This is a genomic window from Alkalihalophilus pseudofirmus (assembly GCF_029094545.1).
GTDB lineage: Bacteria > Bacillota > Bacilli > Bacillales > Bacillaceae_D > Alkalihalophilus > Alkalihalophilus pseudofirmus.
Map to the genome: position 1 here is coordinate 1,210,484 of NZ_CP117835.1, position 57,127 is coordinate 1,267,610.

Consider the following 57,127-nt stretch of genomic DNA (forward strand, 5'->3'; position numbering starts at 1 on the left):
GCCTCTTCAATTAATTCCTCAACTTGTCTTGGAATACGCCCCAATTGAAAATAATCATTCCCATCTTGACAAATAAGCACATCATACGATTTTAGTGGAGTGAAATTTGGTGGAGTATAATAAAGTATTTTTTGCTCTGTTTGTAGATACTCACTGTTAAATGTTTCTTCAAAAAGAGTACCTTCATAAGGTCTTGCCATCTGTGCCAATCCTTTCTTATTACTAAATTTAATGAAGTGTTTTTATTTACCGTATATCAGGGTACATATTCATTACGTAATGGTTTTATTTTAACATAATTCATGTCTAAAAGCCTTTTTGAAAGCTGCATCAAAGGAATGATGCACGAGGAATGACTATTCAGTAAATTATGATAAAATAGAGAAAAAAGAGGGGGATGTAACATGAAGACACCTGTACATTGTGAAGTAGTAGAACAGGCAGCTAGAGAAAAATTAAAAAATAGAGGTGTGTCCATTGATGACATTGCATCGATCGTTTATGATCTGCAACGTCCGTATAATGCGCATGTCACACATGAGCAATGCTATGAGAGTGTGGATGCTGTATTATGTAAGCGTGAAATCCAGCACGCCATCTTAGTTGGAATTGAACTAGATGAATTAGCAGAAAAAAAGCAGCTGTCAGAACCGCTGCAGTCTTTAATTGATACAGATGAAGGGTTATTTGGTGTAGATGAAACGATTGCACTAGGCTCTGTTTTTGGGTTTGGAAGTATAGCTGTAACGTCATTTGGCTATCTTGATAAACAAAAAGTCGGGATTATTAATGAGCTGGACAAACGTAAATCAGAAGTACATACTTTCCTAGATGATCTTGTGGCTAGTATCGCAGCAAGTGCAGCAGCAAGACTTGCACATCGGCTGCGTGACATTGAAGAAAACCGCCGTCTTGAAGATATTAAAAAGCGAGAAGATGAAGAGTTGATCGGTTAAATAAGGCTTCCGCTGCATGTACTCCCTTTCCACGGAGAGTCCCGAAGCCTCCTTATCGTTCCGCTCTTGTGAGTTACCTATCAGTAAAAATCGCCCTGCCATAGTTGTTGATTTCCGCTGCAGGCACACGCTTTCCGCGGGCGGCTCGGGAGCTTCCTCGTCGCTACGCTCCTGTGGGATCTCCCTGGTTACGCGCATCCCGCTGGAGTCGGTGCCTTCCGCTACAATCAACGGAGCGAGCAGGTTAATAAGTGGTTCCTATCATTTAAAGCAGGTGTTCAGTGATTTATCTTTTATAGTGAAGATAATATAATTTTGGTCCGCTCTAAATAGAAATCATCCCACTAAATCCGTTTCATGGACAGTACTTAGCGGATGAAATATGTGGAGACTTCTGTGGGGCCTAGAGCAGGAGTGAGATCCCACAGGGCTTTAGCCCGAGGAAGCTCACTGGCTCCCCACGAAAAGCGAAGCATATTTCAGGAGCGGCGAGCTTGCACTGTCCAGGCCTCTTCGTTGCCTGAGCAGACAGAATTCAGTATAATAGAAGATATTGGATGAAAGAAGGTTTGCTCTAGTGATGAAATCGTTGCCGAAGTGGATCTACTATAAACAAACGTTTCGTACGAAATTTCAAGCAGGGTGCATTAAAGCAAAGCTTGAAGATAATTGGATGAACGGCTATGAAGTTGGGCCATTAGTTGAGGTCCGCAAACTCAAGACGAATAAGTACATCGTTCGTTACACATATGATGAAACGGTATAAAAAAGTCTTAAATAATTATATACCAAAAAAAGAGCTGAGACGGCATGGCCGTTTCAGCTCTTTTGCTTTACTTCTCATTAACCATATTTTCAGGGCGAACGAATGTATCAAATTCTTCGGGTGTTATATAGCCGGTCTTCTCCGCTGCTTCACGTAATGTTAAATTTTCGTCAAAGGCGAGTTTTGCAATCTTTGCTGCTTTTTCATAACCAATGTGCGGATTAAGAGCAGTCACAAGCATTAACGAATTATTTAAGTGATCTTTCATTTTCTCCTCGTTAATTTCTAAGCCCGCTAGACAGCGGTCATGGAAGCTGGCCATGCCATCACGAAGTAATTCGATTGATTGAAGCACATTGTATATGATGACAGGCTTAAATACATTTAATTGAAAGTGTCCCTGACTAGCAGCAAAGCCGACGGTTGCATCATTTCCAAACACCTGAGCGCATACCATCGTCAGTGCCTCTGCTTGAGTAGGGTTTACCTTTCCAGGCATAATGGAACTACCAGGTTCATTAATAGGAAGTTGATATTCGCCAATTCCTGATCTCGGACCAGAGGCTAAGAGACGAATATCATTTGCGATTTTAAATAAATTTGCTGCAAGTCCTTTTAAGTTTCCATGCAGGCCTACTAAAGCATCATGACTGGTAAGCCCATGAAAATAATTCGTAGAAGAGGTGAATGTTGTACCTAATTGAGTAGATAGCTGCTTACTCACGGCTTCGCCAAAACCCTTAGGAGCATTAAGACCTGTCCCGACAGCAGTTCCGCCGATTGTTAGAATTCTCACATGTTCAAGGCTTTCTTCAATCATTTTTTTACTTGTCTCAAGCATATGTCTAAAGCCGCTGATTTCTTGTGCTACTGTTAAAGGAGTAGCATCTTGCAAGTGAGTACGGCCGATCTTCACCACATCTTGAAATGCTTGTTCTTTCTCTTTACATGTCTCAATCATTCGATCAATTTCTTTATAAAGAGTTTTTTCAACAGCAAAGACTGTAGCCACATGCATGGCTGTTGGAAAGGTATCATTTGAACTTTGTGAACGGTTCACGTCATCATTAGGATGAATGAATCCTTCTTTTGATTCGTTAGCTAATCTAGCGACTACTTCATTAACATTCATATTTGATTGAGTACCGCTTCCTGTCTGCCATACAACCAGAGGGAAGTGCTTTCTTGCATCTTGTTCTAGAAGCCGCTGAATGGAATCAATAATGGCTGCTGCTTTTTCTTCTTCTATTGCTCCCAATTCTTTATTTGCAATTGCGCACGCTTTTTTAAGGTGAAGAAATGCTGTTATAACCTCATTTGGAATTTTTTCTTTTCCAATTGGGAAATTCTCTAAGCTTCGCTGCGTCTGTGCACCCCAAAGTTTATCATCTTCCACATACATTTCACCTAAAGTATCTCTTTCTATCCGTTTACTCATCTAGAAAACTCCCTTCTCATTACTAAGATGTTCAAAAGTAACCCTACTTCATACATACCCTAAAATGTGAAAATTATTGATTCGATTTTACCAGGGATTCCTATTTACAAGTTCGGCCGTAATTGATATAGTAAGGGAGAAGTTCGGACGTCTGACATCTAGACAAGCGTTTACAAATTTCGACACCGCTTTCAAGAGCCATTCATTTTTTTAAATGGCAAGTAAGCGTTTTCAGTTTGACTTTATGAATGATGGGTACATATAGGTAGTGTTCATGAAGCATCCTAAAGACGTTGATTCATTGGTTTCTTGTGAAGGCGTTTTCTTAAACGAGTAATGCAGGTGATCTGGCGATTTGAGCAAGTGACTCGCTAATAAATGAAAAAGAGGTGCGGTATCATGAATTTTTTATGGGGAATTGTTGGGATCATTACGGTTTTTGCTGTTGCATATCTGCTCTCAGCTAACCGAAAAGCTATTCGCCCTAGAACAATTCTAGGAGGATTAGCTATCCAAATTGGTTTTGCTTTATTGGTCTTAAAGACAACAATTGGGCAGCAAGCCTTACAAAAGCTAACAGAAGGGGTTCAATGGATCATCAGTGCTGCAAATGAAGGAATTGATTTTGTATTTGGTGGTTTCTTTGATGGGACTGGAGTAGAATTTGTATTTGCTATTAACGTATTATCTGTTGTTATCTTCTTCTCAGCTCTCATTTCTGTTTTATACTACCTTGGTGTTATGCAGTTAATCATCAAATTTATTGGTGGAGGACTTGCAAAATTACTTGGTACATCGAAGACTGAGTCAATGTCTGCAGCTGCAAACATTTTCGTAGGACAAACAGAAGCACCTTTAATTGTAAAACCTTACTTAAACAAAATGTCACAATCAGAACTTTTTGCTGTTATGACAGGGGGACTTGCCTCTGTAGCGGGTTCAGTATTGATTGGTTATGCGCTGCTTGGAGTTCCGCTTGAATACCTGCTTGCAGCTAGTTTCATGGCAGCTCCAGCTGGTCTGATTATGGCAAAAATGATTGTACCTGAAACAGAGCGTACAACAAATGATGTGGATGACTTTAAGCTTGCTAAAGATGAGGATACAGTAAACATTATTGATGCAGCTGCTAAAGGGGCTAGTACTGGTTTAACTCTTGCGCTGAATATTGCAGCGATGTTAATTGCCTTTGTTGCGTTAATTGCTTTAATTAATGGGCTCCTTTCATTCCTAGGTGGTTTTGCAGGACTTGAGAATTTAACGCTTGAACTGATCTTAGGATATGTATTTGCACCCCTTGCTTTCCTTATTGGTGTACCTTGGGATGAGGCAGTAATGGCAGGAAGCTTCATCGGTCAAAAGCTAGTAGTTAACGAATTCGTAGCTTATTTATCTTTTGCACCGGAAATTGAAAATTTAAGTGAAAAAGCAGTTATTGTTATTAGTTTCGCACTTTGTGGTTTTGCTAACCTTTCTTCACTTGGTATTTTACTTGGTGGTCTTGGGAAGCTTGCTCCTGAACGCCGCGGAGACATTGCACGCTTAGGTCTTCGTGCAGTAGCTGCTGGTATGCTTGCATCATTATTAAGTGCAGCAATCGCGGGTATGTTAATTTAATAAATTACGTGAATCTGCATATGTGCCTCATAGCGCATATGCAGATTTTTTTGTTATCTAAAAAAGTGATATTGACAATTTCCAAACATATACATATACTAACTGTATTAGGTGTACTACTTTAAATAGTACACTATAGACACCGAGGTGGTGAATACATGCTTATAACGATTAATCCTAAAAGTCAAAAGCCGCTCTATGAGCAAATCGTTCAACAAATTAAAGAGCTGGTAGCAAAAGGAATTTTAGAAGAGGAGGAGCAGCTGCCGTCTGTTCGAGATTTAGCTGCGCAAATAGTGATGAATCCAAACACTGTAAGTAAGGCATACAAAGAACTAGAGCGACAGGGTGTGATTGTCACCATAAGAGGCAAGGGAACCTTTGTAGCCGAGCAGTCGTTGAGAGAAGTTGATCCAAAAGAACGTCAGAAGATCCAAGAACAACTTCGTCAGCTTGTTATTGAAGCTAATTATGCAAACGTAGGAAGGACAGAAATGATCGAATGGATTGAAAAAGAATTTGAAGCATTGGGAGGATCACGTGATGCAGATTAAACAAGTGGGGAAAAACATTAAGCAACGATCGATATTAAATGAAATTACATTTGATATTGAACCAGGAAAAGTGACTGGTTTAATTGGGCGGAACGGTGCGGGGAAAACAACTCTGCTGCAGTTAATGGTAGGTATTCTTAAGCCTGAAGCCGGTGATATTTTAGTTGGAGAAAAAAGCATTTATACTCATCCTGAAGTAAAGCAGGATATCGTCTTTGTACCAGATTCCCCGGAGGCGCTCAAGTCATATTCAATCAAAGAAATATGTCTGCTCTATAAAGAAATCTATCCGAAGTTTGATGAAGAACTATTTAATTCCTTATTAGACCGCTTTACTCTCCCAAAGAGCGGAAAGGTGGGGTCCTTCTCTAAAGGTATGAAAGCTTTGTTTGCACTTATTTTAGCTTTTTCGACGAAAGCGACCTATATTTTACTAGATGAACCAACAGATGGACTTGATGTCATTGTAAAAAAACGAATTCTGCAATTTATAGTAGAGGCTGTAGCAGATTTTGAGGTTGCGGTTGTCATTTCTTCTCATCGTCTAGATGAATTGGAGTACTTAGCAGACAGCATTATTATGTTAAAGGAAGGCAAAGTGTCACGTACTTATTCGCTTGATTCAATTAAAGAATCATACAAAAAGGTTCAAACTGTTTTTCCTCATGGTATGCCTGAATCAATCTCAAAGCTTGGCACAGTTATTAATGAAACAGGAAAAGTGTATATTCTTGTCTTTGAAGACACGGAGAATAATGGAATTGAAAAAATAAAAGAAGCTCACCCACTATATATGGAAGAGCTGCCGATGACATTAGAAGATTTATTTGTCGCTAAACTTGGAGGTGAGCAGTTTGTCGGTTAAAGGATTACTGCGAAAAGAATGGAAACAGTCAAGAGCCATTTTATTTCTCATCACACTATTATTTCTTTTCCATTTTCCGATCAGAGCAATGGTGAGCATAGAAAACTGGAGGGAAGAAGTTCGTTCAGCCCCTGCAGAAGCAATGAATTATTTAGAATGGTCGGTGCACAGTGCACTTGGAATGAGTGTATTTTCACTCGTAATTATTGTCCTTCTCGTAACTCTTGCCGTACAGTTGATCGGTTCAGAAAGAAGCACAAGACGTCAGGACTTTGCTTTTGCCTTGCCTTACAGGAGGCGTACGATGTTTTTAGTGAAATGGTTGATGGGTGTAGTACCCGTTCTCGTTCTCTATCCAATTACCTTTCTTTCAGCTTACTTTATGATCGTATCATCAGAATTTGGATTCCATTTAGATGGGGTAAACTTTCTTGAGGCGTTCATGCTCCCATTATTAGGTTTTATTGCAACCTACAGCTTTACGCTGTTTATTGGAACCATTACAGGCGAGATGATTTCACAAATTGCCTTAACCTTTATTTTCACTATTTTCCCTGTAGGTATTTTGGTATTAGTAGGGTACTTTTTTGAAGTAAACTTTAATAATGGTTACTTTTTTGGCAGGATTTCAGAAGAGGCTTCCCGCTTTATCTGGCCGATCTATACGGTTTATAACCCGACATCTGCGATGGGGGATGGGGAATTTATGAATCTATGGATTCCGCTTGCAGCTACACTCCTGTTTGTTGGCGCAGGTCAATGGCTATATGAGCAAAATCATAGTGAATTTAATGGGGAGTTTCTTATCTTTAAGCAACTCGAACCTATTTTCCGAGCAGGGATCATTGTTTGTTTTGCTTTACTTGGCGGAATGGTCGGTTCGGGTCTTGTACCATGGAGCTTAAAAAATGGAAGTATCTTAGAGCTTGTTTTTTACTGGGTTGGTGCTGCTATCTTTACGTACTTGAGCATTTTATTAACGAAGCGCCTATTTTCCATGAATATTACGATTAAAGGAAAGTAAAAACGAAAACAAGCTGCCCATTTTGGCAGCTTGTTTTATTTACGCCTGAAATAATTTTAAATACGCACCGTAGCCTTCTTTTTCAAGATCTTCTTTTGGAACAAAGCGAAGGGCAGCTGAGTTGATGCAATAACGCAGACCATTTGGACCAGGGCCGTCATTAAACACATGGCCTAAATGAGAGTCGGCGTCTTTGCTTCTGACTTCTGTACGAATCATAAAATGCGAACGGTCTTCTTTTTCAATGATTTCTTCATCTACGATCGGTTTAGTAAAACTAGGCCAGCCGCAGCCCGCATCATATTTATCTAAAGAGCTGAATAATGGTTTACCAGACACTATATCCACATAGATTCCATCATCATCTACATTATAATACTCGTTGCGAAACGGAGGCTCTGTCCCGTTATTTTGAGTCACTTCATACTGCATTGGCGTTAATCTCTCTTTTAATTCTTCTTTGTTACGACTCATCTTTTTTAGCCCCCCAGTTGTTTTTAATAAATGCTGCTCGTCCTGAGCCTTTATGATACATCATGTAATGAAATGGATTTTTCTTATAATAGTCCTGATGGTAATCTTCTGCAGGGTAAAAGGTTTGTGCAGGAAGAATTTCTACTGCAATGGGTTTAGTAAACCTGCTGCTCGCTTGCAGTTCAGTTTTTGATTTTTCTGCGATTTCTTTTTGCTCGTGGTCATGATAAAAAACAGCCGGCCTGTATGAGTCTCCGCGGTCATGAAATTGTCCGCCTGCATCAGTTGGGTCGATTTGCTGCCAAAAAATCTCCACTAACTGTTTATAAGAGAAGATCTCAGGATTGTATGTGATTTGAACCGCTTCATAATGACCAGTCGTCTCAGAGCAGACTTCTTTATACGTTGGATTTTCTGTATGCCCGCCTGTATACCCTGAGACGACAGATTCAATCCCCTCATAGGAGTCAAAAGGCTTTACCATACACCAAAAGCAGCCTCCTGCAAATGTTGCTTTTCTAAAAGCTTCTGCCATGCTGCAACACTCCTTACTTAGTATAGTGCTTAGTATATCATGATAGGCACATACATGACTTAAGATACGCTTATGTAATGAATTAGTAAGGTTTAGAAAAGCGAATATTCTACTTCTCCTACAAGAAAGTTCGTGCTATGATAGATTCTTGGCGCAGTTTTTAAGACTGACGCTGGGTGGGAGAGGGATTCAACGAAAAGAGTTGAATGATACACATGAAAGGGGTATTTGAACGGTTTGATTTAGATGGTCACGATACGACCATCAAGCGAGAGGTGACAGCAGGACTTGTTTCCTTTTTGACGATTGTTTATATCGTTGCTGTCAACGGCGTCATTTTGGCTGACGCAGGAATTCCATTAGAGGCTGCCATTGTGGCTACCATTGTCACATCACTAGTAGGCTGTATTTTAATGGGCTTTTGGAGCAATGCACCGATCATCTTGGTGCCAGGTATGGGCGTTAATGCCTTGTTTACCTATACGTTTGTCCATGCATTGGGACTGACTTGGCAAGAAGCACTTGCAGCTGTATTTGTGTCAGGATTGATTTTTATTGCGATAGCTTTTACAAAGCTTGCACCTATTTTAAGTGCTGCAATTCCTCAATCATTAAAAGATGCGATTACAGTCGGTATAGGATTATTTTTAACCTTTATCGGACTGCAGAAAGGCGGATTGATCCAAGCAAATGAAGAGACCTTTATCCAGGTAGCACACTTAGGCGACCCGCTGCCGTTTGCAACGATTCTCACATTGCTCATAGCAGTCGTCTTATTCATTCGCAATGTGCCTGGGAATTTCTTGATTACGATGGTGGCAGGAACGATTCTTGCTGTCTTTATCGGCGTAAAGCCGAGCCAAGGTACATCAGAAGGTTTCTCTCTAGCTAGTTATGGATCGTTATTCGGAGAATTATCCTTTGGCGGTATTGCTACTCTTGCCTTTTGGATAGCTGTATTTTCAATGACTATGGTATTAGTATTTGAAAATCTCGGGCTGATTCATGGTCACTTGCAAATGACAGGGCATCCTGAGAAAGGTAATAAAGCATTAAGAGCGAACGCATTTTCTGCATTATCCTCTGGTATCTTTGGTACAAGTCCAACAGTTGCTACAGTCGAGACTGCAGCGGGGATTTCAGCAGGAGGGAGAACTGGCTTGACCGCTATTGTGACAGGATTGTTATTTGGGGTTACGTTATTTATGATTCCTCTTATAACGGCGGTGCCTGATAGTGCAATTGCCCCTATCTTACTTGTCGTTGGCGGATTGATGGTACAAAACATTAAGTCAATTCCGTTTCATGATTTCTCAGAAGGGTTTCCGGCCTTTTTAGTGCTGGCGCTGATTCCTTTAACATATAGCATTGCTGAAGGCATGGCATTTGGATTTATTGCTTATCCAATTTTAAAAATGGCGATCGGAAAAGCAAAAGAAGTCCCTGTACCGTTGTACTTCATTGCGAGTTTGTTTTTAGTTCACATGATCCTTCATTCAGTAGGGGGATAAAAGAAGAAGCTGGTTCCTAAATCCGGAACTGGCTTTTTTGATATGAGTAAATTAAACTTGTTGTAATAAAAAGCAGGGGGAAGATGAATGAATAGGTGTAAATGGGCAAAGGATGATCCGTTGATGATCGATTATCATGACCATGAATGGGGACGTATAATAAGAGAGAACGAATTATTGTTTGAAGCTCTGAGCCTTGAAGTCTTTCAAGCAGGCCTCAGCTGGAGAACGGTATTACATAAGCGTGAGCGGTTCCGAATCCAATTTCATAGCTTTAACATCGAAAAGGTTGCTTCTATGACTCCCGTTGATGTGGACAGGCTGCTTAATGATGCAACGATCATTAGGCACAGAAGGAAGATAGAAGCGACAATTGTAAATGCAGAGATTCTATGTAACCTTTTAGAAGAAGAAAATAGTTTCTATGAGTGGATTCAGAAGCTGCCGAAAGAAAAGGAAGCAGCTTGTAAGGCATTAAGCAAGCTATTCAAGCATGTGGGTCCCACGACAGCAGAAAGTTTTTTTATGGCAATAGGGTATTTTAAGCCCGTTCATGACACAGACTGTTTTCTGCATCAAAAAGGGAGCATGGTTTAAGTTAATAAACCATGCTCCCTTATATTATTCTCTCACTCCTGTTTCTGTAATAACGACTTCAGCTTTCACATTAATGTTGGCGTTAGGATAATAACTTTCCCATTCCTCTAAGTTAAAGTGATAGGTTTTTCCCTTCACTCGACTCCCCATTCCGATCGGATCTATATTATTTTCTTGAAATAAAGAGATAAGCCGGCTGGCATCTGATTCAAGCTTTTCAGTTACTTTCACGGTAATCTCCTTTAATTTTTCTGGGCTAATTTCTTCACCTGAATATTCATTAACTTTTCCTTTGAATTTTATAAGGAGATCGATATCAGGCGTGTTCGTCCCTTTTTCAATGGTATATTTAGTTTTTGAATGAATATTTCTTAACACAGCAAATTCATTTTTCTCACCCAGCTCAATTTCATAAGTGCCATTTGCAAAAGGTTCTAACAATATTTTCATTACAAAGGAATCAGTTAAATTAAGTTTACCTACATAACGATCCCCTTTAAATAAGGCAACACCGTCTACTTGCAGATGTTCTTCTGACTGTTTAAGATAAGGCATAAACGGATCTCTTCCATCTTCATAATAATACTTCATAAACAAATGGAAGTTTGCCTGAGGTATATTTTGTCTTTCCATATTTTGTTCAATTAACTCAGCAATATACGATGCCACTTCCATTTCAAGGGGATACGTGGTTTCTAAAATTTCTTTTGTTGAGCCTGCCGTTAAAGCAACGAAGTTTCTCATTCCAATCGTAGCATCGCGGGAAAAGGTATCAAGAATAGGCATGATTCCCGTCTTCTCTGCGAGTTCTTCATTAAATAAGATGGTTGTTATCTTGCCGCTGTGAAGAGGTCTAGAGGCTTGGGCGTTTAATTCGAGCCTTGCATCACGGCTCGTCTTCGCTACAGCTGAAATGATTTCACTTTCTATTGCACCCTCCATATTATAGACGGGTAAGCTGACCGTCCCTTCAACCCGGTCTTCGTCATAATAATCATAACCAATTGAATGAATCAGCTGAACTTCATCTAAAATCATAGTTTGTACACATCCATTTAAAAACAGAATACTTAAACACATAATTAGTACTAATCTTTTCATTTTCTAAGTTTCCTCCTTAACGTTAATATGAGGAATAGGAAGGGGATGTATAAGTAGACAATATAAGTCCCAGTGAAAGATACATACGTATTTAAAGCATCTATTTGCGCTCTTGTAGTAAATGCTATTGTGATAATAAATGCCATTAAACTGATAATTATGATTGCTTTCCGGTGAGAGATGTTTATTTGTCTTTTAAGGGCCCGGCTAGCACCCCACAGTCCAAGGGTAATATTTGGCATAACGACAAACATCCAGGTAGCAATGCCCAAATACTCAAACCGTTCGATAAAAGGAAGCTCAAGAACTTTCCAGGCACTTAAAGTAGGCCATATCGTGGTAGCAAGCTGCTTCTCGCTGTAGAAAACAAATGTAACAATAGTCACTGTTAGATAAATAAACGTGGTAAACATAATTCCAAAATGGGCAAACTTTTGAGATTTTTTTGGTTCTTGAATAAATGGATAATAAATGAGTAAAAGTTCAGGACCTAAAAAACTTAAGGTCATTGCTTTCGTCGCTTCAATTTGAGCTTGAATACTTGTATCAAATAGTGGCATGAGATTTCGATAGGTAGCAAACTCAAGTGGTGCTAAGGCAGAAAAATAAAGAAACAATGGGATAACCACCCCCAAAAAACAAATACCTGCGACAACTCTGAAACCGCTTGTAACAGCATAATATGCAATGAGAATTATACTTAAGGAAATAGCCCAAGTTGGAAGCTCCGGGAAAATCCAAATTTGTACAACCTCAATATACGTACGTAACACGGTCATAGCTAAGAAAGTAATATAGATAAGAAAGACAAAAGTTAATAAGCCGCCAATCCATTTTCCGAATGCATTCTTATGCACAGAAACCAGGTCTTTATCTTTGTCATTTAAAATACTATACATAAGCCAGACTACAACATGGAATAAAAACCCAGTTAACAGAACTGACATCCACGCACGAAAGCCTGCAATGTCAGCGATATACCGAGTGAAACCTAAAACACCCACACCGACTTGCATCGAGTGGATTAAATAAAATACCAGATAGGGAGGGATCATTAGTGCTTCTTTCGGTGTTTTTGCAGGTACAGTGTTCATGGTCATCAAGATCCCTCCTTTCAGTAGGTTCTTATTAGATTCCCTCATCAATATCTTTTTTCTTTTTCGCTTTTTGTTTTTCAAATCGGACATTATTTTTGGTTTGTAAATGGATTGGACGTTTTGATTGGAGATTAAATGGCATTCTGAAAAATGCATCTTTAAAATCTGATAGCCTGGTAGGATAGAGGGGAGCTAAATAAGGCCTCCCAAGTGATGTGATGGTTAGCAGATGAACGAGCATAAAATTAAATAAAATAGCTAATCCGACCAGCCCCCATAATTGTGATGCAAAGATATAAGGGAATCGTATGAGCCTGATGGTATTACCCATTCTGTAAACAGGAGTAGTAAAGGAAGCAAGTGCAGCTAGCGCTACAATAATTAATAACACATTACTCGTTAATCCTGCTTCTACAGCAGCTGTCCCAATAACAATCCCCCCAACGATACCAATCGTCTGCCCGACTTTTGTAGGAAGCCGGGCTCCCGCCTCACGCAAAAGCTCAATCGTTAATTCTAAAAACAAAGCCTCTAATATAGGTGGGAAAGGAATTTGGCTTCTTGATACGATTAAAGTTGCAAGAAGATCTTGCGGTATAATCTCAGCGTGATACGTTAGTACCGCCACATAAAGGGGGGTAGCAAAAATAGAAAACCAAACGGCAAATAACCTGATCAGACGAAATGCGGTTGCAATATGCCAAGATAAAAAATAATCTTCAAAAGCTGAAAAAAATTCCACTAATGTCGTCGGACCTGTAATAACTTGAGGTGAACCGTCAACTGCCACAACGACTTTTCCTTCAGCCAAAAGAGCAGCCACCCTGTCTGGACGTTCCGTATCGATAAATTGAGGGAACGGGCTGTTTGTTTGATCTTCAATCATTTGAGTAATATAAGAGCTGTCATTTATTTGATCAAATTGTATAGCGCTTACTCGCTGGATCATTGTGTTTACGTTTTCTTCGTTTGCGATCGAATCAATATATATGACACAAACTCTTGTTCTAGAAAGAGAACCAACAGTATATTCTTTCACTTTTAGATCCGGAATTGGTATTCGTTTTCTAATTAAATTAATATTTGTATCAATGCCTTCGACAAAGGACTCTTTTGGCCCGATCACGCTGAATTCTACTTCTGGAATGGTTATCTCACGGTTATCATCTGTTTGAATAGCAATAAGTAAGCATAAGTTAGATTCTTCTTCTAGATGTATACATACATACCCACGCATGAGAGAATCAGCCACAATTTTCCCATCCGATGTTAAGACCGATTCACTGAGAGGAATAAAGGTACGAAGGTCTTCTGGCGAGTGAAATTGATGACCCTGAATTTTTTCAATTACATCATCATGTAATTTGTTTGAATCAATTAACGTCGTATAATAGGAAACCCATACATTTTTATAAGTTGTTACAATCATTCGGTGTTCAAAGTCGCTTGAATTTAAGCAATCTTCAATTGCTTCTGCAATGGTCACAGTCTCTGTTTTGTTTTCTGTGGGAAGCGAAAGCCTTTTTTTTATGGAAAACCACGACATGAACGTACCTCCTTACGACATTCACCTATAGTAATGAAATTTACGCCGGTTTTGACTCTTGTTTAGTGAAATGTAGAATCATCGCCCGAATGATCATGCCTATCCCATACCCGGCTAAATGAAATAAAATAGGAGACCAAATGACTCCGATAGTATGGTCAAATAAATGAATACTCCGAGAATAAATCACACCAATGGTTCCGATATACGCAGAAATGGCAAAAGGAATAAATGCATATTTTACTCGCTCGCCGCCCGCATCACGGTACGCGTCGTACATGGAAAATAAATAAACACATGGATAAAACATGATCCATTGATAATTCACGGTATCATTGGCTGCAGTCCCGTCCCCGTAAAAGCTCGGGATAATGGCTAAATTCAATCTGGCTTGCACATTAATGGTGAATTCTAACAGTACAAAAAATACTCCCTTTAAAAACTTTTGGTTAAGAAATTGTCCAAACCCGGGAAAAGCAATGCTCCAAAAAATGGCTTCTACCCTTTTTTCTTTACTCATGTCATGCAGACGCTGCTTTCATGAGAATAGTCACTGATAAGGGAGTTTACTTGCAGGATAAGAGAGCTGCTTTTGTAATGGGATGTAAATGTCAACGCTTGGAGCGGTTTCGTTGCATTCATGTATATTCCTCCGTCCTTACTTCGTTTGAAATGTACTAGTGCTAGTTTGTCTTAAATATGTCTTTCTATCCCATCTTTTCTAGAAACCATGGTGTATTGAGCATAAAAAAGTGAGCTGAATTTAATTCAGCTCACTTCTGTTATTAATAATGCTGTTTTGTAAATAAGTTAGGGTGCTTTTTTGTGGAATCTGTTTTTAATTGATGAAGAACTTCAATCATCAGGTCAAGTTTTCTCTCAAGCCGGTAGAGTAAATACAACGTGACCATCACAGGGAAGCCATACTCACTTAATATAGGAATCCACAGCTCAAATGAAGTCATAATTAAGGGGCAGGCAGTTCAATCACTTCAACTGCTCTTTCGGTAATCCGTGCACCTTTAATGCTAACGAAGTCCCCCCCAGAAGAAGTGTAAACATTCTTTTCAATCACTTTGTTCATCACTTGTAAGATTGCTTCTGGATCTGCGGGTTCAATTGGATCATCTAATGTGATAGAAACTTGCTTGCCTTCTTGATTCAGAAATAACAATTCCAAGACTCGTGCCATCTTATCATCTCCTAATGATTTTCATTAATTATGCTGATGAATTAAGCTAATGAATAACTATTGTTTCGTACTACGCCGATTAAAGAATGTTTCTGCAAAGTACCAAGCGCTAAGGCAGTCTCTTCTAGGTCAATATCTAGAGAGGTACCCTTAATGTTGTTAAAGCGCTTATCTTTGAAAATATTTTCGCCGAACACATCTACACCGTGATGAAATTGTAAAGTAAGTCTTGTTTGCTGCATCATCTTATCACCTCCTTTCATGCTGTATATAGCAATGAAATCTAAAAAGGGGTGATGTGAAATAAAAAAGGTGGTCATACTAGGGGTGGTTAAAACGTTTAATGGGAGAGTTGTGTGTCTACTCTGAACATTTCAAATGAGGTTTCGTTTTATGCTTAAAATGGGTAAACTAAAAGGTATACTTTTGGCATGAAAGGAAGATGGAGGGTTTCTTTCTTTGTTTATGTGAAAAAAGATAAGAAGGGATGCGAAAAACATTCATGAATGTACAACAAAAAACACCTGAAAAAATAGGGAGTGTCCTAATCATTTCAGCCATTTTGATAGGACTTTTTGTATTGTGGGGAGTGCTCTCTCCTGGCACACTACAATCTGCTGCAGACAGCGGACTCGGCTGGATGATTGAAAACTTTGGCTGGTTTTACATGTTATCGACTGCTTTTTTTGTATTATTTGTTATTGCTATTGCTCTAAGTCCCTTTGGAAGAATGAGACTAGGAAAGCCTGATGAAAGGCCTGAATATACTTGGTATTCTTGGATTGGGATGTTATTTGCTGCCGGAATCGGGGTAGGATTTGTATTCTGGGGTGTAGCTGAACCGGTATTATACTATATTGATACTCCTATGGGATATACACCTGAAACTGAACAAGCAGCCGCAGCAGGTCTTCGTTACGGGGTTTACCACTGGGCTCTGCATCCGTGGGCAATTTTCTCTATTGTCGGATTGACGTTAGCGTATGTACAATTCCGTAAAGATCGTCCTGCATTAATTAGTTCTGCTTTTTACCCTCTGTTAGGTGAGCGAGTAAATGGCTGGACTGGTCGTTCAATTGATATTTTAGCTGTTATTGCTACTTGTACAGGTGTCGCAACAACGTTTGGTTTAAGCGCCCTGCAGATTACAGGCGGGTTATCTTATATTTCTGCTATCCCAAATAACGTCTGGACTCAAATTACCATTATTGCTATTGTGACAGTGTTATTTATGATCTCCGCTGGTAAAGGGGTGGACAAAGGAATAAAGAAATTAAGTAATATTAACTTAGCCGTGGCTGGAATACTATTACTCTTTGTCATTATTGTAGGTCCAACCTTATTTATTTTAGAGAACTTTGTCACAACGCTTGGCGGCTATATTACAAATGTAGCTGCAATGAGTTTAACAATGACTCCATTCTCAGAAAGTACATGGCTTGGAACGAATACAATCTTCTTTTGGGCTTGGCATATTGCATGGGCTCCGTTTATGGGTCTTTTTATAGCACGTATCTCACGCGGTAGAACAATTCGTGAATTTATGGCGGGAGTATTATTAGTACCTTCCCTTTTAGCGGTTCTCTGGTTTACCACGTTCGGTGGTACGGCTTTAAACCTTGAAATTTCAGGACAAGCTCCAATTGCCGATTTAGTTATGAGTAATGTAGAGCTTGCCTTATTTGCTACATTAGGCGAACTGCCTTTAAGCATGATTACGAATATATTAGCTGTTATTGTCATTCTTATTTTCTTCATTACTTCAGCGGACTCTGCTTCATATGTACTCGGTGCAATGACTTCTCACGGGAGTCTCAATCCTAAGTTATCAGTTAAGTTATTATGGGGATTCTTAATTGCTGGTACGGCAAGTGTTCTCTTAATTAGCGGAGGAGGGGGACTCGATGCCCTTCAGACTGCATCAATCATTGCAGCCTTACCTTTTGCAGTAATCATGATTATAATGATTATTTCCGTACTCGTGATGCTTGGCAGGGACTTTAAGTTAGAAGGCAAGAAAACACGTAAAAAGCGCGTAAGACAGTTGAAGAAAGAAATTAGAGAAGAGTTTTTAGACGATGTAAGAGAAGAAGTGTACGAAGAATTACGTGAAGAAGTGAAAGAGGAAATGATTGAAGAAGTGAAAGAAGAAGTTAAAGGGGAAATGATTGAGGAAATGAAAGAAGAAGTATATGAAGAGATGAAAGAAGACTTCTATGAGGAAATTAAAGAAGATATCTATCAAGAACTAGATATTGATAAAGATAAGAAGAAATAAAAAGTTGAATTCTAATTTAAGCCAAGACATCAATAAATATTGATGCTCTTGGCTTATTTAATTTCTTATTTCATTCTAACCATATTAATAATTGTGTTATACTATTTCTATACAATTAGTCGAGATTAGGTGAGTAGATGACAGCCCAAAAAATAAAACAAGTTTCTCTAAACTTATTTGCAGAAAAAGGATTTGAGGGAACGTCACTTTCGGGTATTGCCAAAGGCGTCGGAATTAAAAAACCTTCCATTTATGCGCATTTCATTAATAAGGATGACATTTACCTAGCTGTCTTTGAAGAGGTTTTTTCAAAGTATGTATATGCTATAACAGAAGCGTATGAAGAAATCCAAAGCCGGCCTGTTGAAGAAAAAATCTATCACTTGCTTCATACAACATGTAAATACTCCTCACAACATCAAGCAAGTATCGTGATGTTCAAGCGAGCAATCCTGTTTCCTCCCCCTCATTTAAAAGAAATCATTCAGAAAAAAGCGTTGGAATTTGAGAAAAAACAAGAAAAAATGCTTTCACAATTATTCACTGAAGCAATTGAAAAAGGTATGATAGCAAAGCAGCCAATTGAACAGCTTATATCAAGCTATTTTTGTATTCTTGACGGCAATGTATTTCACTTGTTCTTCTATAAAGAACATCAAAAACTAGATAATGAAGCCCATGAAGCACATAATCAAGAGCGAATGATGAATATTTGGAAAATATATTGGCAAGGCTTATGCGTAGAAAAGGAAGCAGGATTACGATTATAGTAATCCTCTTTTTTATGTTCACAAACTGTTCAAAATGAACATTGATATGTGATGTCTGCATCATATTTTCATCACAAATAGATGCTACACTATGTGTAACGAAAACAAAGAGGTGAAATGATAAATGAAACGTTTAGTAATGATTACTGTGGCTGCCCTAACAGCTTTAAGTGCTTGTGGAGGTGCAGAATCAGATGAAATGGAGATGGGTATGGATGATCAATTAACCCCTATTGAGGTTGAATTGGTTGTACCGGATCAAGCGGAAATTAATGAAGAAGTTCTGTTTGAGAGTCATGTCACTCAAGGTGATGACTTAGTGGAAGATGCAAATGAGGTCGTTTATGAGGTGTGGCAGGAAGGTCAAAAGGATTTAAGTGAAATGATTGAAGCCACAGATCAAGACGGAAATAATTATATGCTAACTCATGTTTTTGAAGAGGAGGGGCGTTATCACGTCCAAACCCATGTGACGGCAAGAGGCCTTCACCGTATGCCTATTGCAGAGATTCAAATTGGCAATGTAGAAAGTTCAGCGGAAAAGGGAGAAGAGCCGCATGAACATGAACAGTCAGATAACAGCGAACATCATCACCAACATGCTGAGATAGAAATTGAAATGACAAAAGAAGAAGATGGAGTGACCTTCTTTATTGAAGTAAATGGAGAAGAGCTGACAGACGGGATTGTTACAATTGAAATGTGGCAAAACGAGGATGATAAACATATCTGGCTTGATACGAGTGAAGAAGGCGAGGGCAGATACAAGCTTTCTGTAGATAACAAGTATTCAGGAGAATATGAAGCAGTCATTCATATTGAGCGGGAGCATGATTCCTTGCATGAACACATAAATAAAACAATTACATTTTAACAAGAAGAACCAGCCTACGATTAATTAAGATAATCATTCGGCTGGTCTTTTTCATCTACAATAGGTAAACAGATCGTTACAATTGTCCCTTTCCCCAACTCGCTCTCGTAATGGATCGTTCCATTATGTTTTTCAATAATCGCTTTTGAAATAGCGACCCCAAGACCTGTGCCGCCGTATTTCCTTGTGCGAGCATCATCTGTTCTGTAAAAACGTTCACCTAAATGGACGAGTGCTTCCTTAGACATTCCAGCTCCCGTGTCTGTGATCATTATTTTACAGATGTTTGCACGTTCAAGAGTTAAAGTACATGTAATAGAATCACCGCTTTGACAATGATGCAAGCTGTTTTGCATGAGGTTATGCAGCACTTGTTTGATACGGTTTGGGTCGATTAATGCAATAATGGATTCATCATTAGATGTAGTAATCTCAATTCCTTTTTTTCTTGCACTAGGTAAATAAGAGGCAGCCGCTTCATCAATAAGAGCAGAAAGGACAGTCGGTTCCACTGACAGAACTTCTTGTTCCCCTTGAATTTTAGCAAGGTCCAATAAGTCATTCACCAGCTTACTAAGCCGGTCTGATTCATTATGAATTATAGAGACAAATTCTTTTTGATCCTCTCTTAATTGTTCGTCTTCAAGAAGTACTTCACTATATCCTTTAACGTAACTTAGCGGAGTTCTTAACTCATGTGAGACATTTGAGAGAAAGGTCTGCTTTCTTAAATCTTCCTTTTCTAGTGCATTGGCCATCTCATTAAAGGAATGTCCCAGCTGCCCTAATTCATCACTTGTGTGAATAGGAACCCTGCTGCTAAAATCCCCTGCAGCAATCTTTTTTGTGGCAAGCTGCATCGTCGTTAACGGCTTAGTTACATACGTTGTGAACCTTGAACCTGATAAATATAAAATAACAAACAACACTAAGATTAAGAGGACGAGAACAGGTACAGCTGGCAGAAACACTTCCTGAATTGAGGAGACAGGAACATATACATACAATATGCCATCTAATACACGGTCCTCTACTAATGGAGTGACAACAGCTAATACATTACGGTCAATTCGTTCTTCATACCCTATTTTGACGAGGTATTCCCCGTTTAATAACTGTCTGCGCTCTTCCTCTGAAATAAAGGTTTGATAGTCGATCTCAAAAGGGAGGCATGCGCTCAATTCACGAGGGTTTTGAACAACGTATATCTGAGTAGTAGACACATCGTTATGAGCTTCTGCCCTCTGGATGAAATCCTCGTTTAATTCACCCGGACTATGCTGCGTTGCCAGATTACGGCCAAGTGAGAGCAGCCGTTCTTCCTCTGCGCCCACATACACTTCTTGATAGATATAGGAAACTAACAATACGGATACTAAAATTGAGCCGTACGTAAAGGTAAGTAAAAAAGCCCACACTTTTTTATGAAAAGACCATGAATTCCACTTCATTAAATATCCACCAGCTTATATCCAATTCCCCACACAGTTTGAATGACATTTCCGTATGGTTTAAGCTTCATTCGAAGGGTTTTTATGTGTGTATCAACAGTTCTCTCTGTTCCTTCATAATCAAGACCCCAGACTGAGGTGAGCAAATGCTCTCTTGTGAACACCTGACCTTGATGCTCAAATAAAAACAATAGCAAATCAAATTCTTTGACAGTAAGCGAAATTGGGATTTGATCGACTTTCATACTGCGGGCTTTTCGATTAAGTTGAATCCCTTCTAAAGAAAAAATCTCCGGTTCATCAATATGATTATCAGTATGATGGATAAAGTTCCTATTTGTTTGATAAGTTCTACGTAACACAGCTTGAATGCGGGCAAGTAATTCACCTTTGCTAAAAGGCTTGCTTAAATAATCATCGCCGCCTAGCATTAATCCTTCAATACGATCTTTTTCATCTGATCGTGCCGTTAGAAAAATAACAGGGAGGGTTGATGTTTCTCTCAGTTTTTTTACGAAGTCAAAGCCATCCATCACTGGCATCATTACGTCTACGACTGCAAGATCAATTTGGTGTGAAGAGAGGAGGGAAATGGCTTCTTCTCCGTTGTCAGCTTTAATGGTTTCGAACCCCTCTTTTGTGAGATGCAGCGTTAACAGACGCTGCATGGTTTGCTCATCTTCTACGATTAGAATGGTAGGCATGTTTTACTTTGCCTCCTCTCGGATAGTTAAATCTAGCGGACCTTCTCCAACCTTAATCCTCTTTTGTGAGGTAAGGGTATTTAGGTCAACGACTTCTACAGAGTTGCTATCATAGCCAGCGATAAATAGAAAGTCATCAAGTGCAGCCATAGTAAACGGGTTAGCTACCGTATCGATAATTGATTCCACTTCATTCGTTTCAGGATTGATTTCACGAAGCTGATTTGAGCCGTGGCTAAGAACAAGGATAGAATTGTCATGACTCAAGAAGGCAACCGGCATCGTTGGAGCAAATAGTTGACCTGCTTTTTCTTGTCGTACGATATCAACGATTTCAATATGATTGGTTATGTCTGCACCACGTCCATGACCGCCTATCCAAACAATTGACTCGTTAACCATAATCATATCTGTAGCACGGTCAATGCTTGGCAATGTCATAATAACTTCATTAGTGGAAAGGTCGATAACAGAAATGCTCGTATCTTCATAATTCAGGATATATAATGCATTCTCATGATGATAAAGGTATTGTGGTGAAGAACCGACTTCCAAACGATCTATCACTTCACCATCTAACGATAAAACGACCACTTCATTTTCTTCCCTTTGGGTGAGGTAAAGTTTGTTGTTAAGCAGCTTCAGATCATCTACAGCTGAAGAAACAGAAATTGATTGAACCTCTTTACCTGAAGTAAGGTCATACACATACAGTGTAGAATGGATCGAGCTGTAGGTTAATAGCATGTCGTGATCGAGTAATAACGTGCCAGATACAGGGTGATTCAAATTCCAAGTCGTTACCGGTTCATGTTCTGTTCCGTGAATAAAACTTACACTCTCATCGAAAGAATTGGTGACAATAACTAAGGGTTCCGCTTCAGGAAGTCCCTCATAGGTAGAGTTAGAACAGCTGATAAGAATTAAAAATGTACATACAGTGAGTACGATCTTTAAAACAGAATACATTGCAATACTCCTTAGCTAAATTAAAATGGTAAAGCTTCTATCATTATAGACGAAAGTTGTGATGAAATAATGAAAAGCACGCAGATTCTGCGTGCTTAATTGATAATACCATGCGTCACAATTTCAGTTTTCGTGTGAGCATGTAATTCAATATTGGGATACACTTCTTTCCAATTGGAGTATTTCAGCCAAACGTCACGGTCATACGCCATCAACTCTAGGCCGATTCCTAGTGCATCACAATTCGCTTCTTGAAGCTGCCTCAACGTTCGATTAGCTACATCTTGAAAATGCTTCCCAAGCTTCTCATTTAACTTGACGGTGAGTTCGCGCTCGGCAAACCCGTCTTCAGGATACTCAACAGCATTCACTTTTATCGTGAGATTAATATCAGCATGAATCCCACCAGCTTCTTCAACCACAGTTAAATCCCGATCAATTCCTACCACTTGAACCGTTATAAAATCATTTAATCGAGGGTATTTGTCATCAGTTACTCTTACAGTGAAATTTGCTGTCCTTTTAAATTTGTCCATTAATAAAAGAAGCATCGTACTGTCCTCAGTACCTAGGGCCCCAGAAAATTTTCGTTCATTAAATAGAGCAATCTGATCACCGTGAATATCCTCTGAGTCTTCTCGAATACTCAAGTAGGGCAAAATGACGTCCTGCCCCGGGTCAAAGAGAATCGGACATACAAATTGAATATTCGTAACTGGAAAAATAGTCGCTTGTTCACCTGCATCAATTAAGTCACGTAGATATTCACTAACTAAAGGATGATTTTCTACCTTTAACTTCAAGTAAGGTTCTGCTTTGCCTTTTGTAATTGCAATATTTGCATTTAATGGGCTCCGAGGGTCCCGGTAAAAGACATCAAGATAGGAATAGACATCTGTTTTAGCCGCTTCATCACTAATTAGAATAACTCGTGTTTTGGCAGCATCCAGTCTTCCGGATACTTCATGGTCAATATTCAATCTGCTTTGTCTAGTCGTATTTCCTATTGCAGTAACAGTTCTCGTTTGAGCTTGCTGGTCCTTGCCGGAATCTGCTCGAGGAATGGAAACCGTTGTTCTGATTTGACCATCTTCTTCTAGATCAAAGGCACCGCTGTAAATTAATTGAAGGTCTTTTAAATAGCGGCTGTCCCAGCAGCCGCTCATTAAAACCAGACAACATAGGAGTAAAATCATTTTTTTGATCATGTAGATGAGACTCCTTTCTTTCCTGTGTTACTCCCATTACTCTCTTTTCGCTTAAAAAGAATAGCAACAGCTAAAATAACAAAAGGGAATATGAAGGAAAAAACGCCTCCAATGTTACTGATAAGTTCAGAGATTGTCCCTATCCGTAACACATTGTGGGGTGAAACGCTGAACAGAAATGTAATAAGACAAATACCCCACACAAACGGACTGTGATTGGTTTTATTAAATAAAATAGCTGTCCCTAGTGAAGCAATATACAGATACCCTACAAATGACGTCAATACGGACACCATCCATACTGTAAGAAAAATTAAGTCTGTCCGCTCTAAGACGATAAATGAAAATGATTTGATTAAATAAAGAATGGGTTCAGGGACCAAACCTATCTCTTCTGGACTGAAAAAAATGTAACAGGTAAAGGCCAAATAGGCATATATCAGTGTAACTGTCACATTGGCGATTGTTGCGGCTTTTACTTTTGTTTTAATTGTCCCTTCAGTCGTAGCAAACAATATAATAAATATTTCAAAACCTAATAACGAAAGTGTGGCAGCTTTTGCACTTAAAATAATATTAGTGATTCCTGTATGACCGATGGGCAGCACATATCGATATTCAGCATGGGTAAAGGCAGTAATGGTTAATAAAATGACTAATACTAGCAGTACCGAAACAATTACGTGAAAGCGAGCAATAATTCTGACGTTCTCTTTGGCTAAATACCATGCGGTGAATACGGCAATCCCTACTTTTAGAAATTGTGGTGTGTTAGGGAAAGCCCAAATGGTTAATACCGAGCTGAATAAGATTAAAATGACTGCTCCTACGCTGATAAAGTAAACGACATGAATTAAGATAAGAAATTTGCCAAGCCATTTTCCGAAAACACTTTCCAAAATGAAGTATAAATTAGAATTTGGGTAGCGCTTGGAAATGAACATATAAACAAAAATGATAATCTGGACCACAAGTCCAGCTAACAATATTGAGATCCAGCCATCTGTTTTTGCACCTGCATCAAAGACAGAAAAGGGCATTGAAAGGACGCCGACACCTACTTGAGTTTGGATAACAAATAAAGCGAGCTGAGAAGGGGTAATCGTCATTTTTTGGCTTTGATTACTCATTTTTGGCCCACCTTCTTGAATAGCCTTGTTGTCTTCTCTTAAGAGGTTTATAAGCAGTAGGCTTTAAATTCATTAACCATACTGGCATGCGCAGAAAGGTATCTTTAAGATCTTTCCATTGAAAAGGAGCAACAGGTGAAAAATAAGGAATGCCAAAAGATTCTAATTTGCATAAATGAATTAATAGAAGCATTCCTGCAAATGAAATGCCAAAAAAACCAAATGTTGCAGCCGCAAACATAAATGGAAATCGTAGTATTCGAACCGATGTGTTCATTTCTGTTGAAGGAACGACAAAGGCGGCGATAGCTGTTAATGCAACTACAATGATCATTATATTTGATACAAGTCCGGCTGTTACAATCGCATCACCAATCACGAGACCACCGACAATCCCGATTGTTTGCCCGATTGGCGATGGCAGCCTTACCCCAGCCTCGCGAATTAATTCAATGGTAAGTTCCATAATGATTGCCTCAATAATCGGAGGATAGGGTATTTGTTCAACAGAGGTCTTCACAGGAAGAACAAGATCATTCGGAATGACTTCATAGTGAAATCCAACAACAGCAATATATATCGCTGGAAGTAAAATAGCGATTAAAAAACTTAAGATTCGAATCATCCGATAAAAAGTCCCAACATAAAAGCGGCTGTTATAGTCATCAGGAGATTGGTAAAAAGCAAAGAATGTGATAGGTGTAATAATGCAAGTTGGGCTTCCTTCGATCATAATGGCGATCTGGCCATCCATTACAGCAGCCATCGTACGATCTGGACGTTCCGTATTTAGCACTTGAGGAAAAGGAGAGAACGTGGAATCCTCTAAAAATTCCTCGATAAATCCGGGACTGAAGGTCATGTCCATTTCAATCGAATCAATACGTTTTGAGACTTCTTGAACTAATTGTGGATTAGCGATATTTTTCATATACACGATACAAACAGATGTATTCGTATCTGTACCGATTTTGTGATATTGAATAGCTAATTGCCTGCTTGAAATTCTCCTTCTTAGAAGGTGGACATTCGTCCCTAAATCTTCGACAAAGCCCTCATGAGAGCCACGCACAACCTTTTCATTCATCGGTTCTGCTGTATCACGCTTAATAATACTTCCTGTATCAAGTAAATAAATCATTTCCTCGCCGTCGATCAGCAAAACAGACCTGCCTTCAAGCAGCGCTTCAATCACTTTATTTTTTGAATTGGTAGGGACAAACATGGCTGCATGTTCAAGCATGTCATCAAGAGACCTTTTGCTGTCAAAGGCCGACCCTAACATCCGTTCAATCTTTTCATACTCTGTTACCGAGCTTAAATAATACAAGGATGCTTTTTTGTCTTCAATTTTAAAATGCCTTCTTTGCAGGTCTCCTGCATCACTTAATGTAGATTCGATAAACTGTTGATTTTTAATGAGTAGATTAGACGTTTTGGCATGACTCGGAGATGAAGAGGAATTCGTGGATGCTTCACTTGACTGCCCGTTCATTTTTGGTTGTTTTAATCGTGTTAAGCGTTTCATCCTCATCATCCTCCTTTTATGCATGTTTTCTCGTCATTATCGTTTGCATAAATGGAGAATTCATGCAGAGGAGGAGAAGATTCATATTGGGAATTAAAGGATAGGATTAAAAAAAGCAAGGACTCTTCATGAAGAAGAAAGTCCTTGCTTTTTTTTGAGTGCTATAAATTTCTTTCCAATAAGGAAGAAGAAAATAAGGGCAAACGAGCTGATGAGGATTAGTCCAATAATTGATAGTGAGAACGTGTTTGATAACACACTAACAATCATACATACATATAAGGTCCCTAACAGGTTTTTCATTTTCTTTTCGTTAAATAAACGAGTGGACCTGGCACCAATTGGAGCGCCTAAAAAGGTCCCTAGTATTAAGGCTAAGCCGATCCCGAAGTTGATCGGGCTCGATAAACTGTAAGAAATGAGACCTGCAGCTACGATAAATACAACGGAGGCTAAGCTGGTACCGACTGCTTGACTCGCTTTGAATCCTAATAACGATATAAGAAGAGGGACAATAAAAAATCCTCCGCTCACTCCTAATGCAGATGAGATAAACCCGGCACCAAGGCCGATTAACCCAGCTACAATCGCTGGTGGAAGCTTTTTCTTCGTTGATTGTTTCTCCTTTTTGGCCGGAAATAATAACGAAAAGGCGAAGTAGCTTAATAAGGCCACATAAAAAACAGAAATCACCGTTTCAGCAAAGCCCATAGAATCAAGCCGGATCATTAATGGATGAGCAATTTGCGTGCCTATGATCCCTGTACAATTAATAATAATCACATAATACCAATTAATATTTTTTAACCTGAAGTGTGAGAGCGCTCCAGAAATAGAGGTTCCAAGGGAAAGCATAAGGCTTGTACCGATCACTGTAGTAGGAGGTAACCCAAACATGAGCAATAAAGGCGTTAAAATAATTCCTCCTCCAATACCGAAAAAGCCTGAGAATACCCCAATTCCTACACCTAACAAAATAAATAATAAATAGTCCATACATACCTCCTGCCCTTTATTATATAAGATTTCATCAGCTTAAGGGGAAGAGATTAGGTTATTCGTAAAAAATGTCGGATGAGTGAGAAATATGACTAACAAAAAAGGAAGGAATATAAAGAATTTTGCAGAACTTTACGTAATGCTAAATGTATTTAGTAAAGTTAGGAGAATGGGTATGGTTGATACAATATGGTGTGCGAGTGAAAATAGAACAAGAGTTGCTCAAGCCTTTTTAGATAGGAATGGAACAATTATTGAAATAAATCATAAATGGTCTGAACTATTTGGATTTAAGACAGGAGGATTGTTGTATACAAATATTAATGAAATGCTTGGAGACCGTTTATTTACTTCTGTTTTTTTTGAATCGGACCTATTCGAACCTAAGTTGCCTAATAAAGATTCGATGCAGCAAAAATCTTCTCAAGTAAATGGAGACTTTTTTGCGGATTTAAAACAGTTTAAGAAACTTAAAGTACAAACTAATGGGATATCCGGTATAGATACAACGTTGACATGTATATTAACACCCATTCAAATGAACGAACGTGAATATTTAATACAAGTTATGCAGAGTCATAGTGAAGATGCCGATACTGCTCATCAACCAAATGAAGCATTTGCTAAAAAGATTCTTAACGGGATTAAAGACGGAATTATCACGATTAAGCTGGATGGGACCTTTTTATTTGTCAACGAAAAAGCTGAACGGCTGTTAGGGATGTCGGGGGAACAATTAAATGGAAGGGATTTTTGGTCGCTTTTACAAATGGATCAGCCTGGACTCTCTAAGAAGGTGTATGAATTATTATCTGGAGAAGAAAGCATTCAAGTGGAATATTATATCGATGAGATGAAGGCATGGTACGATGTGCGAGCATATCGCATTGAAGATCAAGTAACTTTGTATTTCACCGATTGTTCTAAACGAAAAGAGATGGAACATGATCTGCGTGAGAGTGAGAGGAGATATAAAAGTTTAGTCGAGCATACCCCAGAAACGATCTCCGTTCATGATGGGAGTAAGTTGATTTATATTAATCCTGCCGGAGAAAAGTTGTTTAAAGCAGCTAACAGAAAGGAGTTAATTAATAAAAAAATTGAAGCGCTCTATAAAGCAGATGATTTTAAGCGAATTAGGGAAAATGCCAGATTACTTCTGTCCGGAAAAAAGAAAATGACCACTTCTGTATTTGAGCTCCAATGTTTGGACGGTTCGAAAGTGGATGTAGAAGCAACGTCAACGGTCATTTTATTTAAAGGTAAGCCTGCTTTTAGAACGATCTTAAAAGATGTCTCTGAAAGAAACCGAATGGACGATTTAATTAGAAAGTCAGATAAATTATCTGTCGTTGCTCAACTAGCAGCAGGAGTAGCACATGAAATTAGAAATCCGTTAACAGCTATAAAAGGATTTCTACAGTTATTTCAGCGTGAAAAGGAATTTAATGAGCAATTCTTAGATTTAGTAATGGAAGAATTGGAACGAGTTGAATCAATTATCTATGAATATTTAACCTTGGCAAAACCAAACCATGAATCGACTTTTGACAACTTACACTTGCAGCCGCTTGTAAATAAAGTCATGACGTTAGTAGAGACACAATCTATTATGAAAAATGTACAGATTGATTTTAAATATGAAAACGTTCCTCCTATCTGTGGCTCTGAAAAGCAATTAAAACAGGTCTTGCTGAATTTAATAAAAAATGCGATAGAAGCTGTTGATGTGAATGGGGAAATAGTCATTAGACTGCTAAATCATGCAGAGGATCAGATTTGTATCCAAATTGAAGATAATGGCTGCGGCATTTCCAGTGAACGGATTGCGCGATTAGGGGAACCATTTTACTCAACAAAAGAGAAAGGAACAGGTCTTGGCCTAATGGTTTGCTATAAAATCATTGAACATCACCAAGGGATCTTAACGATTCATAGTGAAGAAGGAGCAGGGACAAGAATTGACGTCATTCTTCCCGTTTATGAAGGATAATAAGCAAAAAAGAACATGATCACTCATGTTCTTTTTTAATCTGGATATACTTGATATGCTCTTTTAATATCTTTATTAATTCTTGACTCTCGGTCTCAGTAATGGAGAAATCAATTCCGTAATGGTAGCTTTTCCTAAATGGTTTTTTCCAAACGATCTCTCCTTGTACATCTAAAGTTTTTTCGGCAAGCTGCAATTCAACCTCGACTTCAACCTTAGCCTTATTGGGGTTGGGCAGCTCAAGGTGAGTATTCATTTTGACTCCTCCGGCACTTATATCTAAGATGTACATCTCACCTTCTTTACTCTCAACATTTGCATCAGAGATTCGAATGATTTTAAAGGTTGACTTAAGGGGTTCACTAAATTCATAGCGGAATGATTCTTCTCTTCTATACTGCATTTCACTCTCTCACTTTCTGGTATTTTTTTCATTATACTAGAATCAGGAACGATAGGGAGGTTTAGTTTCTGTCAAAATCGTGAATGGTTAGGCAAGGGCTAATCGAATCGATTGGATACATTCATATCCGAAATGCAGACTGTAATACATAAGCAAGAGTGCCGCAAAGCCATGAATATACTGATACAATCGGTTATTCATAACAAAGGATGTTAGTTTTGATAAGGTTGAAATGCATACATTCCATAGAAAGATACCTAAAAAAATGAACACGGCTTGATAGAATACAGCATCTATAGATGTGTTATGAGCAGTCTCGCTTAACACAGAGCCATAAATCCCGAACCAAAAAAGAATATTAATTGGATTTATAAGCGCGATTGTAAAGCCAATAACATAACTATTCAGTACGATTCTATTTGAAGGAGTTTCATTCTGATTCACCGTATCTATAGGTTTCATGGTGTTATTGATTGATTCAATGCTTAATTTGAGCAGAAAAAGACTGCCGAAGAAAAACAATAGGATATGAACGATTTCGATCGTTAAAAAATGTGTCAGCCCAAAGTATATGAGAAGCATAAATAAAGCATCAGCAGTCATGCCGCCAAGCCCTATTGCTAAGGAGGCAAAAAATCCAAATCTCACACCACGTTTAATCATTTCTAAACTAATAGGCCCTACCGGTGCTGCTAGGGCAATGCCTAATAGAATGCTTGATATCAAGCAGCGCACCTCCTTTTTATGCGTCTATAACAGACATAAGACAAGTTATTCATAAACCGGCAAGAATATTCTATTTTATACATCATCATCATAAAGTGAAGGTAGGGAGGGGTTTTTATGAATATGCAATCAAACTACTTATTAACAAGTGAGCATATGCAAAATGAAAAAATTGTACCTAAATGGGTAAGTGAGGAATATCATAAATATCGCGAAGTAGTGATGAAGCCAACTTTCCCTTGTTTTTTTGGCAGAACAGGTGAAGAAAGAGGGGAGCTCAGGTATTCCTATATCAGTCATTCTGATTGGTCTCATCTTCCTCGTACTCTTTCAACCTTTTTACAATTAGTGAAAGAGCCTCCTTTAGTACGGCGCGGCCTTTTTATATTCGTAGAGCCTGAGAATAAAGAACAGCCTCTTTCCTATTATAGAAACTATTTCTGGGATGTATTGCAATACTTGAATCGGCATGATCCAAAAAAGTGGCCCGACCACACACCAGCAGATCCAAATGATTTCTTATGGTCGTTTTGCTTTGACGATGAATCGATTTTTGCATTTGGAAATGCTCCTGCCTATAAACAGCGAATCACAAGAAACTTAGGTGAGAGTATGGTCATTGGAATTCAGCCTCGTCGAATCTTTGAAGGTCTAAAAGGAACAGAACCGAATGGAATAAATTCTAGAGAAGCAGTAAGAAAACGAGTAGAGGCATGGGATAAGCTCCCGAAGCATCCTGATATCAGTCATTATGGTGATCCAACGCATCAAGAATGGAAACAATTTTTCATCGGGGACGATTGTGAGCCGATTACTTCTAAATGTCCGTTTCATGCTGTTAATACAAATAAATAGGGGGTACCTCCAAGACTAAAACCACAGTTCATTAAGCCATTGTACATAGTGCTGTGGTTTTTTAATTGTATTTTAATTGTTTTTAATTTTTGTCACTGACTGTCATAGGGTGGGAAACTCTCAAATAATTTTGTGAAAACTTGTAATTTTAGGAAAATGACTTATAAAGTGCATTTTGTTTTAGTATGATAGGTGTAGTTCGAAGCACATTAGTATAAAATTTCAACCGACACGAAGGAGGAATTTTCAATGAGCAAGAAACTACTTTATACATTACTAGCAGGTGCATTATCAGTAAGTGTATTAGCAGCATGCGGTGAGCCGGTAGATGAGCCAGCTCCAGCAGATGATCCAGCAATGGAACAAGAAGATGACATCGAAGTAGAAGAAGAAGCAGAATAAATAAATGTAAGGTGATGATCGCTTTTAGCGGTCATCTTTTTTTGTAAAAAAAAGATTATAGTTGAAAAAACATGAATTTTCTGATATTAATTAAAAAAAGATTTTTTTTAGAAAAGTTATTTTCATGCATAAAACTATGTGTTATTATGCATCTACAAGCATAATTATTATATTACTAGAAAGATAGTTGGGGGTTAATAATGATGAAAAAGTATAAGTGGAGTGTGGCAGGATTATCGGCAATCCTATCAGTAGGATTATTAGCAGGGTGTGGAGCAGAAGGAAACGGGCCTGCGGAAGTGGAAGCACCAGCTGAGGAGCCAACTGAAGAAGTGAATGAAGATGCAACATCAGGGGAAGGCGGCACATTAATTATGGCCACATCAGCTGACTATCCTCCGTACGAGTCTGTGGATTTAGAGTCAGGTGAGATTGTCGGTTTTGATATTGATATTGCGAATCACATTGCAGGTGAATTAGGATATGAACTTGAAATTCAAGATGTTGATTTTAACGGGTTAATTCCAGCAATGGAAGCAGGACGTGCAGATTTTGTACTAGCTGGAATGACACCAACAGAAGAACGTAAAGAGAATGTTGATTTCTCAGATATCTATTATGAAGCACAGAATTTAATTGTGTCTAAAGAAGATCAAGGATTAAGTGCAGTTGAAGATCTTGAGGGATTAACTGTCGGAGTCCAGCTTGGTTCCATCCAAGAAGGGGAAGCAGAAGATTTAGCAGAAGAGATTGGTTTTAATGTAGAAAAACGTGACCGTATTCCTGAATTAATTCAAGAATTACTAGCAGGTCGTCTTGATGCGATCCTTATGGAAGATACCGTTGCTGCAGGTTATATGGAGTCTCAATCAGGCTTAGCGCAATTTGAAGTGCCAAGTGAGGAACTAGCTGGTTCTGCGATTGCCTTCCCTAAAGGCAGCGAGCTTGTTGAACCTTTCAATGATAAATTAAACGAAATGATTGACAGCGGCCTAATGGACGAGCTGATTATCAAATGGTTCGACGCTGAAGAATAAAGAATACGTTGTGTAGGAAGGAAACATTCAGTCATGAACATAGATTTTAGAGTGATTGAACCCCATATCCCTTTTATATTAAAAGGGATTGGGGTTACATTACAATTTGTATCTACCTCATTATTAGTCGGTCTAATCTTAGGAATTATTTTAGCCATCATGAAAATTGGCAAGATAGCTGTACTGCGCTGGTTTGCTCATGCGTATACATCTGTTTTCCGCGGGACGCCTTTAATCTTGCAATTATCCATCATTTATTATGGGGCACCGCAATTTGGTATTGAAATGAGCGCCTTTTTAGCAGGGGTCCTAGCCTTTGGTTTAAACTCATCTGCTTATGTTTCAGAAATTATCCGTGCAGGGATTCAAGCGGTTGATAAGGGTCAAAAAGAAGCTGCCGCTGCACTAGGTATCCCTGAGCGTCCAATGATGATCAGAATCATTTTACCGCAAGCATTTCGTAATATTCTTCCTGCCCTTTTTAATGAGTTCATTAACTTGACGAAAGAGTCAGCCATTGTATCGATTATCGGGGTGTGGGATATTATGCGCCGTGCTCAAATGGTCAATGCGCAGATCTATAAGTATTTCGAAGCGTTATTGTTTGTTGGTTTAATTTATTATGTGATGGTGATGGTGTTGACCATTATTGGACGAATGATCGAAAGGAGATTGCAACGCAGTGATTAAGGTCGATAATTTGCATAAAGCCTTTGGAAAAGTTGAGGTCTTAAAAGGGATTTCAACGGAAGTAAATAAAGGAGACGTTGTAGCGGTTATTGGACCTTCAGGCTCTGGAAAATCAACCTTCCTCCGCTGCATTAATCTCTTAGAAAAGCCTACAGCAGGTCATATTTGGGTCGGAGATCAAGATCTGACAAACAAGAAGACGAATGTACTCAAAGTACGTGAGCAGATCGGGATGGTGTTTCAGCATTTTCATCTTTTCCCTCATATGACAGTGCTTCAGAATTTGACGTATGCTCCTATGACAGTAAAAGGAGTGTCAAAAAGCGAGGCCGTAGAACGAGCAGAAAAGCTTTTGAAAAAGGTTGGACTGCTTGAAAAACGAGATGAGTACCCTAACAGGCTGTCAGGAGGACAAAAGCAACGTGTGGCGATTGCACGAGCGCTCGCTATGGAACCTGAGGTGATGCTTTTTGATGAGCCGACATCAGCTCTTGATCCTGAAATGGTTAAAGAGGTGCTGGCTGTTATGAAAGATTTAGCTCATACAGGAATGACGATGATGATCGTCACTCATGAGATGGGGTTTGCGCGTGAAGTGGCCGATCGGGTGTTATTTTTGGACGGGGGCAAGCTAGTCGAGGACGCTCCGCCTGAAACCTTTTTTACAGAGCCTAAATCAGAACGTGCCAAAGACTTTCTTGAAAAGGTATTATAACGAAGAGATTCACAGTGATTGGCTGTGGGTCTTTTTTATATTAAATGACAATAAAGTAAGGTATGATAAAAACAATAATAAAAGAAAGGCCTGTGATGAATGAATTTTAAAATTGGCTATCGAACCTTAAAAACAGCAGTAGGTGCAGCGATAGCAATCGCCATTGCCCAGCTTCTTCAACTAGATTTTTATGCGTCAGCAGCCATTATTACGATCCTTTGTATTTCCATTACAAAAAGAAAGTCATTAATCGTATCCTGGCAGCGTTTTGCTGCTTGTCTGATCGGCATGGCTTATAGTGTAATTATATTTGAATTAGTGGGTTATGAACCTTGGTCGCTCGGTTTATTGCTCTTAGTATTCATACCTACAGCCGTCATGTTGAAAGTTCAAGAGGGAATTGTAACGAGTTTAGTCATCGTCTTGCATCTCTATACACTGCAGCAAGTCTCAACCGCCATTATTATTAATGAATTATTATTAATCATCATCGGAATAGGTGTTGCATTAATTATGAATTTATATATGCCAAGCAGCGAAAAAGTTTTACGTGTTTATTTAAAGGACATAGAAGATCACTTTAAAAAGATTCTGCATGAAATGGCTGAATATTTACGGCACGGACAAAGTGATTGGGACGGAGCTGAAATTCCAGAGACAGTGGAATTGTTGAAGAAGGGTAAGAATGAAGCTTTGCGAAATGTTCATAACCACATAATGCGTTATGAAGACCAATATTATCATTATTTCAAGATGAGGGAGAAGCAGTTTGAAATTGTTGAACGCCTGATGCCATTTATCTCTTCATTAGAGAGATCGTTGCCTCAAAGCGTTCAGCTAGCGGATTTCTTAGATGAATTAAGTAAATCGTTAAGTCCTGCTAATCATGTGGTTTACTTCTTAGAACGCCTTGATCAAATGGAAGCTGAATTCAGGGAAATGGAACTGCCTAAGACAAGAGAGGAGTTTGAAATTCGCTCGTCTTTATTCTACATTATGCATGAATTAAGGCAATATCTTCATATTAAAGACAGCTTATGGAATCACGTGGATAAACGATCTATTTAAGAGGCAAGCTACAGGTAAAAAGCAGGGCTGGTGATTATGTGGCAGCTGTGATGTTATCGCTTTTAATGGTGTTTTCCCCGATTTGGCCTTTGGGTGAGAATCCTGCATTGGGCGATCCTTACCTGATCATTAATATTGAAACAAATGAACTGGCTTTTATTTATGATGGCCAGGTTCAAAGGGTATATAGAGTAGCGAGCGGAAAAGAGGGGGCAGAAACACCTGAGGGAGAGTTTACTGTTGTGGTGAAAGCTGAAAATCCATATTACAGAAAATTGGACATTAAAGGCGGTGATCCACATAACCCTCTTGGCACCAGATGGATCGGATTTGATGCGGAAGGAACCGATGGCAGGATCTATGGAATCCACGGGACCAATAGACCTGACTCGATCGGTTCTCATGTGACAGCAGGATGCGTACGCCTGCCCAATGAAGAAGTTGAGCAGCTATTTGATCAAATTCCTTTAGGTACGAAAGTTCATATTCTGAAGCAAAAAGACGCATCTTTTGAACAATTAGCGAAAGATGCAGGTGCTATGTAAGAAAGTCGCTGCCAGAACTCTGGCAGCGACTTTTATCGTTAGATGAATGATTAGAATAGTGATACACCCATTAAAAGTGTTCCTACAACCATAGTGAAAATCATAATATAAATAATTGTTTTTTGGAATTTGCGTGGCATGTAATACCCTCCCTCATACGTCTGTACCCTATATTTTACTAAGAACTCGCTATTAGGACAAGGGGTACCTTCGTAATCGAGAAAATTTGACAGGATATGCAGGATTTTTTGATTGGTGGAACGAATGTTATAACTAGACTGTCATAAATGGAGGAGTGGTTCCTTTGAGTGAAAAAACACCGAAAAAAATTGATCATATTGGGATTGCGGTAACATCTATTGAAGAGGTTCTGCCTTTTTATGTAGGAAGCTTGAAATTACGTCTAATTGATATTGAAGAAGTACCGTCTCAAGGAGTGAAAGTAGCCTTTTTAGGGGTTGGCGAATCTAAGATTGAATTATTAGAGCCGCTGTCAGACGAAAGTCCAATTGCTAAATTTATTGCAAAACGCGGTGAAGGGGTTCATCATATTGCACTTGGTGTAACGAACATTGAATCAAGAATTGAAGATATTAAAGAGAATGGCGTAAAAATGATCAATGATGAGCCTGTACCAGGAGCTGGTGGAGCAAAAGTGGCGTTTTTACATCCTAAATCAGCCAGAGGGGTTCTATATGAATTCTGTGAAAAAGAGCAAGTGACAAAATAAAGTGTTATATAGATGCATCATTGATTTGATGCATCTTTTTAGTGTTTTATTTTAGATAATATAGTGTCTATCGCTTGAAAAGGTGAAAAATTCCTTGAAATCATGTACCATTAAGCTGAAACTACAAATTGGAGGCTTACATAATGATTAATGAAAAACGTTTAGTAGATGAATTTTTAGAGCTTGTACAAATTGATTCAGAAACAAAGTTTGAAGCGGAAATTGCACCGATTTTGACAGAAAAATTCACTTCTCTTGGAGTAGAGGTAGTTGAAGATGATGCAGCTGATAAAACAGACCACAGTGCAGGAAACCTCATTTGTACATTACCGGGAACAAAAGATGGGGTAGATGCAATTTATTTCACTTCTCATATGGATACAGTTGTACCAGGTAAGGGAGTTAAGCCGTCAATTAAAGATGGATATGTTGTCACAGACGGAACAACGATTTTAGGTGCTGATGATAAAGCGGGTATTGCAGCGATGCTTGAAGGGATCCGCGTGCTTAAAGAACAAAATATCGAACACGGGACGATTCAATTTATTATTACGGTCGGAGAAGAATCTGGACTTGTAGGTGCAAAAGCAATGGATCCTGCTCATCTAAAAGCGAAATACGGCTTTGCGCTAGATAGTGATGGACCTGTAGGTAATATTATTGTAGCGGCACCAACACAAGCAAAAGTTAAAGCCGTTGTACACGGCAAGACTGCACATGCCGGTGTTGCTCCAGAGAAGGGGATTTCAGCTATTACAGTGGCAGCAAAAGCAATCTCAAAAATGCCTTTAGGTCGAATTGACGAAGAAACGACAGCAAATATCGGCCGTTTTGAAGGGGGAAGTCAAACGAATATCGTGTGCGATCACGTGGCTATTTTGGCGGAAGCCCGTTCTTTGGTGAATGAAAAAATGGAAGCGCAAGTAGCGAAAATGAAAGAAGCGTTTGAACAAACGGCTAAGGAAATGGGTACAAAAGCTGACGTTGAAATTGATGTGATGTATCCAGGGTTTAAGCTAGGTGATGGTGATGAAGTTGTTGAAGTGGCTAAACGTGCAATGACAGCGATTGGCCGTACACCGGAATTACTTCAAAGCGGCGGAGGAAGTGATGCAAATATCTTCGCAGGACACGGAGTGCCGACTGTTAACCTTGCTGTAGGTTACGAAGAGATCCATACAAAGAATGAAAGAATGCCGATTAAAGAGCTTGTGAAGTTATCAGAAGCAGTAGTAGCGGTAGTAAAAGAAGCGGCAAAATAATTAAGGGGTAAAGAGACCGGTGGACTTAAGAAGATTCATCGGTTTTTTTCTATTTATAGGGAATCTTACATACATAAAAGAGGGCCAGATGATGTTAATTGTTTGTATGGTTTATAAATAAACAAACACGAGCAATCATGCAATCATCACCTGGTATACCTCGAAAACTTACTATCTATACTATAGCTCAAAGAAGTTTTTCTGGGATGTTTCGGCAGAAAGAGATAACGACTATATAGTCATTTTGCCGATCGTGCGGAATATTGCGTGGGTCCATACATTTGGATAAGTTCTAGTGTAAAAATGGCGATTGTTGCGGTGAATACCGTCCGAATTCTATGCTTTCTAACACCATTTCCTCACTGTCACCGATTATAGATGCAATTTGTGCAATCGTAGGTGACTTGGCATGTTCCTTTTTATATGCGTGGAGGAGAACGACAATGCGGTCGAATACATCGGCATAGCGCTGATCACATTTCAACTGATAGTGGGTCATAATAAGACACCTCCAATTTGCAGGCTTTCGACAAAAACCTTATCGTTTCGCCTGCTACTTTAACCTTATCTGAAATATACATGAAAGGCAATGTTTTTTTAAATAAAATCGCAAAAAAATATTGACTTATACTTTGTATCCTTGGTATGATACTAGTTTTGGCGAAAATTAAAAAAGTATGAGAATGGATTCTTTTAATTAAAATTGGTGATGGTACAGCAATTATTTTAGGACCAATAACTTTTAAAAACGAACATTCTTTCGTATAATTAAGTGTAAAGGAGTGGGATCATCATGAATCAAAGAAGAGTTATTTTTCATATTGATATGAATAGCTTCTATGCCTCTGTGGAAATGTCATATGATCCCACTTTACTAGGAAAACCTCTTGCGATTGCTGGAAATGTAGAAGAGCGTCGCGGAATTATTGTCACCAGCAGTTATGAGGCTCGTGCAAAAGGGGTTAAAACAACGATGCCAGTTTGGAAGGCCCTTCGTCTTTGTCCGGACTTAGAGTTAAGAAGACCAAATTTTGAGCGGTACAAAGAATCGTCCCGTGCTTTATTTGAGTTATTAAGAGAATACACTCCGCTTGTTCAGCCAGTATCAATTGATGAAGGGTATTTGGATGTAACAGCGTATCTGTCCAAAATACACCCTCTGCATTTGGCCGCAGAAATTCAACGCCGTATTAAAGTAGAGCTTGATTTGCCATGTAGTATTGGTATTGCCCCAAATAAGTTTTTGGCAAAGATGGCAAGTGACATGAAAAAGCCTAATGGCATTACCATTTTGAGAAAACGAGATATGAAAGAGAAGTTATGGCCTTTGCCAATTGGTGAGATGCATGGGATTGGAAGGCGCACTGTAGAAAAGTGGGAAAAGAAAGGGATCAAAACAATTGGTGATCTGGCACATGCTCAAATGGGAGATGTTCAAGCCTGGTTTGGAACAAACGGCCGAAAGCTTCACGAACGAGCAAATGGTATTGATCATCGCCCGGTAGACCCTGAAGCGATCTACGAATTTAAAACAATTGGCCATTCAACCACCTTAAAGCAAAATACTAAAAACATGGCGGTGATTGATCAAACGTTGAAGCAGTTATCCCAATCAGTCTCAAGGCGCCTTGAAAAAAAGCAAGTCTTTGCAAGAGGGGTCCAGCTGACGATCCGCTATCATGATTGGCAAACGATTACGAGAAGCCAGAAGCTCTCAAATCCTGCTCAAAAGCCTGAAGATCTCTATAAACAAGCTAAACAAATTTTCCTAAAAGCATGGAACCAAGAATCTGTCCGCTTACTAGGTATCAGCACATACGATTTGATTGAGCAGCAATATGCTTATAAGCAACTCGATCTCTTTCATTATCAAGATGACATAAAAGAAGAAAAGCTTTCTCATTTAGTTAAGGAAGTGCATGAGAAATTCGGAGAGCAGGCACTGCAAAAAGGATTGTCTGGCAAATGGAAAAGAAAAGAAGTAGCATCAACTGAAGAAGGGACGAGTTTTAGCAAAGATTTTCTAGAACCAGAATAATTCTGGTTCTTTTTTTTGTTTTAAGAATGCCCATGTAAGATGGGCAAGGACGTGCCGATATAAAGAATAAGAATATAAAAGGTCGATGGATAATCGAAACGAAGACCGGGAGCGTGAGCCACATGCAAGTCAATCACCTGCAGCAAATTCAAAATCAACAGCCAGAGCGGGCTATACCGTTACGTGAAGGTGATGTATATAAAGCAACAGTAAAAGAGAGAAAAGATCATAATGAAGCGCTTATCAGTATTAGAGGAAGAGAGGTCCTGACAAGGTTTGAAGGGGGCGTACCCTCGGGTGAGCGAGTGACGATACAAGTTGATCAAGTAAAAGAAGCTCATATCAATGTTCGAGCGGTTAATGAGGAGCCGCGCGCAGCTACTCAAGCAATCAACCAAAATAGAGATACGTTGAATCAAACACTGCAAAATTTAGGTTCGAAAAATCCCACACCTGCGATGAGAGAAGCAGCGCAGGCCCTAATGGATAAAGGCGTTCCGCTTACTAGAGAGGGTGTGGCCGAATTAGACCGGTTTCTTAGAAGCGGTGATGCAGCAAATAGACTAGAGACAGTTAAGGCGTTAGCGAATAAGCGATTGGAAGTAACGTCGACTCATTTACGAAGTGTCCACGAAGCATTACACGGACGCCCATATACACATGTGTTAAATGATCTCGCAAAGGAAGTGGATCCTGAATTTAAAGTGGAGCCAAGGGAACGGACGTCAGAAGGAAGGCAAGAGCTGCCAGCAAGGAACGGCGAACCTTTAGGCAGCAACCAAAACGGGAGAATGTCTCCTGATTATTTGCGTCAAATACGTCAAATGATTCAGCAGGATGCATCAATAGAGCGAGCTGTTCAAACGGCAAGAAGCCAAGTCGTTCAACATCCGGAGACATCACGTGAGGCAGCTCAGTTAGTGGAACGCTCAACAACTGAAGCCGCTCATTTAACGAAAGTCGCCAAAGAGCGGGTGCAGGAGGCGGTAAGTCAGGTGCTGCGCCAATCTAGCGGCATTGACAGTCAAATCAATCGTGAGCTGCAAGCGATCAGCCAAGCAGGAGGTTCGATTGAGGATACTGTTGAAATGATCCGCACAGCACGTAGCAGCCAAGAACTCTCTACCGCTCATCAGCAGCTAGTGGATAAGGCAGTAGCACAAGCAGCTCAATTAATTCAAGCTGGTCGAGAACAAATGATTCAAGCCCTTACTAAAAGCGAAGAATTGATCCAGTCGAATGTAAATGGGACAAGTAATTTGAATTCCATTCAGTCGAACTCTTTAGGCAGTGCATTGATGGATGCGGGCAAAGCCCTTCAGCAGGAGCCGAATATACAACGTGTTATTCAAATGATTGAAACGTCACTACTGAACCACCCTGAAATACCTAGAGAGACCCAAAAACAGCTTGGTGAAGCTTTAATAAAAGCAGCAGATGCAGTCAATAACGGTAGAGAAATGAGAGCAAGGCAATTTTTGAGCCAGGCTTTACTAGAAGTAGAATCGTTAAAAGCGGGTGTGGACTCTAATCAGTTTAGTCCTAATCAGACTGGATCAATTCAAAGTGGAGCCAGCTTACTGGGGGCGGATCAATATATTCAAAATGAGGTTTATCAAACGAGTCTAGAAGCAGCAAGCAAAAATATTGCTGTCACAACGGTTACTGAAAAATTAGCCGAAGCTGCCCAGACGTTTAAACAATTTCAACGTGAGATCAGCCGGACATTAGACCAAATCATTCGTCGTACAGAACAGTTCAAACAGCATGCAGAACCGTCTACCAAACCGTTGCTTGAAAGTACAATCAAAAAGTTAGATCATGCGATTCTTCGGTCTGAAATGATGCTTTTAACCGATATGAAGACAGAGAGAAGTTTAATGCAAGCCAGCAGCCAGCTTCAAGAAGCGAAAAAGCTGTTATCAAAAGGGCTTCATGAACAGGCTAATCAAATCGTAAAAGAGGTAAAGCAGCTAGTAGAAAGGCTAAACTTCCAGCCCTCAGAAACAAAAGTGAAGCATTACGTAGCGCTAAATGAACGCGCGGGCCAAGAAGGCCGGACTCCTTCTCAGATTCTCTCGCAGCAGTATAGTGAACATGCTCGTTCTCCGATCCAAGAAGGGTCGCCGCGTGCCATGTTTGAGATGATCAGAGGAATGGGGTTAAATCGTGATAGTGAGATTGCCCAGCAATTAGCAGCGGCAAAAGAGCATACTGAAATAAATGAACGTAATGTGAAAGCGACTCTTATGCAGATTGCTCGCGGTGAAGAAGAAGGCACTCGTTTAAATCAATTAGCGAATCAAGCCTTAAATAATATGACAGGTCAGCAATTATTAAGCAGGTCTGACCAACAAGCAAACATGCAAAGTTTATTTTTCAATTTACCGATGCTGCTTCAAAATAAAGTAGAGAACTTACAAGTGTTTGTGAACTCACGTAATGAGGGAGAGAAGGTAGACTGGGAGAATTGCAGTTTATTTTTCTTAATGGAAACTCCTAAGATGGGTGAAGTGGGAATCGCTATTTCAGCTGCAGATCGTCAATTGTCGGTTACGCTAAAAAATGACGGAGAAGCCTTTGTGGAAAAAATGGCCCCTTTGGTTGATCAAGCAGTAGAAAAGTTATCAGCGATAGGCTATTCAATCAAAGGTATTCAATATTCAAAGCTTAAACAAGACGAACAAGACCCAGCACTAGATCAAGTACAGAAAAAGGTCCAGACCCCTACGTTTACTGAGAAAGGATTTGACTTTAAAATATGATCGTTCAAAAACACTTTAACCAAACGAAGCGGCGGATTCAGAACGGACCAACAGCTGCTGTTATTCGCTATGATAAAGAAGACGGAAGTGCTCCAAAGGTGGTTGCACAAGGGAGGGGGCAGCTTGCGAATCAAATTATTCAGCTAGCCCATAAAAATGACATTCATATGCAAGAAGATGCGACACTCGTTTCGAATTTACTGGACATGGATCTAGGCGATAATATTCCTCCTCAGCTTTATTCAGTTATGGCAGAAATCTTGCTGCTGATTGAAGATATGGAGAAAAACTATTAAACAACGATCGACATAAGTCGATACTAATAGTGTCAAAAGAAAATGCAGACGGAGGTGGAAAGGTTTGACCACTTTCCTAACAAACGAAGCCCTTCATCAAAAGTCCTCTCAAGAATTGACAGCACTGTTGTATGAGGCTTGTTTAATGAACTTAGAAGATGCACTAGGAATGATTGATCAAAAAGAATATGTAGAAGCGAACGCAAAACTGCAAAAAGCGAGTGATATCATTCATCGCCTAGGTGCTGGTATTAATTATGAAGCAGGGATCATTGCGGATCAGCTTGAGCAAGTATATAACTATGCGGCGGATAAAATTGTCGAAGCAAATATAAAAAAAGATAAAGCGATGATTGAAGAAGTCATTCAAATCATCGAATCGATCATGTTTTCATGGAATGAAGCGATGAAATCGAAAAAAGATATACAGCCGAAAATGATGAAACAAAAGGCGAATGCATACGAGTCAACCGCCATTTACCAAGACTAAAGGAGCCTCCTAAAATGAAAATTAATAATAATATTCAAGCGCTGAATGCTTATAGAAATCTATATCAAAACCAATTTCAAACGTCAAAAAACTTAGAGAAACTATCATCAGGCCTTCGAATTAACCGTGCTGCAGATGATGCAGCGGGCCTTGCAATCTCTGAAAAAATGCGTTCGCAAATCCGCGGCCTGAAAATGGCTGAACGTAATGCAATGGACGGAATTTCACTAATGCAAACGTCAGAAGGAGCTATGCAGGAAGTACATACGATGCTGCAGCGCATGCGTGAATTAGCTGTCCAAGCAGCCAATGACACAAACACTGAATACGACCGCGAACAAATTCAAAAAGAGATTGACCAGTTGAAGTTGGAGATAGATTCCATTTCAGAGAAGACAGAGTTTAATACGAGGAAGTTGTTGAATGGGTTTAGTGCTGTGTTGACGACTTATGGAAATGATGCGAATAAGATAAATCTAGTAGGCTTTCCTAAGGTGACAAATGCAAATTTGAAATCTGGAGATTATCAAGTTGAAGTTACTAATCCCACTGCTAAATATACTTTTACACAAAAATCAGCTGGGTTAGGTGCTGATGAAGCAACTGATGTAACATTTACAGCAGCCCTTGGTGGGGATCAAGGAATGTTGTTTGGTGAATACACAATTATGATCCGTGAAGTTAACACTAATAGTAAAGATGCTAAGATTGAGATTTTGGATCCTAATGGTTTATCCATGGGAAATAAAGTAGTTAATATTGGTGAACATGATGACGCTGGTGAGATAGATATCTTTGGAATAACTATTGATACTTCTAAAATAAGCTCTGCTGGAACTGTTAAAGTTAAGATGGAAGTAGAAGCTGAAATCGTATTAAGAGATAATACTGATTCTGAAGATCCTACTGATATTCAAGCAGCAAGAAAATTAGTATCAAACAATGGATTATTTAAGCACGGGGGGATTGAGTATCAATTCAATACAAATATTAAAGATGATACCCTTGATTTTAATATCACCAACAACGCTCTTTCCTTCCAAATCGGGCCTAACACGAACCAAAATGTAATGATTGATATCCCTCGTATGGACATTGTTACGTTAGGTATTGAGAATATTGATGTGCTTTCTAATGCGGGTGCTAACTCGGCCATCTTCCAACTCGATCAAGCGATCAACAAGCTTTCTGATGCTCGTGCGAAGCTTGGGGCAGTTCAGAACCGTATGGAGCATACAATCAACAACCTGCAAGTTACTCATGAGAACTTAACAGCTTCTGAGTCTCGTATTCGTGATGCGGATATGGCGCTTGAGATGACGGAATTTACTCGTAACAATATTTTAAATCAATCAGCAACAGCGATGCTTGCGCAAGCGAATCAACTGCCGCAAGGTGTGCTTCAATTATTACAATAACGGAAATGGGAAGGCGGGGAGACTTAAGTCTTTTCGCTTTTTCTTGTTTCATTACTTCCTATTTATGCTAAAATAACAGCACAGATAAGATCATGGTGAGGACGTGAGATCATGGATGTCGGACGGATTGCTCGTACAGGGCTTGGTAAGATTGAACCGAAAAAACAGGAACCATCAGCTAAAATTTCCTTTCAAGAAGTAATGGGGAAACAGCGTGATGAGAAAGCATACGAGAAGTTATCTCAATTAATGCAGAAAATTGATGATCAAGGAAAAGTTCTTGCTGAATCAAGAACGGTTGAAGAGCTTCGTAAATATAAGCAGCTTGTCAAAGAATTTATGGAAGATGCTGTTCAATTTGGATTAAGCCTTGAAGAGAGAAGGGGCTTTAATCGCAGGGGACGTACGAAGATCTACAAGATTGTACAAGAAGTCGATCGTAAACTGCTGGATTTAACCGATGCAGTACTTGAAAAAGAGAAAAAAGGCTTGCAGATTCTTGATATGGTTGGAGAAATCAAAGGGCTGCTCGTTAATATTTATGCGTAAAACAAAGACCTGTGAAAATGACTCACAGGTCTTATGTTATAACAACGGGAACAGCAATAATAAGAATAAATCAAATACCAAGTGAGAAATAATCGCGATCCATAGATTTCGTGTCTTCACATAGATATAAGACCAGATAAAACCAGCTATGAGAGCTGCTAACACTAATAAAATGCTTCCTGCAAATACATGAGCGAATGCATACAGCCCCGTTCCAAACAGTGCAGCTTTCAGGGGAGTATATCGGTTTAAAAACCGTTTCACGATAAATCCGCGCCAAAACCATTCTTCACCAGGAATAATAATTAAAAATAACCATACATAATGAATGGCAGCAGTAGGCTGGACAAGAGTATATAGTGCATGGAGCTGTTCCATTAAAGGCAGGCCGGTAACCTCGATCATCCATTTACCAAATGCAAACAATAAATAAAGCAGAATGCCACTTAGTATACCTGTGAGCCAGCCGTTAAAGGTGATAGCCCTCACATCCATTTGGATACAAGAGAAGGCATAGATGGTTAAAATAAATAATGATAACGGGAACAAAACCCAAAAATCAATCGGCTGCCAATAAAAACTAATGGCAAGAAAAATCACAGCTAATCCATAACCAAATGGTGTAGACTTTAATATGTTGTGGTTCAAGTTCATTCCTTCTTTCAAAAGCAGTTTTGTTGATATACTCAGCTTACATTGATTATACTAAATCATACTTAATGAAGGAGTGATGTAGGTGGATACGTATATTTTTACATATGAAACGACAGTTGATGCTCCTATCGAAGAGGTATGGTCTTTTTTTCATACAGCTGAAAATCTAGTTAAAATCACTTCATTTCCAACGATTACATTGCACTCTGATCCAGAAACAAGAGAAGGGAATACAATTCGGATGAAAATGGGGCTCGGACCTGTAAAGGCCGATTGGCATTCATACATTCAAGAAGTGAAGCCTCATGAATATTTCGTAGATGTGGGTGTGAAGCTTCCTTATCCTCTTAAATCATGGCGGCATACACATTCATTTGTAAAAAGAGAGGATTCCACGGTGATGAAGGACTTGGTTGAAATTCAATCACCCTTGCCAACTTCTATCCTAAGACCGGCTCTTCATGGGATGTTCCGCGGGAGAGCAGATGCAGTTCGCCGCCATTTCAATCGGCTGTGATCTTACTTCAGCCCGCAGTTAAGGCTGCTTTTGTATCTTTTTAGCTGCTATATGCGTCAGTTAGTTAAGCAATTGCGTAGGTCCAACTGCTATATGCTTCGCTTCACGGCTCAATTGCGCCCATCCATGTTTATTGCGCCTATTCAGTCTAGTAATGCGTCACTGCTATGCTGAATTGTATTCTTTCAGAGTATTATTGCGTCACTCTCAACCAACATCGCATCGCTCCCAATCGCCCACCACACTCGCACGCAACCATATAATCATCAAAACAAAAGGCTGCCCGCATAGGCAGCCTTTTCTCTTAGTTCCAGCCTCGTTCATATGGGGTTGGAGCTTCAATTTTTGTATTTAATTCAAGTGCTGCCTGGCGTGGCCAGTACGGGTTTCGGAGTAATTCACGACCGATAAAGATGAGGTCGGCTCGTTCGTTTCGTAAAATTTCTTCTGCTTGCAGTCCTGATGTAATCATTCCTACAGCTCCTGTTGCAATTCCTGCTTCGCGTCTTATTGTTTCTGCAAATTTCACCTGATAGCCAGGGTAAACGGGGATAGCAGCCGGTACGACAGCACCAGAGCTTGTGTCAATTAAATCGACACCTTGCTCTTTTAGCCATGCAGACAGCTGAATGAAATCATCCATCGTGTTGCCGCCGTCAGCATACTCGCAAGCTGAGAGGCGGACGAATAGCGGGCCAGTCCAAACCGTCTTTACTTCATCGACAATTTTTTTCAAGAAGACGTATCTTGCTTCTAGTGAACCGCCATATTCATCGTTCCGTTTATTTGTTAATGGCGAGAGAAATTCATTAATTAAGTACCCGTGTGCACCATGCAGCTCAATTACATCAAAGCCTGCTTCTTGCGCACGAACGGCACCTTGTTTAAAGGCTTCAATCGTCTCTTCAATTTGAGACGTGGTCATCTCAACAGGAGTGCGCATTTCCTCGTTAAAAGCTAAAGCTGAAGGGGCAAAAATATCTCCTTCAACCATTGATTTACGTCCAGCGTGAGCAAGCTGTATCGCAGCTTTTGCTCCGTGTGCTTGAATTCGCTCGACTACTTCTTTTAACCCTTCAACATGAGCATCTTCCCATATTCCGAGGTCTTGATCTGAGATACGGCCTTGAGGATCTACTGCCGTTGCTTCTATCATGACAAGACCAGCTTGACCGATTGCTCTTGCTTCATAATGAGCAAGGTGAAAAGGACGTGTCTTGCCATCTTTTGTATCACTTGAGTACATGCACATAGGTGACATGACAATTCTATTTTTTATTTCAACGTCTTTTATTTTATATGGCGAAAAAAGCATACGGTTCAACGACATCATCTCCTTATACTCTTGCTGCTGACTTATAAGTTAGTACTTTGTTTAATTGGCTTCTACTTGATGCAGGTATTTACTAACCAAGGCCAAGATTGAACGTCTAGTTAATAGGGCAATAAACGAATCGTCTTCATCAAGGACGCATATAAAAGGGTGATTAATGACAAGGGTAAGTGCCTTGGCGAACGTTTCATCTATGTAGATTGTAGGGACTTCGTTATCCATTACATCACCGACGCTTTTTTCAGACAATCGGTCCATTTCAATTTGCTCAAGGCCTAATAGTGAATCTAAGATTAATGATTTACTAATCAATCCATGTAATTTAAAGGAAGGATCAAGTACTGGGATCGCAGTATAACCGGATTTAATAAGAACAAGAAGGGCATGTTCTAGCGGGTTTGCTAAATGAACGTGAGCCACTTTTTCACTGGGAATAAGCATATCGAAAATTTCGGGTTCTGACAGCGGCTTATTTTTTAAATGCTGGATCATCTTAATCACTTCTTTATCTAAGATTTGGAAAACATCACATCTCTTCTATCCTACAAGTGAAGGTGGATTATTGTCAACGGAACTGCCTGATTAAAACACTTTTATAAAGTATGAGCATCTACGGTTCAGGTCAAACTAAGATATAAAAAAGGTGAGATGTATGCATACAAAACAAACGGTAAGGTACATATGCGAGATTTACTCTTCAGGTAATGAGTATTTCTATAAAAGAGAGCTAATTACGCATGATAGTTGGGACAATATTGAATCATTAAGCTGGTCTGCACCTAGACCGATCTCTAAAAGTACTTTTATGAAAAGAAAAAAAGAAGGATATAAAACGGAAATTGAAAGAGTAGACAGACCTCCTGCCAAAGTGATTGCTTTTCCTGTAATGCCTTCCCGCGATTGATGAAGAATACGTGAACAAATCGTGAAAAATCGCATCAAATTATCCCTGCAGACCGAGTCTTAATAATGACTTATTATCCTGAATCGGCTACACTATACAGAGCAGAGTTCAATATTCGATTGAAAAAGTCAGCTCACATAGATATCAACTGATTCATTATGAGAGCAGGGTATAGATGATTGGAATGATTGGAGCGATTAGGAAAATGAAGAAAAAAATGAGTGCATTTCTTGGCGTTATAGCAGCGGGGTTTCTGCTTGCCGGTTGTAACTTAGTCACATTTGTAGAAGAAGAAACACTAACTCTCCCGCTAGCCGAACATGAGCTGCTTGAGGTGGTACATGAAGAAGGAGAAGTAACGATAACGGGAGAAGAAGGACTTGAAGACATTATAGTCGAAGTGAAATACGAGGTTCTAGGTGAAGAGTTAGAGGAAGCCGAGAGCTTCTACCGAGCGAATACGGCAGTATCGCTTGAAAGCGCGGGGGAAGCAGCTAAATTAATTACTTCCATCAAAAGAGGTTCAAATCAAGAGCAAGCAAATATCCATTTAGATATTAAAGTGCCAGAGGACCTTCCAATCGTTTACCGACAGAAAGAGGGAGGATTTGAAGCCTCAAACCTATCTGGAGATATCAAGGTTCAGCACGGGCGAGGTGCACTAGCTATGAATGATATTAGCGGTGATATTACGCTGACAGATGGTGCAGGAGCAGCTTCTTTTGAACGGATCACAGGTCAGCTGCAACTAAACATCAATGCAGGGGCTACCACTATCTCAGATTCTAATGGAACGGTATTATTTACAGCTGGTTCAGGGGACGTAACGATTTCTGATCATAACGGGGACATTACTCTAAGGAGTGGCAATGGGGATGTAGCCATTAATAATATTGATGGAAATGTAACCATATTAGAGTCTAAAGGCGGTAATTTTGAGATTGAGGGTGTCACAGGAGAAGTAAAAACGCCTGAATAAAATAATGATTAATTTATCAATAGAAAGTCGCTAAATGCGGCTTTTTTATTTTGTGGAAATTTCAGGATGAGAATTAGTGCCCAATTTTTCAAAAAAGTTAGAAGGATCATTGACAATTTGGAGATAGATGGATAGAATACTATTAAACTAATAATTCATATCAAATTACAAGGAATTAAACTTCTCCTAATGTAAAAGAGGAGGTCAATATGAGTAAACAAACAGAGTGGGAGCTTCTTTCAGAACGATTACAAGCCATGCTGAAAAACTTACAATACGGATCAGTGACGATTGTGGTACAGGATGGAAAAATTGTTCAACTTGAAAAAAATGAAAAACAACGATTGAAATAGCTAGCTGACTAGACAAACTAGAGGCGGCATTCAAAAGGGAAACCCTTTTTGAATGCCGCTTTTTCCATCTAAAAGGAGGGACAATAATGGAGGTCACATATCAATCCTTACATGAACAGGATTATAAAAGCCTAAACGACCAATTGAAAAATAAAGACAGCTTAGATGTTTTAAAGTGGGCCTATCAAACATTTGGGGATGAATTAGTCTACTCCTGCAGTTTCGGTGCGGAAGGTATGGTTTTGATTGATCTTATTTCAAAGGTTAAAAAGGATGCAAAGATTGTCTTTTTGGATACCGATTTTCATTTTAAAGAAACGTATGAATTGATAGAGCAGGTGAAAAAGAAGTATCCGACACTTACGATTGAATTAAAGAAGCCGTCTTTAACCCCAGTTGAACAGTCGGAAATACATGGAGATGAGCTATGGAAAACGAATCCAGATCTATGCTGCCAGCTGCGCAAGCTTACTCCTCTTGAATCAGTTTTAAGCGAACATCAAGCATGGATTTCAGGATTGAGGCGAGAGCAGTCTCCTACCCGAGCAAATACGCAGTTTATAAACAAAGATCAACGTTTTCAATCGATTAAAGTTTGCCCGTTAATTCATTGGACGGAAGAAGAAATTTGGATGTACATCAAACTCCATAAGCTGCCTTATAACACGCTTCACGATCAGAATTTTCCGAGTATTGGCTGTGAATTCTGTACGAAGCCTGTTCAACCTGGTGAGGACCCAAGAAGCGGTAGGTGGGCAGGCTCGGCCAAAACGGAATGCGGCTTACATTTAGGTGACAAACAAAAAAATAATTAATTTAATGGAGGAATAAATCATGTCAACAATCAAACCACATGGCGGAACTCTAATAAACCGGTATAAACCGGATACAGCACTTGATGCAATCTCAAAGGAAATTGAGCTGGACTCGTTTGCATTATCTGACCTGGAACTAATTGGGATTGGAGCGTTCAGTCCTTTAACAGGCTTTTTAGGGAAAGAAGACTACTTATCTGTTGTAGAGAACATGAGATTAAAAGACGGAACGGTATGGAGTATTCCGGTTACATTGCCGGTTACAGAAGAGAAGGCAAGTGAGCTTTCGGTCGGAGAGAAAGTTAAATTAACGTTTGAAGGGGAGGTATACGGTGCGATTGAGGTTCAGGAAATCTATGAACCTGATAAAGAAAGAGAGGCAGAGCAGGTTTATCGTACCTCAGATCTTGCTCATCCTGGAGTAGCTAAGCTCCTAGATCGTCCAAATGTATATGTAGCGGGTCCGATTACATTGGTAAAACGGGTAGAACGAGGACGTTTTCAATCTTATCATTTAGACCCAGTGGAAACACGTCAAACCTTTACAGATCTAGGTTGGAAGAAAGTCGTTGGTTTTCAAACGAGAAACCCGGTACACCGTGCCCATGAGTATATTCAAAAAACAGCATTAGAAATTGTAGACGGCTTATTTTTGAATCCTTTAGTCGGAGATACAAAGGCTGACGATATCCCTGCGGATGTAAGGATGGAAAGTTATGAAGTTTTACTTGATAAATATTATCCAAAAGACCGTGTCTTCCTAGCAGTATTTCCAGCTGCAATGAGATATGCAGGACCGCGTGAAGCTATATTCCATGCGCTTGTTCGTAAAAACTATGGCTGCACTCACTTTATCGTAGGCAGAGACCATGCGGGTGTGGGTGATTATTACGGTACCTATGATGCTCAGTTGATTTTTGGAAACTTTACTGAAGATGAGCTTGGAATCACACCATTATTTTTTGAGCATAGCTTTTATTGCAAGGCATGCGGAAACATGGCTTCCACAAAAACTTGCCCGCATGGGAAAGAAGATCATGTTATCCTCTCAGGCACAAAGGTTCGTGAAATGCTTAGTAACGGAATCACTCCACCGCCTGAGTTTAGTCGAAAAGAGGTCATTGAAGTCTTAATTAAAGGCATGCAGAAAAGTGTTCATGCTTAATAGGTGAATGAAACGAGTGGTGGTATGACAAGGAATGATCAGTCGTCATAGTCTGAGGCGATGAAAGATTTACCTCAAACCGTTTTAGACCATCCTGCATGACACATTGAAAAAGAAAGTAGGCGAGCAGGCATGTTGACGATTGCAGCGTTTGCCATTGCATTTTTCTTCGCAATGAATATTGGAGCAAGTGGAACAGCAGCTGCTATGGGGCCAGCCTATGGCAGCGGCGCTGTACCGAATAAACGGATTGCGATGCTTCTTGTAGGAGTATTTGCATTCTTAGGGGCACTGGCCGGCGGTGAAGTAGTTCGGACGATCGGCAGCGGCATCATTCCTGCTGATATTGTAGATGTTGAGTTAGTAATCATTATTTTAGCATCAGCATGCTTAACCTTATTTATCGCCAATTTACTAGGTATTCCATTATCAACAAGTGAAGTCGTAGTAGGGGCGATTGTTGGGGCGGGGATAGCTTATCAAGCTCTTTACTTCGATAAATTGTTAGTCATTGTATCATTTTGGGTGATTGTCCCGGTTGTCGCGTTTATAGTTGCCTACTTAGCCGGTCACCTTGTAAATAAAGCGGAAAAAAAGTGGCCGCTCTTAACGGGTAAAGGGAAGTGGAGAAAGCCATTAGTCATTCTATTAATTGTCTGCGGCTGCTTAGAAGCATTTGCAGCTGGCATGAATAATGTAGCCAATGCAGTTGGCCCTCTTGTTGGGGCAGGGTTGATTGATGTGAGGACAGCTGTATTATTTGGAGGGGCTTTTGTCGCCTTGGGAGCACTGCTTTTAGGTGGGAAGGTGCTTGAGACAAACGGAAAGAAGATCACTAGACTCTCACTATTGCAAGGAAGCACGGTTTCCATTACAGGCGGCGGATTAGTCATTGTCGCGTCATTGTTCGGACTGCCGGTGCCACTTACTCAAGTGACGACTGGAGCCATTGTAGGAATTGGCACCGCTAAAAACGGGTTTAAGTTGTGGCAAAAAGGCATTTTGAAGCAAATTGCCAAAGTGTGGGTAGTATCTCCGGTATTTTCTCTTGTGATGAGTTACGGATTGATTCTACTGTTTAGGCAAGCAGATTACTATACGTTTTTCGTTATCTTTAGTGTTTTCTTAGCAACTATTGGTTCGATCAGCCTCTATATACAGGTGAAAACGGAACGAAGAACAACTTATGATGAGGGTGGAGGAATCTAATAGATCATCAGTTGGTTTATCCTTAAAACATAGTAAATAGATCAAATTAATTGGAGTGGTGTACAGGATGACTAATCAAAAAACTAACAATATCGTTTGGCATGAAGCAGCGATTACAAAAAAAGAACGTCAAAAAAAGAATGGACATCGCAGTGCCATATTGTGGTTTACCGGGCTGTCTGGAGCTGGAAAATCAACATTAGCAAATGCGCTTGAACAGGAATTGTTTAAACGTGGATTAAGCAGTTATATCCTTGATGGAGATAATGTTCGACATGGTTTAAATAAAGGGTTGGGGTTTAGTGATGATGACCGGAAAGAGAACATTAGAAGAATTGGTGAAGTGGCAAAATTATTTGTAGATGCTGGCAGTATTGTCTGCACAGCCTTCATTTCTCCTTTTAAAGAAGATCGCAACAATGTTCGAGCGTTAGTTGAGGATGATGAGTTTATTGAGATTTATGTAAAAGCCTCTCTTGAAACATGTGAATCTCGTGACCCGAAAGGCTTATACAAAAAAGCACGTACTGGAGAAATCCCTGAATTTACAGGAATTAGTTCCCCTTACGAAGAACCTGACCATCCAGAGCTGACGATTGACTCAGACTCTTTAAGTGTTGAGCAGTCCGTTGAGAAAATTACTTTGTACTTAGCAGATCGAGGCATTATTTAAGAAGAAAGAAACACGGTTCGAGCATCATTATGCTGCTCACCGTGTTTCTTTTTCGTCATGATTATCTTCCTGTAAGTGATTCTAATGCATTAGCGACATCAATTTCTCCGTGTCCGTAATACGCATCATGTCCTTCGGTTCCGAGGTCACGTGCGGTATTACGAATCACATCATAGACTTGCTCCACGTTTAAATCTGGACGCATCGCACGAATCAGCCCAGCTAGTCCAGCTACATGAGGGGAAGCCATTGAAGTTCCAGACATAACCGTGTACTGATTATTAGGGAACAAACTAGGAATATGTGCACCTGGAGCTGCCACATCAATATGCTGTCCGTAATTCGAGAAGAAGGCACGATTTCTAGTGTCATCGACTGCAGCTACAGTTAGTACTTCTTCATACTGTGCTGGATACATTGGGTCTTCGACGTTGTCATTTCCTGATGCTGCAATTAAGACCACGTCATTTTCATACGCATACCTTACTGCGTCTTGTAACACATCTGCGTGATAGTAATCCCCGAGGCTCATATTAATAACATCTGCCCCGTTATCAACCGCCCAATAAATCCCTTTTGCTACCTCATATGACGACCCTTCTCCGTTATCATTTAACACTTTAACAGGGAGGATCTTACTATGCCAAGAAACACCTGCGATGCCGGTTACGTTATTTGTCAGTGCGGCTGCTACTCCCGCTACATGTGTTCCGTGACCATGAGCATCTGAGTGGTCTGAAGATTCATCAAAAGCATTAAATCCAGTAAGAAGTTTATCTTTTAAGTCTTGATGTTCAGGGTCTACTCCTGTATCAAGGATGGCAATTGTTACATCTTTACCACCAGAAAGATTCCATCCCTCGCTCATTTCGATTTGCTCGAGATTCCACTGATAATCAGCGAAAAATTCGTCATTTGGTACAGTGGATTGAGGGGTGATGCCTGTTTGAGTAAATACATAGTTAGGCTCAGCAAATGCCAAATCATAATCTCTGCGAAGTCTTTGAATCAAAGCTTCGGTCGTTTCGGTTTCACTTTTCACCACGTAAAATGGATCGTTCTGCTTTACGACAGTTAAATCTTGATTATCTGTAAACCAAGCCGTATTATTTTGCGGACGCTTGAATTTGATTACTGCTTGATGTTCCACGTAAGTTAATTTTTCTTTATCTGGCTGTTCGGATTGAACCGCGATCTGCCAACCTAATTCTGGCACCGTTTCTGCCTTAATCGATTCTGGTAAATCAGCCGTGGTTTTCCAATCGATGTTAGGGTTATCACCTGAAACGAAGAAGTTACCGTTTGAGTCTGCTACAGCAGCAGTATTACGAATAAATGCTTTAACAAAGGAAAGATCTACTTCTCCAAGAATCGTATGTCCGCCTTCGCTTTTTTCACCCATTAACATATACATTTTGCCGTCTTGTTCATACGGGTCTGAGAACTCACTATTCATATGATGATGTGTGAGTAAATTGGAATTAGAAGTCGACATGTCTCCGACTATGATTTCAGGCTGATCATCTTTTAGAAGGGCAAATCCATTAAAATGAGGATGTTCCTGCACTTCTTCACTAAAGCGTTTTTGTATTTCTGAGTCCGTTAAATCAGCATCTCCCCAGCGCTGGAGCTGAGATGATAGTTGTTTTAAAAACATGGACGTGGTCAATGCTAGATCTTGCGCCATTAATTGGTCCATTGCATTCGTTTCTAATTTCTTTGGGATCTCTTTTGATTGAATTGCGATTTGGTTATCATCAATTAGAGCACGTCCTATCATTGCTAAAGCTAAACCCACTACAGCAACAATAGCAACGGTTTTTGCCATTCTCCACATTATCCTTGCTCCTTTGTCATGTTGTTTTTTTGATCATTAAAGAAATAAGCCATAAATAATTCATCGTCATATTGCCCGTTTAAGTAAGCTTGCTCTTTTTGTGTTCCTTCTATAACAAACCCGTATTTTTTATAAAGGGTGATGGCAATTTCATTAGATGCAAATACAGTGAGACACAGCTTGTGCAAGTTATGCATTCGACACCACTCAAAGGTATACTCCATAACCTTCTTGCCAATCCCTTTTCCTTGAGCATCTTCATGCAGCCAGGTTCGAAACAAGCCAGTATGTTTCTTCATTTCAAGTTCGCCTCTGACGACTCTTGCAATCCCTCTGGCTGCACCATTCACTTCGACAACGATATACATATTATCGTTCGCTTTCATTTCTTCAATGAATTGATGTTCTTCATCTAATGTACGAGGGCGCTCTTTTTGAATATAGGTGCCTTCTTTAATAATGGATGCAACAGAAGTAATAATGTCATATGCATCGCTTTTTTGAACGGGGCGTAATGTAACATCGGTATCATCTTTTGCGGTAAAGGTCATAATCAATGGTTCTTGGGCTACCACCATACATCTTTCCTCCTTAATGTTTCTTTATTGCTTAACTTAATTAATTAGGTGTCCAAAAGTAATTAGGGTCTTGTTCGATTACACTCTCTATAATGTGTGAAGCAGGGACAATTTGGACTTTATTTTTCTCAAGGTCACGAAGCGAGGATAAGATGCCTGCTGCTGTTTCTTCTCCTTTTACACCGACATGACCAATTCCTATCGCATCACCTTCAACTGCAGCCACTTTTTGTAACAGCCTCATTTGCTTTGCCACATGGGATCGCGAAGATAGAGAATCGTCTAGAAATACATCTCGTACTGAATAAGGGATACGACGTTCTTCAGCGAGCTCAGATATCACAGATTTATTACTCGTCCCGCTATCGATTACATACAAGCCGTGCTCTTTTACCACATCCAAAATAACGCCCATAATCCGCCGGTCTTCTACAATTTTGCTGCCCATATGATTATTTAGACCAACTGCATGGGGAACATCGTCAATCGCTTCTTCAACGCGTTTTCGTACTTCTTCATTAGAGAGGTCGCTTGTAATTCCTTTAGGACCAAGCCATGAAGCTTTTCCTTTTTTAGGTTCAAGAGGGAGGTGGATGATTACTTCAAGTCCAGCGTGATGAGCCTCTTCCGCTTGCTCAGTTGAGTATTCAAGAAATGGCATAACGGCCGCTGTAATAGGTATATCACCTTTTAAAAAAGATTCTACTCCTTTAACATTTCCTCCAAAGTCATCAATCACTATCGCTACTTTTTTCCATTCGTCCGCTTTAGCCGTGAAAGGAGTGCAGAATATAACAGAAGTTATAGAAAGAGATAAAACCATTACTAAAGAAAAGAAGGAAGGGTAAGCCTTCATGAGATCACTCCTCATTTATAATAGGTGTAGAGATAGTGTTCCGTTTCGAAGCTTATTCTATGAATCCATTCAGCACAAAAAAACTCAT

The 57,127-nt window shown here is 39.6% G+C and carries 64 protein-coding genes (1 of these 64 only partly in view); 35 read left to right on the forward strand and 29 right to left on the reverse strand.

From position 1 onward, the window contains the following. Positions 1–200: the start of an esterase family protein gene (locus PQ478_RS06245; RefSeq protein ID WP_075684275.1), read on the reverse strand. The gene continues 535 nt to the left of window position 1, outside the view; only the first 200 of its 735 coding nucleotides appear in the window; the start codon lies at positions 198–200; the stop codon falls past the left edge of the window. 204 nt (positions 201–404) lie between these two features. Between PQ478_RS06245 and PQ478_RS06250 the strand changes: the two genes are divergently transcribed. Further along, on the forward strand, positions 405–956 hold the full coding sequence (locus PQ478_RS06250; RefSeq protein WP_012958230.1) for a phosphatidylglycerophosphatase A family protein: 552 nt from the start codon (positions 405–407) through the stop codon (positions 954–956). A 580-nt stretch (positions 957–1,536) separates the two neighbouring features. Continuing rightward, positions 1,537–1,722 (forward strand): hypothetical protein, encoded by a 186-nt coding sequence (locus PQ478_RS06255; protein ID WP_031311357.1) that lies wholly within the window; start codon positions 1,537–1,539, stop codon positions 1,720–1,722. A gap of 67 nt (positions 1,723–1,789) precedes the next feature. Here the strand turns inward: PQ478_RS06255 and fumC are convergent, their stop codons facing one another. Then, positions 1,790–3,160 (reverse strand): class II fumarate hydratase, encoded by a 1,371-nt coding sequence (gene fumC / locus PQ478_RS06260; protein WP_289236171.1) that lies wholly within the window; start codon positions 3,158–3,160, stop codon positions 1,790–1,792. A 399-nt stretch (positions 3,161–3,559) separates the two neighbouring features. On the opposite strand from fumC, the gene PQ478_RS06265 reads away from it, so the two are divergent. From PQ478_RS06265 to PQ478_RS06280, 4 genes are all read left to right on the forward strand, one after another. Further along, a complete protein-coding gene (locus tag PQ478_RS06265; RefSeq protein WP_012958233.1) occupies positions 3,560–4,777 on the forward strand; it encodes a NupC/NupG family nucleoside CNT transporter in 1,218 nt (405 codons plus the stop codon). 158 nt (positions 4,778–4,935) lie between these two features. After that, complete coding sequence (locus tag PQ478_RS06270; RefSeq protein WP_289236172.1) at positions 4,936–5,331, forward strand: GntR family transcriptional regulator; 396 nt, start codon at positions 4,936–4,938, stop codon at positions 5,329–5,331. Then, positions 5,321–6,196, forward strand: a complete 876-nt coding sequence (locus tag PQ478_RS06275; protein WP_289236173.1) for an ABC transporter ATP-binding protein — start codon at positions 5,321–5,323, stop codon at positions 6,194–6,196. The genes PQ478_RS06270 and PQ478_RS06275 overlap by 11 nt, the downstream gene beginning before the upstream one ends. Continuing rightward, positions 6,186–7,220: an ABC transporter permease subunit gene (locus PQ478_RS06280; RefSeq protein ID WP_022626918.1), complete on the forward strand. Its 1,035-nt coding sequence runs from the start codon at positions 6,186–6,188 to the stop codon at positions 7,218–7,220. Before PQ478_RS06275 ends, PQ478_RS06280 begins: the two co-directional genes overlap by 11 nt. 39 nt (positions 7,221–7,259) lie before the next feature. Here the strand turns inward: PQ478_RS06280 and msrB are convergent, their stop codons facing one another. Further along, entirely contained in the window at positions 7,260–7,694 is a 435-nt protein-coding gene (gene msrB, locus PQ478_RS06285) for a peptide-methionine (R)-S-oxide reductase MsrB (RefSeq protein ID WP_289236174.1), read from the reverse strand. After that, positions 7,684–8,229 (reverse strand): peptide-methionine (S)-S-oxide reductase MsrA, encoded by a 546-nt coding sequence (gene msrA / locus PQ478_RS06290; protein WP_289236175.1) that lies wholly within the window; start codon positions 8,227–8,229, stop codon positions 7,684–7,686. The genes msrB and msrA overlap by 11 nt, the downstream gene beginning before the upstream one ends. A gap of 215 nt (positions 8,230–8,444) precedes the next feature. On the opposite strand from msrA, the gene PQ478_RS06295 reads away from it, so the two are divergent. After that, positions 8,445–9,740: an NCS2 family permease gene (locus PQ478_RS06295; RefSeq protein WP_289236941.1), complete on the forward strand. Its 1,296-nt coding sequence runs from the start codon at positions 8,445–8,447 to the stop codon at positions 9,738–9,740. Between the two features lie 87 nt (positions 9,741–9,827). Beyond that, positions 9,828–10,337 (forward strand): DNA-3-methyladenine glycosylase I, encoded by a 510-nt coding sequence (locus PQ478_RS06300; RefSeq protein WP_289236176.1) that lies wholly within the window; start codon positions 9,828–9,830, stop codon positions 10,335–10,337. 24 nt (positions 10,338–10,361) lie between these two features. Here PQ478_RS06300 and PQ478_RS06305 read toward each other — a convergent pair whose 3' ends face one another. The 8 genes from PQ478_RS06305 to PQ478_RS06340 form a co-directional block, all read right to left on the reverse strand. Beyond that, entirely contained in the window at positions 10,362–11,438 is a 1,077-nt protein-coding gene (locus tag PQ478_RS06305) for a Ger(x)C family spore germination protein (RefSeq protein WP_289236177.1), read from the reverse strand. Next, a complete protein-coding gene (locus tag PQ478_RS06310; RefSeq protein ID WP_289236178.1) occupies positions 11,435–12,538 on the reverse strand; it encodes a GerAB/ArcD/ProY family transporter in 1,104 nt (367 codons plus the stop codon). Before PQ478_RS06310 ends, PQ478_RS06305 begins: the two co-directional genes overlap by 4 nt. Before the next feature lie 28 nt (positions 12,539–12,566). After that, entirely contained in the window at positions 12,567–14,081 is a 1,515-nt protein-coding gene (locus PQ478_RS06315) for a spore germination protein (protein WP_289236179.1), read from the reverse strand. A 40-nt stretch (positions 14,082–14,121) separates the two neighbouring features. After that, entirely contained in the window at positions 14,122–14,601 is a 480-nt protein-coding gene (locus PQ478_RS06320; RefSeq protein WP_289236180.1) for a hypothetical protein, read from the reverse strand. Beyond that, on the reverse strand, positions 14,598–14,723 hold the full coding sequence (locus PQ478_RS06325) for a hypothetical protein (protein WP_289236181.1): 126 nt from the start codon (positions 14,721–14,723) through the stop codon (positions 14,598–14,600). The genes PQ478_RS06320 and PQ478_RS06325 overlap by 4 nt, the downstream gene beginning before the upstream one ends. 143 nt (positions 14,724–14,866) lie before the next feature. Continuing rightward, entirely contained in the window at positions 14,867–15,046 is a 180-nt protein-coding gene (locus PQ478_RS06330; RefSeq protein WP_289236182.1) for a YvrJ family protein, read from the reverse strand. A gap of 2 nt (positions 15,047–15,048) precedes the next feature. After that, positions 15,049–15,273 carry a DUF2922 domain-containing protein gene (locus PQ478_RS06335; protein WP_075683412.1) on the reverse strand — a complete coding sequence of 75 codons (225 nt, stop codon included), beginning with the start codon at positions 15,271–15,273 and terminating at the stop codon, positions 15,049–15,051. 41 nt (positions 15,274–15,314) lie between these two features. Next, on the reverse strand, positions 15,315–15,518 hold the full coding sequence (locus PQ478_RS06340) for a DUF1659 domain-containing protein (protein WP_012958247.1): 204 nt from the start codon (positions 15,516–15,518) through the stop codon (positions 15,315–15,317). A gap of 257 nt (positions 15,519–15,775) precedes the next feature. On the opposite strand from PQ478_RS06340, the gene PQ478_RS06345 reads away from it, so the two are divergent. The 3 genes from PQ478_RS06345 to PQ478_RS06355 all read left to right on the forward strand — a co-directional run bounded on the left by PQ478_RS06345 (position 15,776) and on the right by PQ478_RS06355 (position 19,195). Continuing rightward, positions 15,776–17,551, forward strand: a complete 1,776-nt coding sequence (locus PQ478_RS06345) for a BCCT family transporter (RefSeq protein ID WP_289236183.1) — start codon at positions 15,776–15,778, stop codon at positions 17,549–17,551. 137 nt (positions 17,552–17,688) lie between these two features. Further along, positions 17,689–18,321 carry a TetR/AcrR family transcriptional regulator gene (locus tag PQ478_RS06350; RefSeq protein WP_289236184.1) on the forward strand — a complete coding sequence of 211 codons (633 nt, stop codon included), beginning with the start codon at positions 17,689–17,691 and terminating at the stop codon, positions 18,319–18,321. A gap of 124 nt (positions 18,322–18,445) precedes the next feature. Continuing rightward, complete coding sequence (locus PQ478_RS06355; protein ID WP_289236185.1) at positions 18,446–19,195, forward strand: FixH family protein; 750 nt, start codon at positions 18,446–18,448, stop codon at positions 19,193–19,195. 20 nt (positions 19,196–19,215) lie between these two features. Here the strand turns inward: PQ478_RS06355 and PQ478_RS06360 are convergent, their stop codons facing one another. From PQ478_RS06360 to PQ478_RS06390, 7 genes are all read right to left on the reverse strand, one after another. After that, entirely contained in the window at positions 19,216–20,646 is a 1,431-nt protein-coding gene (locus tag PQ478_RS06360; protein ID WP_289236186.1) for a sensor histidine kinase, read from the reverse strand. Next, positions 20,646–21,350: a response regulator transcription factor gene (locus PQ478_RS06365; protein WP_289236187.1), complete on the reverse strand. Its 705-nt coding sequence runs from the start codon at positions 21,348–21,350 to the stop codon at positions 20,646–20,648. Before PQ478_RS06365 ends, PQ478_RS06360 begins: the two co-directional genes overlap by 1 nt. 3 nt (positions 21,351–21,353) lie before the next feature. Next, positions 21,354–22,319, reverse strand: coding sequence for a YncE family protein (locus PQ478_RS06370; protein ID WP_289236188.1), 966 nt, complete (start codon positions 22,317–22,319; stop codon positions 21,354–21,356). Between the two features lie 95 nt (positions 22,320–22,414). Beyond that, on the reverse strand, positions 22,415–23,527 hold the full coding sequence (locus PQ478_RS06375) for a Ger(x)C family spore germination protein (RefSeq protein WP_289236189.1): 1,113 nt from the start codon (positions 23,525–23,527) through the stop codon (positions 22,415–22,417). Further along, complete coding sequence (locus tag PQ478_RS06380; RefSeq protein WP_289236190.1) at positions 23,524–24,657, reverse strand: GerAB/ArcD/ProY family transporter; 1,134 nt, start codon at positions 24,655–24,657, stop codon at positions 23,524–23,526. Before PQ478_RS06380 ends, PQ478_RS06375 begins: the two co-directional genes overlap by 4 nt. Next, on the reverse strand, positions 24,650–26,185 hold the full coding sequence (locus PQ478_RS06385; RefSeq protein WP_289236191.1) for a spore germination protein: 1,536 nt from the start codon (positions 26,183–26,185) through the stop codon (positions 24,650–24,652). The genes PQ478_RS06380 and PQ478_RS06385 overlap by 8 nt, the downstream gene beginning before the upstream one ends. Positions 26,186–26,311: 126 nt before the next feature. Next, positions 26,312–27,181, reverse strand: coding sequence for a sulfite exporter TauE/SafE family protein (locus PQ478_RS06390; protein ID WP_289236192.1), 870 nt, complete (start codon positions 27,179–27,181; stop codon positions 26,312–26,314). A gap of 178 nt (positions 27,182–27,359) precedes the next feature. Between PQ478_RS06390 and PQ478_RS06395 the strand changes: the two genes are divergently transcribed. After that, the gene (locus PQ478_RS06395) at positions 27,360–29,177 is read left to right on the forward strand and encodes a PAS domain-containing sensor histidine kinase (RefSeq protein WP_289236193.1); all 1,818 of its coding nucleotides are present in this window, start codon (positions 27,360–27,362) and stop codon (positions 29,175–29,177) included. A gap of 19 nt (positions 29,178–29,196) precedes the next feature. Here the strand turns inward: PQ478_RS06395 and PQ478_RS06400 are convergent, their stop codons facing one another. Further along, positions 29,197–29,580, reverse strand: a complete 384-nt coding sequence (locus PQ478_RS06400; protein ID WP_289236194.1) for a PilZ domain-containing protein — start codon at positions 29,578–29,580, stop codon at positions 29,197–29,199. Positions 29,581–29,667: 87 nt separating this feature from the next. Beyond that, positions 29,668–30,306, reverse strand: coding sequence for a LysE family transporter (locus PQ478_RS06405; RefSeq protein ID WP_289236195.1), 639 nt, complete (start codon positions 30,304–30,306; stop codon positions 29,668–29,670). Positions 30,307–30,429: 123 nt separating this feature from the next. Here PQ478_RS06405 and PQ478_RS06410 point away from each other — a divergent pair, with 123 nt between their 5' ends. From PQ478_RS06410 to PQ478_RS06440, 7 genes are all read left to right on the forward strand, one after another. Then, a complete protein-coding gene (locus PQ478_RS06410; protein WP_289236942.1) occupies positions 30,430–31,161 on the forward strand; it encodes a YqcI/YcgG family protein in 732 nt (243 codons plus the stop codon). 249 nt (positions 31,162–31,410) lie between these two features. After that, positions 31,411–31,563 carry a hypothetical protein gene (locus PQ478_RS06415; RefSeq protein WP_289236196.1) on the forward strand — a complete coding sequence of 51 codons (153 nt, stop codon included), beginning with the start codon at positions 31,411–31,413 and terminating at the stop codon, positions 31,561–31,563. Positions 31,564–31,766: 203 nt separating this feature from the next. Next, positions 31,767–32,600, forward strand: coding sequence for a transporter substrate-binding domain-containing protein (locus tag PQ478_RS06420; RefSeq protein WP_289236943.1), 834 nt, complete (start codon positions 31,767–31,769; stop codon positions 32,598–32,600). A gap of 33 nt (positions 32,601–32,633) precedes the next feature. Beyond that, positions 32,634–33,290: an amino acid ABC transporter permease gene (locus PQ478_RS06425; RefSeq protein ID WP_012958264.1), complete on the forward strand. Its 657-nt coding sequence runs from the start codon at positions 32,634–32,636 to the stop codon at positions 33,288–33,290. Further along, on the forward strand, positions 33,283–34,005 hold the full coding sequence (locus PQ478_RS06430; RefSeq protein WP_012958265.1) for an amino acid ABC transporter ATP-binding protein: 723 nt from the start codon (positions 33,283–33,285) through the stop codon (positions 34,003–34,005). Before PQ478_RS06425 ends, PQ478_RS06430 begins: the two co-directional genes overlap by 8 nt. Positions 34,006–34,104: 99 nt before the next feature. Next, the gene (locus PQ478_RS06435) at positions 34,105–35,073 is read left to right on the forward strand and encodes an aromatic acid exporter family protein (protein WP_012958266.1); all 969 of its coding nucleotides are present in this window, start codon (positions 34,105–34,107) and stop codon (positions 35,071–35,073) included. Between the two features lie 50 nt (positions 35,074–35,123). Next, positions 35,124–35,618, forward strand: a complete 495-nt coding sequence (locus PQ478_RS06440) for a L,D-transpeptidase (RefSeq protein WP_012958267.1) — start codon at positions 35,124–35,126, stop codon at positions 35,616–35,618. A gap of 50 nt (positions 35,619–35,668) precedes the next feature. On the opposite strand, the gene prli42 is transcribed toward PQ478_RS06440, so the two are convergent. Beyond that, positions 35,669–35,758 carry a stressosome-associated protein Prli42 gene (prli42, locus tag PQ478_RS06445; protein ID WP_022626944.1) on the reverse strand — a complete coding sequence of 30 codons (90 nt, stop codon included), beginning with the start codon at positions 35,756–35,758 and terminating at the stop codon, positions 35,669–35,671. A 164-nt stretch (positions 35,759–35,922) separates the two neighbouring features. On the opposite strand from prli42, the gene mce reads away from it, so the two are divergent. Both mce and PQ478_RS06455 read left to right on the forward strand, forming a co-directional pair. After that, entirely contained in the window at positions 35,923–36,348 is a 426-nt protein-coding gene (mce, locus tag PQ478_RS06450; RefSeq protein ID WP_075683430.1) for a methylmalonyl-CoA epimerase, read from the forward strand. 143 nt (positions 36,349–36,491) lie between these two features. Continuing rightward, complete coding sequence (locus PQ478_RS06455) at positions 36,492–37,610, forward strand: M20/M25/M40 family metallo-hydrolase (protein WP_022626946.1); 1,119 nt, start codon at positions 36,492–36,494, stop codon at positions 37,608–37,610. A gap of 292 nt (positions 37,611–37,902) precedes the next feature. Here the strand turns inward: PQ478_RS06455 and PQ478_RS06460 are convergent, their stop codons facing one another. Further along, positions 37,903–38,109, reverse strand: coding sequence for a hypothetical protein (locus PQ478_RS06460; RefSeq protein ID WP_012958272.1), 207 nt, complete (start codon positions 38,107–38,109; stop codon positions 37,903–37,905). Between the two features lie 291 nt (positions 38,110–38,400). On the opposite strand from PQ478_RS06460, the gene PQ478_RS06465 reads away from it, so the two are divergent. The 6 genes from PQ478_RS06465 (at position 38,401) to PQ478_RS06490 (ending at position 45,166) form a co-directional block, all read left to right on the forward strand. Further along, positions 38,401–39,648 carry a DNA polymerase IV gene (locus tag PQ478_RS06465; protein ID WP_289236944.1) on the forward strand — a complete coding sequence of 416 codons (1,248 nt, stop codon included), beginning with the start codon at positions 38,401–38,403 and terminating at the stop codon, positions 39,646–39,648. Between the two features lie 122 nt (positions 39,649–39,770). Further along, complete coding sequence (locus PQ478_RS06470) at positions 39,771–42,413, forward strand: hypothetical protein (RefSeq protein ID WP_289236197.1); 2,643 nt, start codon at positions 39,771–39,773, stop codon at positions 42,411–42,413. Then, a complete protein-coding gene (locus PQ478_RS06475; protein WP_012958275.1) occupies positions 42,410–42,709 on the forward strand; it encodes an EscU/YscU/HrcU family type III secretion system export apparatus switch protein in 300 nt (99 codons plus the stop codon). Before PQ478_RS06470 ends, PQ478_RS06475 begins: the two co-directional genes overlap by 4 nt. A gap of 64 nt (positions 42,710–42,773) precedes the next feature. Next, the gene (gene fliS / locus PQ478_RS06480; RefSeq protein WP_289236198.1) at positions 42,774–43,199 is read left to right on the forward strand and encodes a flagellar export chaperone FliS; all 426 of its coding nucleotides are present in this window, start codon (positions 42,774–42,776) and stop codon (positions 43,197–43,199) included. Positions 43,200–43,213: 14 nt separating this feature from the next. Continuing rightward, positions 43,214–44,617, forward strand: a complete 1,404-nt coding sequence (locus PQ478_RS06485) for a flagellin N-terminal helical domain-containing protein (RefSeq protein ID WP_289236199.1) — start codon at positions 43,214–43,216, stop codon at positions 44,615–44,617. 111 nt (positions 44,618–44,728) lie between these two features. After that, positions 44,729–45,166 carry a YaaR family protein gene (locus PQ478_RS06490; RefSeq protein WP_289236200.1) on the forward strand — a complete coding sequence of 146 codons (438 nt, stop codon included), beginning with the start codon at positions 44,729–44,731 and terminating at the stop codon, positions 45,164–45,166. A gap of 36 nt (positions 45,167–45,202) precedes the next feature. On the opposite strand, the gene PQ478_RS06495 is transcribed toward PQ478_RS06490, so the two are convergent. Beyond that, on the reverse strand, positions 45,203–45,814 hold the full coding sequence (locus tag PQ478_RS06495) for a CPBP family intramembrane glutamic endopeptidase (RefSeq protein WP_289236201.1): 612 nt from the start codon (positions 45,812–45,814) through the stop codon (positions 45,203–45,205). 88 nt (positions 45,815–45,902) lie between these two features. Between PQ478_RS06495 and PQ478_RS06500 the strand changes: the two genes are divergently transcribed. Then, positions 45,903–46,337 carry an SRPBCC family protein gene (locus PQ478_RS06500; protein ID WP_289236202.1) on the forward strand — a complete coding sequence of 145 codons (435 nt, stop codon included), beginning with the start codon at positions 45,903–45,905 and terminating at the stop codon, positions 46,335–46,337. Positions 46,338–46,641: 304 nt separating this feature from the next. Here PQ478_RS06500 and namA read toward each other — a convergent pair whose 3' ends face one another. Together namA and cbpB are read right to left on the reverse strand one after the other, a co-directional pair. After that, on the reverse strand, positions 46,642–47,661 hold the full coding sequence (gene namA / locus PQ478_RS06505) for an NADPH dehydrogenase NamA (protein ID WP_289236203.1): 1,020 nt from the start codon (positions 47,659–47,661) through the stop codon (positions 46,642–46,644). Between the two features lie 51 nt (positions 47,662–47,712). Further along, on the reverse strand, positions 47,713–48,162 hold the full coding sequence (cbpB, locus tag PQ478_RS06510; protein ID WP_075683439.1) for a cyclic-di-AMP-binding protein CbpB: 450 nt from the start codon (positions 48,160–48,162) through the stop codon (positions 47,713–47,715). Between the two features lie 160 nt (positions 48,163–48,322). Between cbpB and PQ478_RS06515 the strand changes: the two genes are divergently transcribed. The 7 genes from PQ478_RS06515 to cysC all read left to right on the forward strand — a co-directional run bounded on the left by PQ478_RS06515 (position 48,323) and on the right by cysC (position 53,768). Then, positions 48,323–48,574 carry a hypothetical protein gene (locus PQ478_RS06515; RefSeq protein WP_012958283.1) on the forward strand — a complete coding sequence of 84 codons (252 nt, stop codon included), beginning with the start codon at positions 48,323–48,325 and terminating at the stop codon, positions 48,572–48,574. Between the two features lie 175 nt (positions 48,575–48,749). Then, complete coding sequence (locus PQ478_RS06520) at positions 48,750–49,553, forward strand: DUF4097 family beta strand repeat-containing protein (RefSeq protein WP_289236204.1); 804 nt, start codon at positions 48,750–48,752, stop codon at positions 49,551–49,553. 209 nt (positions 49,554–49,762) lie between these two features. Further along, positions 49,763–49,906 carry a YezD family protein gene (locus PQ478_RS06525; RefSeq protein WP_012958285.1) on the forward strand — a complete coding sequence of 48 codons (144 nt, stop codon included), beginning with the start codon at positions 49,763–49,765 and terminating at the stop codon, positions 49,904–49,906. Positions 49,907–49,992: 86 nt separating this feature from the next. Beyond that, the gene (locus tag PQ478_RS06530) at positions 49,993–50,721 is read left to right on the forward strand and encodes a phosphoadenylyl-sulfate reductase (protein WP_289236205.1); all 729 of its coding nucleotides are present in this window, start codon (positions 49,993–49,995) and stop codon (positions 50,719–50,721) included. Positions 50,722–50,740: 19 nt separating this feature from the next. Then, positions 50,741–51,886 carry a sulfate adenylyltransferase gene (gene sat / locus PQ478_RS06535; RefSeq protein ID WP_289236206.1) on the forward strand — a complete coding sequence of 382 codons (1,146 nt, stop codon included), beginning with the start codon at positions 50,741–50,743 and terminating at the stop codon, positions 51,884–51,886. A gap of 132 nt (positions 51,887–52,018) precedes the next feature. Beyond that, positions 52,019–53,095 (forward strand): sulfate permease, encoded by a 1,077-nt coding sequence (gene cysP / locus PQ478_RS06540; protein ID WP_289236207.1) that lies wholly within the window; start codon positions 52,019–52,021, stop codon positions 53,093–53,095. A gap of 67 nt (positions 53,096–53,162) precedes the next feature. Beyond that, the gene (cysC, locus tag PQ478_RS06545) at positions 53,163–53,768 is read left to right on the forward strand and encodes an adenylyl-sulfate kinase (protein ID WP_289236208.1); all 606 of its coding nucleotides are present in this window, start codon (positions 53,163–53,165) and stop codon (positions 53,766–53,768) included. 61 nt (positions 53,769–53,829) lie between these two features. On the opposite strand, the gene PQ478_RS06550 is transcribed toward cysC, so the two are convergent. Genes PQ478_RS06550 through PQ478_RS06560 form a run of 3 tightly spaced genes read right to left on the reverse strand, consistent with a single transcriptional unit; the run spans position 53,830 to position 57,039 of the window. Then, positions 53,830–55,605, reverse strand: coding sequence for a S8 family peptidase (locus PQ478_RS06550; protein WP_289236209.1), 1,776 nt, complete (start codon positions 55,603–55,605; stop codon positions 53,830–53,832). Beyond that, positions 55,605–56,183 carry a GNAT family N-acetyltransferase gene (locus tag PQ478_RS06555; RefSeq protein ID WP_083633523.1) on the reverse strand — a complete coding sequence of 193 codons (579 nt, stop codon included), beginning with the start codon at positions 56,181–56,183 and terminating at the stop codon, positions 55,605–55,607. The genes PQ478_RS06550 and PQ478_RS06555 overlap by 1 nt, the downstream gene beginning before the upstream one ends. A 40-nt stretch (positions 56,184–56,223) precedes the next feature. Further along, positions 56,224–57,039 (reverse strand): divergent polysaccharide deacetylase family protein, encoded by an 816-nt coding sequence (locus tag PQ478_RS06560; protein WP_075683446.1) that lies wholly within the window; start codon positions 57,037–57,039, stop codon positions 56,224–56,226. Between the last annotated feature and the right edge of the window lie 88 nt (positions 57,040–57,127).

Coding starts and splice junctions, on each gene's coding strand:
- PQ478_RS06250 (WP_012958230.1), top strand. CDS start 405: ATGAAGACACCTGTACATTGTGAAGTAGTAGAACAGGCAGCTAGAGAA.
- PQ478_RS06255 (WP_031311357.1), top strand. CDS start 1,537: ATGAAATCGTTGCCGAAGTGGATCTACTATAAACAAACGTTTCGTACG.
- fumC (WP_289236171.1), bottom strand. CDS start 3,160: ATGAGTAAACGGATAGAAAGAGATACTTTAGGTGAAATGTATGTGGAA.
- PQ478_RS06265 (WP_012958233.1), top strand. CDS start 3,560: ATGAATTTTTTATGGGGAATTGTTGGGATCATTACGGTTTTTGCTGTT.
- PQ478_RS06270 (WP_289236172.1), top strand. CDS start 4,936: ATGCTTATAACGATTAATCCTAAAAGTCAAAAGCCGCTCTATGAGCAA.
- PQ478_RS06275 (WP_289236173.1), top strand. CDS start 5,321: ATGCAGATTAAACAAGTGGGGAAAAACATTAAGCAACGATCGATATTA.
- msrB (WP_289236174.1), bottom strand. CDS start 7,694: ATGAGTCGTAACAAAGAAGAATTAAAAGAGAGATTAACGCCAATGCAG.
- msrA (WP_289236175.1), bottom strand. CDS start 8,229: ATGGCAGAAGCTTTTAGAAAAGCAACATTTGCAGGAGGCTGCTTTTGG.
- PQ478_RS06295 (WP_289236941.1), top strand. CDS start 8,445: ATGAAAGGGGTATTTGAACGGTTTGATTTAGATGGTCACGATACGACC.
- PQ478_RS06300 (WP_289236176.1), top strand. CDS start 9,828: ATGAATAGGTGTAAATGGGCAAAGGATGATCCGTTGATGATCGATTAT.
- PQ478_RS06305 (WP_289236177.1), bottom strand. CDS start 11,438: ATGAAAAGATTAGTACTAATTATGTGTTTAAGTATTCTGTTTTTAAAT.
- PQ478_RS06310 (WP_289236178.1), bottom strand. CDS start 12,538: ATGACCATGAACACTGTACCTGCAAAAACACCGAAAGAAGCACTAATG.
- PQ478_RS06315 (WP_289236179.1), bottom strand. CDS start 14,081: ATGTCGTGGTTTTCCATAAAAAAAAGGCTTTCGCTTCCCACAGAAAAC.
- PQ478_RS06320 (WP_289236180.1), bottom strand. CDS start 14,601: ATGAGTAAAGAAAAAAGGGTAGAAGCCATTTTTTGGAGCATTGCTTTT.
- PQ478_RS06325 (WP_289236181.1), bottom strand. CDS start 14,723: ATGAATGCAACGAAACCGCTCCAAGCGTTGACATTTACATCCCATTAC.
- PQ478_RS06330 (WP_289236182.1), bottom strand. CDS start 15,046: ATGACTTCATTTGAGCTGTGGATTCCTATATTAAGTGAGTATGGCTTC.
- PQ478_RS06335 (WP_075683412.1), bottom strand. CDS start 15,273: ATGGCACGAGTCTTGGAATTGTTATTTCTGAATCAAGAAGGCAAGCAA.
- PQ478_RS06340 (WP_012958247.1), bottom strand. CDS start 15,518: ATGATGCAGCAAACAAGACTTACTTTACAATTTCATCACGGTGTAGAT.
- PQ478_RS06345 (WP_289236183.1), top strand. CDS start 15,776: ATGAATGTACAACAAAAAACACCTGAAAAAATAGGGAGTGTCCTAATC.
- PQ478_RS06350 (WP_289236184.1), top strand. CDS start 17,689: ATGACAGCCCAAAAAATAAAACAAGTTTCTCTAAACTTATTTGCAGAA.
- PQ478_RS06355 (WP_289236185.1), top strand. CDS start 18,446: ATGAAACGTTTAGTAATGATTACTGTGGCTGCCCTAACAGCTTTAAGT.
- PQ478_RS06360 (WP_289236186.1), bottom strand. CDS start 20,646: ATGAAGTGGAATTCATGGTCTTTTCATAAAAAAGTGTGGGCTTTTTTA.
- PQ478_RS06365 (WP_289236187.1), bottom strand. CDS start 21,350: ATGCCTACCATTCTAATCGTAGAAGATGAGCAAACCATGCAGCGTCTG.
- PQ478_RS06370 (WP_289236188.1), bottom strand. CDS start 22,319: ATGTATTCTGTTTTAAAGATCGTACTCACTGTATGTACATTTTTAATT.
- PQ478_RS06375 (WP_289236189.1), bottom strand. CDS start 23,527: ATGATCAAAAAAATGATTTTACTCCTATGTTGTCTGGTTTTAATGAGC.
- PQ478_RS06380 (WP_289236190.1), bottom strand. CDS start 24,657: ATGAGTAATCAAAGCCAAAAAATGACGATTACCCCTTCTCAGCTCGCT.
- PQ478_RS06385 (WP_289236191.1), bottom strand. CDS start 26,185: ATGAAACGCTTAACACGATTAAAACAACCAAAAATGAACGGGCAGTCA.
- PQ478_RS06390 (WP_289236192.1), bottom strand. CDS start 27,181: ATGGACTATTTATTATTTATTTTGTTAGGTGTAGGAATTGGGGTATTC.
- PQ478_RS06395 (WP_289236193.1), top strand. CDS start 27,360: ATGGTTGATACAATATGGTGTGCGAGTGAAAATAGAACAAGAGTTGCT.
- PQ478_RS06400 (WP_289236194.1), bottom strand. CDS start 29,580: ATGCAGTATAGAAGAGAAGAATCATTCCGCTATGAATTTAGTGAACCC.
- PQ478_RS06410 (WP_289236942.1), top strand. CDS start 30,430: ATGCAATCAAACTACTTATTAACAAGTGAGCATATGCAAAATGAAAAA.
- PQ478_RS06415 (WP_289236196.1), top strand. CDS start 31,411: ATGAGCAAGAAACTACTTTATACATTACTAGCAGGTGCATTATCAGTA.
- PQ478_RS06420 (WP_289236943.1), top strand. CDS start 31,767: ATGAAAAAGTATAAGTGGAGTGTGGCAGGATTATCGGCAATCCTATCA.
- PQ478_RS06425 (WP_012958264.1), top strand. CDS start 32,634: ATGAACATAGATTTTAGAGTGATTGAACCCCATATCCCTTTTATATTA.
- PQ478_RS06435 (WP_012958266.1), top strand. CDS start 34,105: ATGAATTTTAAAATTGGCTATCGAACCTTAAAAACAGCAGTAGGTGCA.
- PQ478_RS06440 (WP_012958267.1), top strand. CDS start 35,124: ATGTTATCGCTTTTAATGGTGTTTTCCCCGATTTGGCCTTTGGGTGAG.
- prli42 (WP_022626944.1), bottom strand. CDS start 35,758: ATGCCACGCAAATTCCAAAAAACAATTATTTATATTATGATTTTCACT.
- PQ478_RS06455 (WP_022626946.1), top strand. CDS start 36,492: ATGATTAATGAAAAACGTTTAGTAGATGAATTTTTAGAGCTTGTACAA.
- PQ478_RS06460 (WP_012958272.1), bottom strand. CDS start 38,109: ATGACCCACTATCAGTTGAAATGTGATCAGCGCTATGCCGATGTATTC.
- PQ478_RS06470 (WP_289236197.1), top strand. CDS start 39,771: ATGCAAGTCAATCACCTGCAGCAAATTCAAAATCAACAGCCAGAGCGG.
- PQ478_RS06475 (WP_012958275.1), top strand. CDS start 42,410: ATGATCGTTCAAAAACACTTTAACCAAACGAAGCGGCGGATTCAGAAC.
- PQ478_RS06485 (WP_289236199.1), top strand. CDS start 43,214: ATGAAAATTAATAATAATATTCAAGCGCTGAATGCTTATAGAAATCTA.
- PQ478_RS06490 (WP_289236200.1), top strand. CDS start 44,729: ATGGATGTCGGACGGATTGCTCGTACAGGGCTTGGTAAGATTGAACCG.
- cbpB (WP_075683439.1), bottom strand. CDS start 48,162: ATGATCCAGCATTTAAAAAATAAGCCGCTGTCAGAACCCGAAATTTTC.
- PQ478_RS06515 (WP_012958283.1), top strand. CDS start 48,323: ATGCATACAAAACAAACGGTAAGGTACATATGCGAGATTTACTCTTCA.
- PQ478_RS06520 (WP_289236204.1), top strand. CDS start 48,750: ATGATTGGAATGATTGGAGCGATTAGGAAAATGAAGAAAAAAATGAGT.
- PQ478_RS06525 (WP_012958285.1), top strand. CDS start 49,763: ATGAGTAAACAAACAGAGTGGGAGCTTCTTTCAGAACGATTACAAGCC.
- PQ478_RS06530 (WP_289236205.1), top strand. CDS start 49,993: ATGGAGGTCACATATCAATCCTTACATGAACAGGATTATAAAAGCCTA.
- sat (WP_289236206.1), top strand. CDS start 50,741: ATGTCAACAATCAAACCACATGGCGGAACTCTAATAAACCGGTATAAA.
- cysP (WP_289236207.1), top strand. CDS start 52,019: ATGTTGACGATTGCAGCGTTTGCCATTGCATTTTTCTTCGCAATGAAT.
- cysC (WP_289236208.1), top strand. CDS start 53,163: ATGACTAATCAAAAAACTAACAATATCGTTTGGCATGAAGCAGCGATT.
- PQ478_RS06550 (WP_289236209.1), bottom strand. CDS start 55,605: ATGTGGAGAATGGCAAAAACCGTTGCTATTGTTGCTGTAGTGGGTTTA.
- PQ478_RS06555 (WP_083633523.1), bottom strand. CDS start 56,183: ATGGTGGTAGCCCAAGAACCATTGATTATGACCTTTACCGCAAAAGAT.
- PQ478_RS06560 (WP_075683446.1), bottom strand. CDS start 57,039: ATGAAGGCTTACCCTTCCTTCTTTTCTTTAGTAATGGTTTTATCTCTT.